Source organism: Corynebacterium callunae (genome assembly GCF_046592015.1).
Lineage (GTDB): Bacteria > Actinomycetota > Actinomycetes > Mycobacteriales > Mycobacteriaceae > Corynebacterium > Corynebacterium callunae_A.
In genome coordinates this window covers 55,563-113,233 of sequence record NZ_JAWVOB010000008.1, presented here as the reverse complement: position 1 = coordinate 113,233, position 57,671 = coordinate 55,563, and the positions used below count along the sequence as shown (strand labels likewise).

At 52.9% G+C, this 57,671-nt stretch carries 49 protein-coding genes (2 of these 49 cut by a window edge); 22 read left to right on the top strand and 27 right to left on the bottom strand.

What is annotated here, in order from left to right; translation table 11 throughout:
• The 5 genes in view from SFC07_RS10065 to SFC07_RS10045 are tightly spaced (at most 37 nt apart) and all read left to right on the top strand, a layout consistent with a single transcriptional unit that may run on beyond the window.
• Positions 1 to 2,468, top strand: partial view of a DEAD/DEAH box helicase family protein gene (locus tag SFC07_RS10065; RefSeq protein WP_411208125.1) — the 3' portion only. Its footprint begins 2,284 nt before the window's first position; only the last 2,468 of its 4,752 coding nucleotides appear in the window; its start codon lies off the left edge, out of view; it ends in the stop codon at positions 2,466 to 2,468.
• On the top strand, positions 2,469 to 4,205 hold the full coding sequence (locus tag SFC07_RS10060; protein ID WP_411208124.1) for a UvrD-helicase domain-containing protein: 1,737 nt from the start codon (positions 2,469 to 2,471) through the stop codon (positions 4,203 to 4,205).
• 18 nt (positions 4,206 to 4,223) lie between these two features.
• The gene (locus tag SFC07_RS10055) at positions 4,224 to 7,499 is read left to right on the top strand and encodes a helicase-related protein (protein WP_411208123.1); all 3,276 of its coding nucleotides are present in this window, start codon (positions 4,224 to 4,226) and stop codon (positions 7,497 to 7,499) included.
• Positions 7,477 to 9,195 carry a DrmB family protein gene (gene drmB / locus SFC07_RS10050; protein WP_411208122.1) on the top strand — a complete coding sequence of 573 codons (1,719 nt, stop codon included), beginning with the start codon at positions 7,477 to 7,479 and terminating at the stop codon, positions 9,193 to 9,195. Before SFC07_RS10055 ends, drmB begins: the two co-directional genes overlap by 23 nt.
• A 37-nt stretch (positions 9,196 to 9,232) precedes the next feature.
• Entirely contained in the window at positions 9,233 to 10,330 is a 1,098-nt protein-coding gene (locus SFC07_RS10045) for a DNA cytosine methyltransferase (protein WP_411208121.1), read from the top strand.
• Between the two features lie 27 nt (positions 10,331 to 10,357).
• Here the strand turns inward: SFC07_RS10045 and SFC07_RS10040 are convergent, their stop codons facing one another.
• Positions 10,358 to 11,863, bottom strand: a complete 1,506-nt coding sequence (locus tag SFC07_RS10040) for a condensation domain-containing protein (protein ID WP_411208150.1) — start codon at positions 11,861 to 11,863, stop codon at positions 10,358 to 10,360.
• A gap of 204 nt (positions 11,864 to 12,067) precedes the next feature.
• Here SFC07_RS10040 and SFC07_RS10035 point away from each other — a divergent pair, with 204 nt between their 5' ends.
• Positions 12,068 to 12,862 (top strand): alpha/beta fold hydrolase, encoded by a 795-nt coding sequence (locus tag SFC07_RS10035; protein WP_411208120.1) that lies wholly within the window; start codon positions 12,068 to 12,070, stop codon positions 12,860 to 12,862.
• Here the strand turns inward: SFC07_RS10035 and SFC07_RS10030 are convergent.
• Together SFC07_RS10030 and SFC07_RS10025 are read right to left on the bottom strand one after the other, a co-directional pair.
• Entirely contained in the window at positions 12,851 to 13,741 is an 891-nt protein-coding gene (locus tag SFC07_RS10030; protein ID WP_411208119.1) for a patatin family protein, read from the bottom strand. The two genes, SFC07_RS10035 and SFC07_RS10030, sit on opposite strands and share 12 nt — an antisense overlap.
• Before the next feature lie 67 nt (positions 13,742 to 13,808).
• Entirely contained in the window at positions 13,809 to 14,156 is a 348-nt protein-coding gene (locus SFC07_RS10025; protein ID WP_411208118.1) for a hypothetical protein, read from the bottom strand.
• Between the two features lie 634 nt (positions 14,157 to 14,790).
• Between SFC07_RS10025 and metE the strand changes: the two genes are divergently transcribed.
• Positions 14,791 to 17,037: a 5-methyltetrahydropteroyltriglutamate--homocysteine S-methyltransferase gene (gene metE, locus SFC07_RS10020; RefSeq protein WP_411208117.1), complete on the top strand. Its 2,247-nt coding sequence runs from the start codon at positions 14,791 to 14,793 to the stop codon at positions 17,035 to 17,037.
• A 48-nt stretch (positions 17,038 to 17,085) separates the two neighbouring features.
• Here the strand turns inward: metE and SFC07_RS10015 are convergent, their stop codons facing one another.
• Together SFC07_RS10015 and SFC07_RS10010 are read right to left on the bottom strand one after the other, a co-directional pair.
• Complete coding sequence (locus tag SFC07_RS10015) at positions 17,086 to 18,438, bottom strand: DHA2 family efflux MFS transporter permease subunit (RefSeq protein WP_411208116.1); 1,353 nt, start codon at positions 18,436 to 18,438, stop codon at positions 17,086 to 17,088.
• A gap of 2 nt (positions 18,439 to 18,440) precedes the next feature.
• On the bottom strand, positions 18,441 to 19,697 hold the full coding sequence (locus SFC07_RS10010) for an MFS transporter (protein ID WP_411208114.1): 1,257 nt from the start codon (positions 19,695 to 19,697) through the stop codon (positions 18,441 to 18,443).
• Positions 19,698 to 19,823: 126 nt separating this feature from the next.
• Between SFC07_RS10010 and SFC07_RS10005 the strand changes: the two genes are divergently transcribed.
• On the top strand, positions 19,824 to 20,321 hold the full coding sequence (locus SFC07_RS10005) for a hypothetical protein (protein ID WP_411208113.1): 498 nt from the start codon (positions 19,824 to 19,826) through the stop codon (positions 20,319 to 20,321).
• Positions 20,322 to 20,379: 58 nt separating this feature from the next.
• Here SFC07_RS10005 and SFC07_RS10000 read toward each other — a convergent pair whose 3' ends face one another.
• Positions 20,380 to 21,231, bottom strand: coding sequence for a hypothetical protein (locus tag SFC07_RS10000; RefSeq protein WP_411208111.1), 852 nt, complete (start codon positions 21,229 to 21,231; stop codon positions 20,380 to 20,382).
• A gap of 134 nt (positions 21,232 to 21,365) precedes the next feature.
• Complete coding sequence (locus tag SFC07_RS09995) at positions 21,366 to 22,994, bottom strand: carboxylesterase/lipase family protein (RefSeq protein WP_411208110.1); 1,629 nt, start codon at positions 22,992 to 22,994, stop codon at positions 21,366 to 21,368.
• A 108-nt stretch (positions 22,995 to 23,102) separates the two neighbouring features.
• Here SFC07_RS09995 and SFC07_RS09990 point away from each other — a divergent pair, with 108 nt between their 5' ends.
• The 5 genes from SFC07_RS09990 to SFC07_RS09970 all read left to right on the top strand — a co-directional run bounded on the left by SFC07_RS09990 (position 23,103) and on the right by SFC07_RS09970 (position 32,937).
• On the top strand, positions 23,103 to 23,573 hold the full coding sequence (locus SFC07_RS09990) for a thioesterase family protein (RefSeq protein ID WP_411208109.1): 471 nt from the start codon (positions 23,103 to 23,105) through the stop codon (positions 23,571 to 23,573).
• Positions 23,574 to 23,652: 79 nt separating this feature from the next.
• Positions 23,653 to 24,459, top strand: coding sequence for a shikimate 5-dehydrogenase (locus SFC07_RS09985; protein ID WP_411208108.1), 807 nt, complete (start codon positions 23,653 to 23,655; stop codon positions 24,457 to 24,459).
• 28 nt (positions 24,460 to 24,487) lie between these two features.
• The gene (locus SFC07_RS09980; protein ID WP_411208107.1) at positions 24,488 to 25,204 is read left to right on the top strand and encodes a hypothetical protein; all 717 of its coding nucleotides are present in this window, start codon (positions 24,488 to 24,490) and stop codon (positions 25,202 to 25,204) included.
• 163 nt (positions 25,205 to 25,367) lie between these two features.
• Positions 25,368 to 29,102, top strand: a complete 3,735-nt coding sequence (locus tag SFC07_RS09975; RefSeq protein WP_411208149.1) for an ABC transporter ATP-binding protein — start codon at positions 25,368 to 25,370, stop codon at positions 29,100 to 29,102.
• Between the two features lie 142 nt (positions 29,103 to 29,244).
• Entirely contained in the window at positions 29,245 to 32,937 is a 3,693-nt protein-coding gene (locus SFC07_RS09970) for a multifunctional oxoglutarate decarboxylase/oxoglutarate dehydrogenase thiamine pyrophosphate-binding subunit/dihydrolipoyllysine-residue succinyltransferase subunit (RefSeq protein ID WP_411208106.1), read from the top strand.
• Positions 32,938 to 33,014: 77 nt separating this feature from the next.
• On the opposite strand, the gene SFC07_RS09965 is transcribed toward SFC07_RS09970, so the two are convergent.
• Together SFC07_RS09965 and SFC07_RS09960 are read right to left on the bottom strand one after the other, a co-directional pair.
• Positions 33,015 to 33,587, bottom strand: coding sequence for a hypothetical protein (locus SFC07_RS09965; RefSeq protein ID WP_411208105.1), 573 nt, complete (start codon positions 33,585 to 33,587; stop codon positions 33,015 to 33,017).
• A gap of 117 nt (positions 33,588 to 33,704) precedes the next feature.
• Entirely contained in the window at positions 33,705 to 34,202 is a 498-nt protein-coding gene (locus SFC07_RS09960; RefSeq protein ID WP_411208104.1) for a general stress protein, read from the bottom strand.
• 95 nt (positions 34,203 to 34,297) lie between these two features.
• Here SFC07_RS09960 and SFC07_RS09955 point away from each other — a divergent pair, with 95 nt between their 5' ends.
• The 3 genes from SFC07_RS09955 to SFC07_RS09945 are packed head-to-tail and all read left to right on the top strand — an operon-like array spanning position 34,298 to position 37,323.
• A complete protein-coding gene (locus tag SFC07_RS09955) occupies positions 34,298 to 35,590 on the top strand; it encodes a magnesium transporter MgtE N-terminal domain-containing protein (protein ID WP_411208103.1) in 1,293 nt (430 codons plus the stop codon).
• Positions 35,583 to 36,170 carry a DUF1003 domain-containing protein gene (locus SFC07_RS09950; protein ID WP_411208102.1) on the top strand — a complete coding sequence of 196 codons (588 nt, stop codon included), beginning with the start codon at positions 35,583 to 35,585 and terminating at the stop codon, positions 36,168 to 36,170. The genes SFC07_RS09955 and SFC07_RS09950 overlap by 8 nt, the downstream gene beginning before the upstream one ends.
• Before the next feature lie 28 nt (positions 36,171 to 36,198).
• A complete protein-coding gene (locus tag SFC07_RS09945; protein WP_411208101.1) occupies positions 36,199 to 37,323 on the top strand; it encodes an Mrp/NBP35 family ATP-binding protein in 1,125 nt (374 codons plus the stop codon).
• A 66-nt stretch (positions 37,324 to 37,389) separates the two neighbouring features.
• Here the strand turns inward: SFC07_RS09945 and tatB are convergent, their stop codons facing one another.
• The 3 genes from tatB to sigE all read right to left on the bottom strand — a co-directional run bounded on the left by tatB (position 37,390) and on the right by sigE (position 39,140).
• On the bottom strand, positions 37,390 to 37,842 hold the full coding sequence (gene tatB / locus SFC07_RS09940; RefSeq protein WP_411208100.1) for a Sec-independent protein translocase subunit TatB: 453 nt from the start codon (positions 37,840 to 37,842) through the stop codon (positions 37,390 to 37,392).
• A gap of 30 nt (positions 37,843 to 37,872) precedes the next feature.
• Positions 37,873 to 38,388 (bottom strand): anti-sigma factor family protein, encoded by a 516-nt coding sequence (locus tag SFC07_RS09935; RefSeq protein WP_411208099.1) that lies wholly within the window; start codon positions 38,386 to 38,388, stop codon positions 37,873 to 37,875.
• Positions 38,389 to 38,498: 110 nt separating this feature from the next.
• A complete protein-coding gene (gene sigE / locus SFC07_RS09930; protein WP_411208098.1) occupies positions 38,499 to 39,140 on the bottom strand; it encodes an RNA polymerase sigma factor SigE in 642 nt (213 codons plus the stop codon).
• Between the two features lie 145 nt (positions 39,141 to 39,285).
• On the opposite strand from sigE, the gene SFC07_RS09925 reads away from it, so the two are divergent.
• Positions 39,286 to 39,927, top strand: coding sequence for an O-methyltransferase (locus tag SFC07_RS09925; protein ID WP_411208097.1), 642 nt, complete (start codon positions 39,286 to 39,288; stop codon positions 39,925 to 39,927).
• 41 nt (positions 39,928 to 39,968) lie between these two features.
• On the opposite strand, the gene glgC is transcribed toward SFC07_RS09925, so the two are convergent.
• Positions 39,969 to 41,198 (bottom strand): glucose-1-phosphate adenylyltransferase, encoded by a 1,230-nt coding sequence (gene glgC, locus SFC07_RS09920; RefSeq protein ID WP_411208096.1) that lies wholly within the window; start codon positions 41,196 to 41,198, stop codon positions 39,969 to 39,971.
• Positions 41,199 to 41,315: 117 nt separating this feature from the next.
• Here glgC and glgA point away from each other — a divergent pair, with 117 nt between their 5' ends.
• Positions 41,316 to 42,488, top strand: coding sequence for a glycogen synthase (glgA, locus tag SFC07_RS09915; RefSeq protein WP_411208095.1), 1,173 nt, complete (start codon positions 41,316 to 41,318; stop codon positions 42,486 to 42,488).
• Positions 42,489 to 42,648: 160 nt separating this feature from the next.
• A complete protein-coding gene (locus SFC07_RS09910) occupies positions 42,649 to 44,154 on the top strand; it encodes a GH32 C-terminal domain-containing protein (protein ID WP_411208094.1) in 1,506 nt (501 codons plus the stop codon).
• A 51-nt stretch (positions 44,155 to 44,205) separates the two neighbouring features.
• Here SFC07_RS09910 and SFC07_RS09905 read toward each other — a convergent pair whose 3' ends face one another.
• From SFC07_RS09905 to dapE, 7 genes are all read right to left on the bottom strand, one after another.
• Entirely contained in the window at positions 44,206 to 45,075 is an 870-nt protein-coding gene (locus SFC07_RS09905) for a methyltransferase domain-containing protein (RefSeq protein WP_411208093.1), read from the bottom strand.
• A gap of 64 nt (positions 45,076 to 45,139) precedes the next feature.
• Positions 45,140 to 45,307, bottom strand: coding sequence for a DUF3117 domain-containing protein (locus tag SFC07_RS09900; protein WP_411208092.1), 168 nt, complete (start codon positions 45,305 to 45,307; stop codon positions 45,140 to 45,142).
• A 92-nt stretch (positions 45,308 to 45,399) separates the two neighbouring features.
• The gene (locus SFC07_RS09895) at positions 45,400 to 45,699 is read right to left on the bottom strand and encodes a hypothetical protein (RefSeq protein WP_411208091.1); all 300 of its coding nucleotides are present in this window, start codon (positions 45,697 to 45,699) and stop codon (positions 45,400 to 45,402) included.
• A gap of 6 nt (positions 45,700 to 45,705) precedes the next feature.
• Positions 45,706 to 46,431 carry a glucosyl-3-phosphoglycerate synthase gene (locus tag SFC07_RS09890; protein WP_411208090.1) on the bottom strand — a complete coding sequence of 242 codons (726 nt, stop codon included), beginning with the start codon at positions 46,429 to 46,431 and terminating at the stop codon, positions 45,706 to 45,708.
• Positions 46,428 to 47,261: a dihydropteroate synthase gene (gene folP, locus SFC07_RS09885; protein ID WP_411208089.1), complete on the bottom strand. Its 834-nt coding sequence runs from the start codon at positions 47,259 to 47,261 to the stop codon at positions 46,428 to 46,430. The genes SFC07_RS09890 and folP overlap by 4 nt, the downstream gene beginning before the upstream one ends.
• A gap of 21 nt (positions 47,262 to 47,282) precedes the next feature.
• On the bottom strand, positions 47,283 to 48,053 hold the full coding sequence (locus tag SFC07_RS09880; RefSeq protein ID WP_411208088.1) for a TIGR00730 family Rossman fold protein: 771 nt from the start codon (positions 48,051 to 48,053) through the stop codon (positions 47,283 to 47,285).
• Between the two features lie 55 nt (positions 48,054 to 48,108).
• Positions 48,109 to 49,230, bottom strand: coding sequence for a succinyl-diaminopimelate desuccinylase (dapE, locus tag SFC07_RS09875; protein ID WP_411208087.1), 1,122 nt, complete (start codon positions 49,228 to 49,230; stop codon positions 48,109 to 48,111).
• 51 nt (positions 49,231 to 49,281) lie between these two features.
• Here dapE and SFC07_RS09870 point away from each other — a divergent pair, with 51 nt between their 5' ends.
• The 3 genes from SFC07_RS09870 to dapD are packed head-to-tail and all read left to right on the top strand — an operon-like array spanning position 49,282 to position 52,624.
• Positions 49,282 to 50,232, top strand: a complete 951-nt coding sequence (locus SFC07_RS09870) for a DapH/DapD/GlmU-related protein (RefSeq protein WP_411208086.1) — start codon at positions 49,282 to 49,284, stop codon at positions 50,230 to 50,232.
• A 42-nt stretch (positions 50,233 to 50,274) separates the two neighbouring features.
• Positions 50,275 to 51,675 (top strand): aromatic amino acid transport protein AroP, encoded by a 1,401-nt coding sequence (gene aroP / locus SFC07_RS09865; protein WP_411208085.1) that lies wholly within the window; start codon positions 50,275 to 50,277, stop codon positions 51,673 to 51,675.
• A 28-nt stretch (positions 51,676 to 51,703) separates the two neighbouring features.
• Positions 51,704 to 52,624, top strand: coding sequence for a 2,3,4,5-tetrahydropyridine-2,6-dicarboxylate N-succinyltransferase (dapD, locus tag SFC07_RS09860; protein ID WP_411208084.1), 921 nt, complete (start codon positions 51,704 to 51,706; stop codon positions 52,622 to 52,624).
• Here dapD and SFC07_RS09855 read toward each other — a convergent pair.
• The 7 genes from SFC07_RS09855 to SFC07_RS09825 all read right to left on the bottom strand — a co-directional run.
• Positions 52,621 to 53,781: an HNH endonuclease signature motif containing protein gene (locus SFC07_RS09855; protein ID WP_411208083.1), complete on the bottom strand. Its 1,161-nt coding sequence runs from the start codon at positions 53,779 to 53,781 to the stop codon at positions 52,621 to 52,623. The two genes, dapD and SFC07_RS09855, sit on opposite strands and share 4 nt — an antisense overlap.
• Positions 53,782 to 53,922: 141 nt before the next feature.
• A complete protein-coding gene (locus SFC07_RS09850; protein ID WP_411208082.1) occupies positions 53,923 to 54,489 on the bottom strand; it encodes a GtrA family protein in 567 nt (188 codons plus the stop codon).
• Between the two features lie 52 nt (positions 54,490 to 54,541).
• On the bottom strand, positions 54,542 to 55,648 hold the full coding sequence (gene dapC / locus SFC07_RS09845) for a succinyldiaminopimelate transaminase (protein WP_411208081.1): 1,107 nt from the start codon (positions 55,646 to 55,648) through the stop codon (positions 54,542 to 54,544).
• 9 nt (positions 55,649 to 55,657) lie between these two features.
• Positions 55,658 to 55,975 carry a ferredoxin gene (gene fdxA / locus SFC07_RS09840; protein ID WP_411208080.1) on the bottom strand — a complete coding sequence of 106 codons (318 nt, stop codon included), beginning with the start codon at positions 55,973 to 55,975 and terminating at the stop codon, positions 55,658 to 55,660.
• Positions 55,976 to 56,039: 64 nt separating this feature from the next.
• A complete protein-coding gene (locus SFC07_RS09835) occupies positions 56,040 to 56,453 on the bottom strand; it encodes a hypothetical protein (protein WP_411208079.1) in 414 nt (137 codons plus the stop codon).
• Between the two features lie 4 nt (positions 56,454 to 56,457).
• Positions 56,458 to 57,345 (bottom strand): N-acetyl-1-D-myo-inositol-2-amino-2-deoxy-alpha-D-glucopyranoside deacetylase, encoded by an 888-nt coding sequence (gene mshB, locus SFC07_RS09830; protein WP_411208078.1) that lies wholly within the window; start codon positions 57,343 to 57,345, stop codon positions 56,458 to 56,460.
• A protein-coding gene (locus SFC07_RS09825) for an ABC transporter family substrate-binding protein (protein WP_411208077.1) crosses the window boundary here: on the bottom strand, positions 57,329 to 57,671 show its 3' portion. The gene runs 1,160 nt beyond the window's last position; only the last 343 of its 1,503 coding nucleotides appear in the window; its start codon lies beyond the right edge, outside the window — the gene reads right to left on this strand; it ends in the stop codon at positions 57,329 to 57,331. Before SFC07_RS09825 ends, mshB begins: the two co-directional genes overlap by 17 nt.

The window sequence follows — 57,671 nt, the reverse complement described above, 5'->3', positions numbered from 1 at the left end:
AAATTCGAGTTGGAACCAAGACTTCCAAGAAAGTTGTAAGGGTCATTCACCCCGAGCTTTGGCTAATCAAAAACTTCGGTGTCATCCAAACTTCGCTGGGGCTTCGTCCAATTTCTCAATCCTTCTTGGTGAGCGAAGATTTTGAACAAATTGGCGATATCGTTCCCGTCGCATCCGGTTTCGAACTCTCTGCAACGATCAAGCAATTGATTAATTTTCATACCACTATTGAGGAGCTTTCTCAGGAAGATTATTCGAAGCTTGTAAAGATCCATGTGGAGCGAAATGATGAACCAGCAGTTGGAAAGACATATTCCTGGTGGTGCAACTATTTCCCAGACTCGACTCCCAAAGAAATGTACGTACATTTCAACGATGAGTGGTTTTCCCTCCCATCCTCGCAAATTGCCGTCTCCTCGGTAAGCAGCATTGAAAACTCAATTGAGGAGCTAGGAATTCCTACGCTTATTGTCCCTGAACAAGTTGACTCAAGCTCACTCTCAACACACTGGGGATTAATGGATGCTTCTCAGGTTCCAATTGAGTACCACCTTGCTCCTGTAGAAGATGAGAGTCTTCTCCTCTTACGTTTCCCTTCACTACAAATTTTGGGACGCGAAGACTTGGATTCAATCAAGTTCCAACTTTGTTCTGAATTGAGCCGATCCACCAAAATTCCAGGCCGCGCGCAAATTACCAAACCGGCTGCCTCAGGATTTGATGGAGAGACCATCTTTACTACTGCTGCCACTCGTCGGGAACAACTCATTGATGTGCTCTCACTATTGGAAGAAGACTCCTCCGAAGAAGCTATTGAGCTTCATCTCTCTCAAATCAAACGACGCGAAAACAATAAGCTGAGAGAAGATATCCGCAAAGCAAAGAATGATGCGGAACGACTTTTCTTGATTGGCGGCTACGAAGCCTTAATTTCGATTATCCCGGCACCTTCAGTCGAGTTTATCGAATCTACGGGCAAGAAACTTCCAAAAAACTCTGAACTGGCCGAGATCTGCCTCAAGATGTTTGGTCCAGCAACTTTGGAAAAAATTTGCGGACGTCTCTCTGAAAAACACCCATTAGCGCCAATCCCAAGGTCCTGGACCGGCTCTTCTGAGACTCGCAAATGGGTACGCGGGCTAGGTTTCTCTGAAGAATTTGCGGGTAAGAAGGGTGAACCCAAAACACAGATAACAGACTTTGTTGAGGGACCGACTCATCCTGGAAAATTCCATGACTACCAAGAAAAGGTGTCCCAGAAATTACGTGCAATGTTAAGAGGTGAAGGTCAGACAAGAGGGCTCATTACTCTACCTACTGGAGCAGGAAAAACGCGAGTTAGTGTTCAGACCATTATTGAATCCATCACAGCTGATGAAATTCGAAATCCAGACGGCACACCATTCCGAGGCCCAATCCTCTGGCTTGCGAACAGTGTTGAACTATGCGAGCAAGCACTTCAAACGTGGGAGTATCTATGGCGCGCATTTGGCAAGCCTCGAACTCGGCTAGCTCTCACTAGGCATGATGGGGATCACAATGCCGAAGAAGAGCCGGATTCTGTCCAAGTGGTTTTTGGAACTTTCCACAAAACCAAAAATTCAACCACTGATCCAAATTACAAATGGCTTTCCAAGACTCCATTAGTCATCATTGATGAAGCCCATTCAGCACTTGCGAAGTCTTATACGGAAATTCTCCACTGGACTGGACGCAGCGGTTACCAACGGGACAAACTTTTACTTGGATTGTCAGCTACGCCTTACCGCGGCACTTCGGATTCTGCTGAAACCGATCGTTTGATGAGGCGATTTGATTCAAATGTCTTGGACGAGGGAGTTTTTGGAGACGATGAACCAATGCTCCGACTTCAGCGCGATAAGGTTCTCTCCGAAGTATCTATGGAAATCATTCGAAATGAAGGATTTATTCCTCTTACCGATCAGGAAATCGAGCAGTTCAGGGAAAAACACTTTTTACCCACTGCTAAGGCCTATCAATTGGGTTTGGATTCCGAAAGGACTCAGAGGATTATTGAATCAATCAAGAGTAAACCTGAAGATTGGTCAATTCTAGTTTTCGCTGCTTCTACTGAAAACGCCGAAACAATTGCCACGGCCCTTACCTTGGACGGTATTCCCTCAGCGTCGATTAATGGTAAAACTCCGCTCAAAGAGCGCACTGATATCCTTGAACGCTTCAAATCAGGAGATCTGCGCGTCTTGACAAATTACAATGTCCTCACGCAGGGATTTGATGCCCCTAAAACCCGTGCGGTGTACATTACGCGACCAACCACTAGTGAGGTGCGCTATCTGCAGATGATCGGTCGAGGACTTCGTGGACCAAAGAATGGTGGTACAGAGTCAGTGCATATTGTTAACATTCTCGACAATCTGCAGTCCTTCCCTGAGAGTATTAACTACCAGCAATTCACCTACTTGGCTTCGAATATCAAGGAAGATTAATTGGTCTCATTAACTGATTCGCAGAGTGTAGTTGCAGGTCTCCACTATTCAGACAGTCAACTTGTTATCGCTGGGCCTGGCACGGGAAAGACAACGACGGCAATCGAATTAATTAAGTCGATTGATTCCCAATTGGATTTCAACGAAGAAAGAAGTGTTCTATTTCTCTCTTTTTCCCGTGCTGCAATTCAGGCTGCGTTTGATTCCATGGAAAGTGAAATAGAAGATCTCGATCTCTACGTCAAGCATCAAACTCTGGACTCTTTAGCTACATCACAGCTAGCTGAATTCGGATTATTGGGAGAAGGATCAAGTTTCGATTTTGATTCAAGGATCCGGAAAGCGATAGATCTTCTCAAAAATCACGGTGAAGAGCTACTTGAGGATATTTGCCACATTATTGTGGATGAGGCACAAGACATTCTTGGCATCCGACAACAATTTCTGGCTGAGGTAATTTCCCATTTACCAGATGACTGCGGAATTTCCGTTTTTGGTGATCCATACCAGACCCTTTATCAGTTCCAAGTTCAGAAGAAGGCGATTAACGAAAAGAAAACAGATCAACCGCAATCGTTGGTGGAATGGGAAGTTCTAGTAAATCGAATTTTCAAGAATCGTGATTACTCGACCACTATTTTGCAGGATCAATTTCGAGCGCAGGGTCTCTTAGCCAAAAAGGTCTTCAAAGATCTTGAATATGTCAGAGAAACAGAATCTCAACTTACGGCATCTTCTCATTTGAGGTCACTCGTATCCGATCTTAATTCCTTTGGATTAGATGAATTAAAAGCATTACTTCCTCGTTGGAGTGGCTCGGTAAGTCTTCTTACGCGCACTAACGCGGATGCAATTCAGATATACGAAGCGATGATTGAGCAAGAGATCCCTTCGACGATCGTCTTACGAAAGGAGCTTCGCCCAGCATTGCCTAGCTGGTTGGGAAAATGGGCGCTTGAAGCTAGCGGACCTAGTTTCAATTCAAGGGCTCTTCGAGACTTTATTGCCAGCGATGAAACTTCCATGGCAGAAGCAGATGCATTGGGAATCCAATTCGCTTTTGATGATGACGTCTCCTGGGATGAGATTCGTCAGGCCGCCCAATTCTATTCTCCTCAACCAAAAATTGAGGCAGTCAGCGGTTCAGTATTGGTAACCACTGTCCACCAATCAAAAGGCCTTGAATTTGATAATGTTCTGGTCCATAACCCAGAACAATATGTCTCTGACGTTGATGCCTCGAGCTCAGCACTTGAAGTTCTCTTCGTTGCGCTTTCCCGCGGGAAGAAACAAATTAGTAGCTTTCAGGAATCCATGGGGAAAGTCTCCAAAAAAGAAGGTACCTGGTTTCTTCCTCATCCCAATTCACGTTTTACGCCTAAGGCGATTTGCATCGACCCAAGGGACATTCGGATTGACTTAAAAGTTGGTGATTCAACTTCACAAGAACGACTGGCGGCTTATGCCTCAGGCGACAAACTTCATTTTGAAGTTATTTCATCAAGCTTTGATGTGCCAATTTATAGGTGCTTCCTCGATGGTTTGCCTGTCGCCACAACAACCGAAGACTTTGGACGGCGTCTGGTGAAAATCGCACGAGTAAAGGACATTAGGTGGCCAAAACTCTCCTCTGTTCCCGTTGTCGATCTTGAATCCTCGTTTTCGAAAGACACGAATCAAATAGCACCATTCCTAATTCCACTTCCATTAGGATTTTCGGAAATAAAGTTTAAATAACTATAGAAAGAACCTTTTGTGATTGACGCTGTAAAACCAGGCCTAGACTCCTGGTACTCCGCGCGGGATGAGATCATTGAATTTGCCAAGAATGAACTCCAAGGCATTGATGGAGAGACGATCTCATCCAGCCCTCTGAATCGTTTTACTGTTGGAATTCTCTATCCCAAAACATCCGCCGAACTTTCAAATTCGACTGAAGAAAATATCATCGTAGTTCCTGGATTGGAAGCTGATTCTCCACAAAAAAAGAATGAGCTGCCAGAACTGGACGATGTGATGGATTTCAGTGGGTCTGCAACGGGGCAGTCCCTCCCTTCCTCAATGGGACTCACAGTGGCCTTGCCGCAGGGGAATAACTCAACAATTCTTAGAGTAGCCGTTCAAGCGACTCGATATTCTCAAAATGCCGAAGATGAAAATTGGGTTCCAAACAAGGTTGAAACTGAAATTCCCATTTCACTTCAGCTTTCAGGAAATGAAGTAATAAAGCTCGCGCACCTGGTAGAAGGTAGCGATGAGAAGCTGGAATTACGTGTCTTAGTACGCTCAGCGTCACACCAACGTGTGAGGGTTACGGTCTCTTTGGTAAACCTGAATTCAATGGGAGAATTCAAGGGAAAAAAGGATGCATATTGCTGGTATCGTCCATCAATTCAACTCTATTCTGATGAGGTTCCGTTTGTAAGTAGTTTGAAAAAAAGGGAATATACAAATCAAGACTTAGGTATCCGTCAATCTGAATTCTTGTACCGGAAACACCCCACCATCGCCCAGGGCCACGGTTGTTCTCCAATTTGGGAGGATTCTGAAGGACCGATCCACCAAGTTTCAACAACCTTCTTTCCCTCTCAGGAGGTGAAACGGTCCAGTGCTCTTTCTGGCGGTCCCGATGATGTTCTTGGGTCTTATGACCTAAATATGGGAAAAATTGCAACGAAGGCGGGTCGAGATGAACTCGAAAAATTGTCTAGTGCATATGAACGCTGGATTGCCGTCCAAGAAACCGAGCTCGATAAAGAAGAGCTATCAGTTGACCAAAGAGAAATCGGCACACAGAACCTAGGTGAAGCACGGGAATGCCTTCAACGTATTCGTACGGGAATTGGGTCTTTGGATGACCCCGTAGTTTTCCGCGCGTTTGAATTGATGAATCTTGCAATGATTCAACAAAGGGATGCATCGGAGCGAGCCAAGAATCAAGATAGCTTTGACTCATTAGAACAGCCGGACAGATATTCTACTTCACACCGCTGGTATCCATTTCAGATCGCTTTTATCTTGATGAATATTCCAGCAATGTCTGATGCTTCTCACCCTGAAAGAGAAATCGCTGATCTTCTCTGGTTCCCAACTGGTGGTGGTAAGACCGAAGCGTATTTGGGTTGTATTGCTTTCATTTCCTTGCTCCGCAGAATAAGGAACCCTCACGATGGTGGTGTTTCAGCTATCATGCGTTATACACTTCGAATCTTGACTACTGATCAGTTTGATCGCGCTGCCAAACTTATTTGTGCGTTGGAGATTCTTAGACGGGAAGAACTTCCAGAATCCGACCAAGAAATTAGCCTTGGTTTGTGGGTCGGTGACAGTACGAGCTTTAACCAGCTTAAAGATGCGAGGACTGAGCTAGGACAACTCAATTCAGGCGGTCTTAAAGCAAACCAATCAAGACTTCTTCAGATTAAGAAATGCCCACATTGCGGTCATGAAATCACTCACGAGGATTACGTGATTGGAGCGAAAGGCTCTGCTGAAGGTTTAAAGATTAGCTGTCCAAGAACAACCTGTCTTTTTAATTCGGGGCTTCCCCTTTATATTGTTGACGAGGATCTTTATGCGCATCGTCCAACTCTGGTCATCGGAACAGTAGATAAATTTGCCCAGATGACGTGGAAGGCTGAAGTTTCCCAGCTCTTTTCCCTTGATGGAAAGTTCTCAAAACCAGATTTGATCGTCCAAGACGAGCTTCACCTAATCTCGGGCCCTTTGGGCACGATGGTCGGACTTTATGAAACCGCTTTGGACTTAGCGTTGACCACTGATTCTGGCTACAAATGCAAGATTATTGCCTCCACTGCAACCATTCGCAGAGCAGATGAACAAGTTCGAGCCGTTTTTGACCGCACTGCAGCACAGTTCCCTCCAGCTGGTTTAACCCCAGAGGACAACTACTTTTCTAAGAGTGCCGATCGCAAAACTACGGGAACTCGTCAGTATGTCGGTGTAATTTCCTCGGAAAAATCTCACGCCACACTTTTGGTTCGTCTCTATGCGGCTTTGCTTCAAGCGGCTAAGGAGCTTGATGCTCCAGATGAAGTTGTTGATACCTATTCGACCTTGCTTGGTTATTTTAACAGCCTTCGAGTTCTGGGATCTGCCTATCTCCAGGTAGTTGATGATATTCCAGCGCGAATTAAGGTGATCAGCGAAAGACTTCAAACCGAGGCTCGGTTTGAAAAAAGTATTGAACCTTATGAGCTCACATCAAGAGTTTCGGCAGCTGAAATTCTCTCAATTCGAGAGCGCATGAATAATCGCTATCCGACAAATAACCTGGATGTCGTGCTCGCAACCAACATGATCTCGGTGGGCCTTGATATTGATCGCTTGGGACTCATGGTTGTTGCTGGTCAGCCGCAGAACACCTCCGAATACATTCAAGCAACCAGTCGCGTGGGCCGAAAGCATCCTGGTTTGGTTTTCGTTGCTTTCAATGCTCAGCGTTCTAGGGATGTCTCCCACTTTGAAGGTTTTGTTACTTTTCACCGAGCGCTCTACCGGGCGGTGGAAGCTACTACAGCAACTCCTTTCGCGGCAAGAGCACGAGATAGGGGCGCTCACGGCATGCTAGTAGCCGCTCTTCGTATGCTCTTCTCTGAACTCAGAAGCGATAGCGATGTAGTCAATATCGTCGACTTAAGCGATTCAGACAAGAACAACGTAATCGATCGAATTGTTGCACGAGCAAAACGCATCGATGAAACTGAAAACTCAGGAATTTCCAACTGGGAAGCATTACGCGTCCTTCTTTATCAGCTCCTTTCCACCTGGGAATCTGAAGTTAAAAGCGGCCAAATTCTGAAATTTGGATCAATGGGTCAACGAGAGACATCCACTGGAACCACATCTCTATTGCGAGCGGCAAAAGATCTCCGAGCTGGAGACTCTCCGACAGACCAAGTGCCTTGGGATACCTTAACCAGCCTTAGAGACGTCGATGTCGAAACTCCATTACACCTCATAAGAAAACCAAAGAAAGAAACTCAAAATGCCAATCGGTCGGAAGAATAAAGATCTCAAGAAGATAACGTCACTTCGACGATCACAAGTGATCTCAACCTACGGTATTGGTGCTCTCATTCCTGTAGCATCTGAAAGCTTTATCATGATGGGCCAAGATGCCTGGCCTGCTTTTTGGATCAAGAATGAAGAAAACCAGATCCGTGACATTAGTTTCGCCAAAAGTCTTGGGATTGACTATTTTGTTTTGCCTCCAGGCGAGAAGACTTCGCTTCCTGTTAGGAGATTTCCTGAATGGGTTTCATGTTCCAAATGTAAGCGGTTAGCTCCATGGGACTATCTAGCGATTAGAGAGCCTAAGAGTAAAGAAAAGTTAAATTTTTGCCGTTTCTGTGAAACCAAAGATGCCAACCTCATTACTTCGCGATTCGTAGCAGCTTGTGCAGCCGGCCATATTGAGGATTTCCCCTACCGCGCTTGGGTGCACGAAAGGGTAGAGAACAATGGCGATGAACATCAGCTTTATCTGAAGGTCAATTCTAAAGATGACACCCTAAAAGGCCTCAGAGTGGAATGCTCTTGTGGCGCTAAGCGCACTCTCGAAGGAGCTTTGGGCCGAGGAGCCATATCGAAGCGATGCAGTGGACAAGCTATTTGGCTGCTCGATAATCCTAATTTCGACTGCACCGAAAAACTCGTCGGTTTACAAAGAGGTGCGACTCGTGTTTGGCAAGCAGAAACTAAGAGTCGAATCAGTATTGAGATCGCTGAATCTGATCTTGAACGAAGCGTTGGAGACAAGTTCGACAAACTATTAAGCATTCCCTCGGAACTTCTCCCGGCGATTATTGGATATGATTTTCCTGGGGAAAACGTTGCTGAAGTCCTCTCAGTTTTCGAGCGTTTGAAGAGGAAGTTGGTTGATTCACCGGATCTCCGTCAGCAAGAATATGAAGCCTTTCAAACGAATCAACCAGAAATAACTGGTGAGGAAGAATTCGTTTGTGTGACGAGTGAGTTGCCTGATAAGGAAAAAGTTCGAAGCAAAATTCAACTTACAAGTCAGGTTCCACGCATGAAGGAAATCCGTGCAATGGTGGGATTTTCCCGTGTGGATCCAACCGATGAGGAGAAGAAGACGCCTCCGCTTTCTCAGGAAACCGAAAAGTGGCTTCCTGCGATTGAAGTTTTCGGTGAAGGAATTTTCCTCAAGATTGATGATCAAGCGCTACGTCAATGGGAAGAAAGCCCATTCGCGAAATCCCGAGCTGAAAAGATAAACAAAGCGGGCGACGCCAATGAATCTAAGAAACTCACGACTCCACGTAAACTCCTACTGCATTCCCTTTCGCATGCCCTTCTCAATGAGCTTGCGCTGATAACGGGGTATCCTGCTTCTTCCATTGCGGAGAGGATTTTCGCAGAGGAAAAGCAATCCGGAATCTTCCTTTATACTGCTACTTCAGATTCAGCAGGTAGCCTCGGTGGACTATGTTCTCAGGGTGCACCGGAGAATATGATTCGCTTGCTGGAGAATGCAATTCAAAGCGCTAGCTGGTGTTCAGCTGATCCTGTGTGCATTGAATCGCACCCTCATGGGGTCGACCATTCAAATCTCGCAGCATGCCATTACTGCATGCTTGCACCCGAGGTTTCTTGCGAGAATAGAAACCTTCATTTGGATAGGGCTTGTCTTGTCGGAACACCCGAAGACACACAGGCAGGGTTCTTTTCCCTGCTTGTGTGATTTTTTGGACTCGGATCTTGCGGCTATGCTTTCCAGAGTGGAAACTAAATTCGGCTCAAAAATTCGAGTTACTGACTTGTTTGCGGGAGCTGGCGGCTTAACCGAAGGACTCCTTTCGTTAAGTAACCAGTTCGTCGCAAACCAGGCAGTAGAAATGGATATGGATGCTGCTGCAACCTATAAGGCGAATTTTCCAGAAGCAGATGTCGCCAACTCAAATATTTTGGATTGGATTAACTCCGGCCAGCTCGTTGAGACTGATTTAATCGTCGGTGGCCCTCCCTGCCAGGGATTTTCTACTCTGGGTAAACAAGATCAAAATGATGAAAAAAATCTACTATGGGTGCAATTTGCAGATGCTGTGTTCCAAGCCAATCCCAGTTACTTTGTTTTAGAAAATGTTCCTCAGTTTAGTACTTCTACCCAACGCGCGGTCTTTGAATCTGAGCTAGCTGAAGGAAAACTGTCCAACTACACGGCAAGCATCTTCACCGTTAATACAGCTGATTTCGGAGCCCCTCAACTTCGGAAGCGAATGATTATCCTCGGTTCGCGGAAAGACGTTGCAACCTTGAAGCTTCCAGTACCTACACATATCCCAGAGAATTATGCAACAGTTCGTGATGCGCTTTCCGGGGTGCCATTGGAAGTCAGTGGAATTGATCTACCGGACAAGAAGATGGTTATTGAGGGCAAGACAAGACCTGGAGTGTTTCGTACTGATGAGCTTCATCTCGGCCGGAACTACTCCAAGCTATCAATGGACAGATTTGTAGAAATTCCTCCAGGAGGAAATCGCTTTGACCTTCCCGATGAATTGAAGGCACCCTGCTGGATTAAGCACACCACTGGCTCAGGCGATGTAATGGGAAGATTGCGTTGGGATCAACCTTCCGTGACAATCCGCACGGAGTTTAACAAGCCTGAGAAAGGGCGCTACCTCCACCCGACTGAGCACCGTGCAATTACGCATTTCGAAGCCGCTAGGATCATGGGCTTTAGGGATGATTACAAGTGGGTTGGTTCAAAAACTTCGATCGCAAAGCAAATTGGAAATGCAGTCCCCATTCAACTTGGCAATGCGATCGGCCGTCAGATTCTCAATCTCATGGCAGCTGTTCCATTAGCCTCCTAATTTACCTCAACACCTCGTCGAAAAGCGTTAAATAGCTGCAGGTTCAACAACCCGCGCGCCACGTGCGCGGCCGTGTTGTTCGGCCCAGGCCAGCATTTTTTCTTCGAGGCCACTGCCACGTAGGGCCGGGATCACATGGGGTCCCTCCACTTCCAGGCGCAGGCCACCACCGTGCGCGAGGTCCGGGATGATCGTTAATTGCATGGCGGCCACCACTGCCCCGGCGCGGTCGCGGACCACGGCGAGGAAATGAGAGGACTCATGAGTGAGCACGTCGAAAGCAATTTCCAGAGCTTCCAAGGAAGCTCCGTTGCCATTGCCCAGCAGGCGTGCAATTTCGGGGAGGTCTTCGCGCTGGCCACGGCTGAGCTGGAATTCCTCGGTTAGCTGCACTCCGCGGGCGGTGGTACGCATGGTTGCCACGATGCCGTCCAGCCAGCGTCCCACATTGTGGCGAGCTTCGGCGGTATCGGGATAACGGCAGCGCAGGTGGGCACCGGAGCGGTCGAGAATAAACCACACCATCACACCGTCGGTGCGGATGGAAGCGCTGACATACTGCGCATCCAGGCCGATATCGTCAATACTGACCGGCAGGCGGCGCAGGTCTAGCCAGGAAATCGCCAACATACCTGGGGTTTCTGGCATGCCGCCCCAGGGTTTGAGCACCTCGGCTAGCGGGTAGCTGCCCAATTGCACGGCTTCGCGCACGGCCTTGGCTGCAGCTTTGGGGCCATCGGCGTTGAGCTCGATGACGGAGTTGGTAATAAACCAGCCCACGCTATCGTGCCAGCGCTCATCAAAACGGCTGTGAACTGGGAAAACTGCGCGCAGAGGCTGATCGGCAATTTCATGGGTCACCTCGGCCATAATGGAAGCAGTCAAGGATAGAGTGCTGACTCCCTCACTGCGAGCGCGGGCAGAATAAATGGCAAGGTCGTTGACGCCAAAGATATCTCGGACCTCAACGCGCTCCTGCCTAGCCACGGAATCACCTAAAGGCAGTGGGAATTGCGGCATTTTTCCACCGCCTGCCTCGATGATCTCCTTCCAGCGCTGATGGATTTCCACCGGTGCAGCCGGCGCCTCGAGCAGCACCTGGGTGTGATCTTCAAAGGCCAGCGGGGTCTCGGACAAGGTCGCGCCGTTAATGGTGTTTCCGCTAATTGTGGCCATAAGATCGCGCACAATCACCAGCATGGACCACATATCCACATGGGAGTGGTCACTGCCAATAATCACGGTCGGCCGCGGGGCTGCGTCGATAATGCACAGGCTGTGCGAGGGCCTGGAATAAGGCGAGCACTGCCGGTTAAGCACCGTGCGCAACACATTATTAATGCTCTCCCCCGGCGCGATGGGATGTTCTACCCAACTACCTGCGCTGATATCAATGCGGTGTGCCTGGACTTGACCATTGGGATCGGTACTAAAAGTGGTGCGCAAAGTGCCGTGGCGGGCAATAACATTAAGCCAGGCCTTTTCCAGCTCTTTGTGGCTAATGGCTTGGGGCAGAGAAAAACTAATGGCCATCCAGCTGCCAGGGCGCTCGCCGGCGCCGACATGGCGGCCCTGGTCAAAGGACACAGGCACTTGCTCACCCGGCGCTGAGGCGCGGACATGGTAGCTATGTAATTTTCCGAAGGGAAGTTTCAATTGGTCTACATGTGTGAGTCGCATAGCGCTATCATAAGCTAAATATCTATAATTCGACAGAAAATCTTGATCGGAGTGGTCATGACGCAACTACAGCACAGCACCTTCGAGGTCCCTGGCGCCACACTTTCTCTTTCCTATAGCGATGAACATGGCCACCCAGTTGTCCAATTACACGGCCTGACCTCCTCGCGCGACCGCGATCGCCTGCTTGACCTGGACCTCGGACGGGGCCTTTCAGGCACCCGACTTTTGCGTTATGACGCCCGCGGACACGGCCAATCCACCGGCCGGCAACGTGCGCAGGACTACAACTGGGAGACGCTTTGCGACGACCTCCTCGCCGTCCTTGATCACTATTTTCCAGGCGAACAAGTCCACGGCGTGGGCCCCTCGATGGGCTGCGCCACGCTTTTGCATGCAGCAGTACGCAGACCCTCGCTTTTTAGCGGCCTGACCCTCATGCTGCCGCCAACTGCCTGGGAAACCCGCAAAGCTCAGGGTGCTGATTATCTCTCGCGGGCAGAGTTTATTGAGACCCATGGCATGGCAGCCCTGCTTAATGCTGAGCAGTTAAATGCCAAGCCCCCGGCAACTGTGGGTGTGCCAGACACTGTGCCCGATGTTGCTATCGAGCTTTTACCCTGGGCCTATCGTGGAGCTGCCGCCAGTGATCTTCCCACCCACGAGAAAATTGCGCAGATCAATGTCCCCACCACCATTTTGAGCTGGGTGGATGATCCCGGGCACCCCGTCTCCACCGCGGTGGAACTCACCCGCCTGCTTAGCGATGCCCAATTGCGCATTGCCACCACCCCAGCCGAGGTTTCGCAGTGGCCTAAACACCTCTGCGATGATCTGGGGCTAACCTTTTAGGAATTCCATCATGGCAGGCCAATCCCTCTTGGTCTGCTTCATGCCCAGGTTAAATGTGTTGCGCAGTTTAGCCAGGTTGATCTCGGTATTTTGGATATTCATATCTTCCGAGAAAAACACATAGGCCTGCCCGGCAGTTTCCAAGTCCAAGATGCGCTGCTTGGTGGCGTTATAGAGTTCCGGGCGGGCGATGGTGGCAGCTGCGATGGCTGGATACTTGCGCAATGCTGCTCGGATGAATCCGGGGCGGGAAATTTCTGGGCGCCAATATTCCCGTGGGCGTGAGGCCAACACCAGGAATTTCTTGAATCCCGCATCAATAGCAGGTTGTAGCATGAGGCCGCCGGTTTCTCCCACGGCGCCGTCCACGTAGGGAGCGCCATCGATATAGGGAATGGGCATAAAACCCGGCATGGTGGAGCTGGCACGCACCCGCTTCATTAGAGCGTTGAGGTCAGTTGCCGATTCCCGGCCCCAGTAGACAGTTTCACCAGTATCCGCACGCACTGCAGAGATCTGGAAAGGGGTGGGATCTGCGCTAAAGGTTGCAAAATCATAGGGATAAGGCTGGGTAGGGCCAGGTGCGGTTTCATAAATATATTCCGCATTAAAGTAGCCACGGCCTCTAATAAGTGGGCGGATGCCGGAGGCGTTTTTATCCGCTGCAAACTCCACAAAACTGGAGACTGCTCTAAAACGGTCGGCGGAAAGATAATTCACCACATGTGAGGATCCAGCTGACACTCCACCCACCCAGCCGAAGTGAATATTGTGCTCAATAAATTGGTCAATTACAGCTGCGGTATAGGCATTGCGCGTGCCCCCGCCTTCAATTACGAGGGCAACATCTGAAAAAACTTGGGCTGGGGTGGAAGACATGGATTCTAGGTTAGTCCTTGCATAAAAAAACCATCTACCGCAGGGCAGATGGTTTTGAGCTGGATATTTAAACCAGTGGAGAATGCTCTTCCACGAAGTCATTAACAGTAAGGGAATTCCACATCGCTGCAGCCTGCTTGTTGTGCTGGCGCACCATCATGATGGATGGGTAGTAGCCGAAGGGAATGATGAGCAAAGCCCACACACCAAAGAAGCTGGTAGCCATCGCCGCAGACAGCATGAGTGGGAAGAATGCCACAAAACGGAGGGTATATGCGGTGAAGTTATGTTCATCCGGAATACCGAAGTAATAGGAGATGCGTCCATAGGGGGCGCTGGCACTAAGCAGCGCAGCGGCAACGATCGCCAACATTGCGCCAACGAGGAGGAAAACAACGCTTGCAATGATAATCACGAGACCTAGTTTTGCATGATACAAAGCCTTTCTCCAAAGGTTTTTGGGGTGATCTTCAGCCAAAAGTTCCACAATGTGACCTACCCCCATTCCTAGCCCAATCTGACGCGAGTAAGCCAGACCACAAAAGTGCTAAACATTCCTCAGATAATTATATTTGCGCAGTTAGAAGCAGTTTTAGCAAGAATTTCTATAGAGAGATTCAAAAATGAACTCGGGGGTACTCCACTTCCAGGTCACTCTGCTCATTTGACTATGAGCTTAGACACGTTCAACTTCCCCATCCCCTAAAAACTCGCGCCCCGCCGGGGTGCGGTGGGCCTGAGTGGAGGACGGCGTCGAGAAGCATGGTTGTGAATTTAATTCCCGGGCAGCTCTTGACAGACCAAGCAGTCTAGGGTTTGGTGGGAAACGCAATCGGTTCACCTTTGATCCTCTCCCTGGAGCCCCGGATGATGAGGAACGCGCACAGCGCGGTAGGTGGGACGACCTCGATATTTGGATGAGGAAACACCCGGGGCAGCTTTCTGCACACCCGGCTATCTCCCCTACCCAATTTCGGGAAAGTCCCCAGGGATTGCCGTGCGTCCTAGCCGGGATCCGCACGTTCGGCTCAAGCAGAAAGTCTGATTTCATGACTTCCAATTTTTCCTCCACCGTCGCCGGCCTTCCCCGCATTGGGGCTAAGCGTGAGCTCAAGTTCGCCCTCGAAGGCTTTTGGAATGGCACCACTGATGGTCGCGCCCTCGCGCAGACCGCCCGCCAGCTGGTCAACTCCGCATCCGATTCCCTCTCCGAGCTAGATTCGGTGCCTTTTGCGGGACGTTCCTACTACGACGCCATGCTCGACACCGCCGCTATTTTGGGTGTGCTACCTGCACGTTTTGATTCCATCCCAGACCATGAAAATGATGGCCTGCCACTGTGGATTGATCGTTATTTTGCCGCTGCTCGCGGTACCGCAGACCAGCCTGCACAGGCTATGACCAAGTGGTTTGATACCAACTACCACTACCTGGTCCCCGAATTGGCTGCCGATACTCGTTTTGTGCTGGATGCTTCCCACCTCATTGAGGATCTGCACTGCCAGCAGGTGCGTGGCGTGAATGCCCGCCCCGTGCTCATCGGCCCACTGACCTTCCTCTCCCTTTCCCGCACCACCGATGGTTCTGATCCGCTGGATCATCTGCCTGCACTTTTTGAGGTCTACGGCCGTTTGCTGCAGTCCTTGGAATCCGAGTGGGTGCAAATTGATGAGCCCGCGCTGGTCACCGACCTCTCCCCTGAGCTGCTGGCCCAGGTTCGCGCTGGTTATGCCACTTTGGCCAAGCGCGAAGGCCTATTTGTGAACACCTATTTTGGCTCCGGTGACCGCGCGCTGGAAACCCTCGCTGGTATTGGCCTGGGCGCCATCGGCGTTGACCTTGTCACCCACGGCATCACCGCGTTGGAGGCTTGGAAAGGCGAAGAACTCCTGGTAGCAGGCATTGTTGACGGCCGTAATGTGTGGCGCACCGATCTTTGCGCTGCCTTTGCCAACCTCAAGCGCCTGGCTGCCCGCGGCCCGATCGCCGTGTCCACCTCCTGCTCCCTGCTCCACGTCCCCTATTCCCTTGACGCCGAGCCCACCATCGACCCTGAGGTGCGCGAATGGCTCGCCTTCGGCGCCGAGAAGATCCGCGAGGTTGCGCTGCTCGCGCAGGCACTGGCAGGAAATATCGATACCGCAGCATTTGATGCCGCCTCCCTCGCCCTCGCTTCTCGACGCACCTCTGCCCGTACTGCGGCCAGCACTCAGGAGCTGCCAGGTAGGAAGCGTGGCAGCTTTGCCACCCGTGTGGCATTGCAGGAAGAAGCACTGCAGCTGCCAGCACTGCCCACCACCACCATCGGTTCCTTCCCGCAGACCCCATCCATCCGCTCTGCGCGTGCGCGTCTGCGCTCCGGCGCTTTGAGCCAGGCTGAGTATGAGCAGGCAATGCGCGATGAGATCGCATTGGTGATCAACAAGCAAGAGGAACTCGGCCTGGACGTTTTGGTTCACGGTGAACCAGAACGCAATGACATGGTGCAGTACTTCGCCGAATTGCTCGACGGGTTCCTGGTAACCGCCAACGGCTGGGTGCAAAGTTATGGCTCCCGCTGTGTGCGTCCGCCAGTGCTCTTTGGCAATGTCTCCCGCCCAGCACCAATGACTGTGTCCTGGTTTGAGTACGCCCAAAGCCTGACTAAGAAGCATGTCAAAGGCATGCTCACTGGTCCAGTAACCATTCTGGCCTGGTCTTTTGTGCGTGATGATCAGCCTCTGGCCCAGACTGCCGATCAGGTGGCATTGGCCCTGCGCGATGAGATCGCCGATCTGATTGCCGCTGGCGCCAAGATTATCCAGGTGGATGAGCCTGCAATCCGCGAGCTTTTGCCACTGCGCGAAGCCGACAAGCCCGCCTATTTGCAGTGGTCAGTGGACTCCTTCCGCTTGGCTACCGCAGGCGCGCCCGATGACATTCAGATCCACACCCACATGTGCTATTCCGAATTCAACGAGGTGATCTCCTCCGTGATCGCACTGGATGCCGATGTGACCACCATTGAGGCAGCCCGGTCGGATATGCAGGTGCTTTCCGCACTGAAATCCTCCGGCTTTGAGCTCGGTGTGGGACCAGGTGTGTGGGATATTCACTCCCCACGCGTTCCTGCTCTGGCCGAAGTTTCTGGCCTTTTGGACGCAGCGTTGGAGTCTGTTTCCCCACGTCAGCTCTGGGTTAACCCAGACTGTGGCCTCAAGACCCGCGGTTGGCCTGAGGTTGAGGCCGCCCTTAAGGTTTTGGTGGCTGCTGCTGAAAAGGCTCGTGCTGAATTGGGTGCTGGGCTGGGCTCTTAGGGCGCCGGGCTGTGCTCGGTGCTGAGCCGGGTGCGGCGCAGGGTCCCGCTATTTAAATTGGCTCACTGCTAAGAAACCGCAGATGAGGGGCAAGAGTGTTACTGAGATAGCCAAAGCCATGGCTACTTCAAAGGACACCGTGCCCACACCCATTTGCATCACCGCGCCCAAGGCTGCAGCTCCTAACACCGCACCTACCTGCCGGGAAGTGTTATAAAAACCAGAGGCTGAACCAACCAGATCTGCTGTCACATCCCGCAGTGCAATTGCTGAATTGGGCGCAAAGCTCATGGCGGTGGCAATGCCGAAAAATACGACGGGGATCAGCAGCCACCCAGGGGACGTGTCTTGGAACATCATGACTGCAAAAAGTGCCATGGATAAAATGAGCGATCCAAATCCAAGTTTGGAAATGGTTCCAGGCGCTACCTTATCCACTACTCTGCCGATCAGTGGTGACATAATCACCGAAATCACGCCCATTGGAACCAGGAATAGTCCCGCTACCTGCGAGGATAGTCCTTGAGCTGTTTGTAGATAGAGCATGATGGGCAGATTTACGGAATACACCGTGAAGCCCAGGCTAAATACTGCAAAAGCACCAATGGAGAAATTCCGGGTTTCAAAAAGGCGCAGAGGCATCAAAGGCGCGTGGGAATGGCCTTGCATCCAGACAAAGAGCGCGGCAGCTGCGATGCCAACGAGCAAGCTAATCCAAATCCACAGACTCCAGCCCAGTTCTGGGCCTTGTTGGAGCGCGACTACCAGGCCAAGCACTGCTACTAAAGATACAAATCCGGATAGCAGATCAATCTTGGCGGTGCCGGTGGGCAGCTTAGGAACATACCTTGCCACCATAAGGATGGAAATAATTCCGAGGGGAACATAAACCCAAAAGACCGCGCGCCAGCTAATCCAGCCCACCAACACTCCGCCAATTACGGGGCCAAAAAGTCCAGCGGAAGAAGCCACCGCGCTCCACACGCCGGTGGCTGCTCCCCTGCGATCATGGGCAAAAATGCGGTGAATTATGCTCAAGGGTTGAGGGTTAAGCAAAGATCCACCCAAGCCTTGAATGGCACGCGCCAGGATAAGCAGCTCAATAGTTGGGGCAAAAGCGCAGGCCAGTGCAGCTGCGGTAAAGAGGATCATGCCCGCGAGATAAACATTGCGCTGGCCAAAACGATCGCCGAGCCTGCCGGTTATCAACAGCGGAACGGCAAAGGTTAGCAGGTAAACGGCCGAAACCCAGACAGCTTGGTTAAGCGATGCGTTCAGATCTTCCTGAATTCTGGGCAATGCCACCGCAACGAGGGATTGGTCCAGGAGCGTTAGGAATAGGCCGACGCTAAGGGCACCTAGGGCTTTCCATGCTCTATTTTCTGCAACTGGGGTGCTCACTATTATTCAGCCTCCCCGGTTTTGTCTGCTTTGGGGGCTTTGGCGGCTGGCTTGATGGTGGCGGTGGGCAGGGTTTCGCGCCCGAATAGCCACACCACTGCAGCGATGATGCTGATCAGCCCACTGAGCACAAAGCCTGCTTGGAAGCCTACTTCTGCAGCGATCATGCCAATGAGCACTGGCCCAATAATTGCACCAAAATCCTGTGCCATTTGGAAGTTAGCCAGGACCTTGCCGCCGGGACGAGAATCAATCACATCGGCCAACACTGCTTGCTGGCTGGGGTTTAGAAGTCCGGCGCCAGCGCCAGCCAGCGCAGAAATTACAATGAGCAACCAGGTTTCTTGACCAAATCCGAGTGCTGCGGTGAAAATGCCGTTGATGATAAGGCCAGCGACGATGAGCGGTTTGCGGCCAACGCGATCTGAAAAATCTCCTGCGAATTGCAGGCACAGTGCATTTCCAGCAGCAAAGGCGGCCATGGAAAATCCTGCTACCGCTGCCCCATTGCTAAAGTACGCAGAGGCAAAAAGTGGCAGCGTAGCAACCCTAATGCCAAAGTTTGACCAACCGTTGGCAAAGGCGCCCACCAGCGCTGAACGATAAGCGGAATCCTTAATTGCCTCTGCAAAACCCAAAGGCTGTTGGATAGCTGCATCGGTCTTTTTCAAGGCAGCATTTGTTTTAGGCATACGCCACCACACTACGAGCGCAGCCAGACCTACAGAGGCGCCATAAATAGCAAAAGGCCAACGCATTCCGAGTGCTGAAAGCCCCGCACCTACTACTGGTCCGATGATATTTCCAAAGAGGAAAGCACTGGCATAAACCGAAGAACAGCGCCCACGGATTTTTACCGGCGCCATTTTTACAATGAGCCCCATCGCAGAGACAGTAAACATGGTCGAACCAATGCCCGCGATGCCACGGAGCAGGACAATTTGCCAATATTCCTGTGCCAATGCCACCAGTCCGGTGGTTATGGCAACAGTTAACAGGCCGGTGAGATAGACCCGGCGGCTACCCAATTTGTCGATGAGTCGTCCAGACATGGGCGCAAAAAGAAGGCGAGCGCCGGCAAACACCGACACCACCGCACTAGCTGCTGCCAGACTGACATCAAAAGTGACTACAAACTGCGGCAACATCGGAGCAATAAGCCCATAACCTAGGGCAATGATGAAGGCAGCGACCACCAAGACCCAGATCTGCTCCGGGATCTTAGGCTTGGATTCAGGTTGCGTATTAAGGTGAGACATATCGAAAGACAAGGCTAGCCCTAGCCTCAACTTTTAGCCAGCTGACCAGTATTTTAGAAGTTTACTAGAATGGACGTTCGATTACTTTTCGAATACATGTCCGCCCCCACTCTTATACTCACAGCCATGATCTCACACCTTAACCGCACCCTTTCCTCCATCATCTCCCCCAAGCGTTATGCCGAGCACCTCATCGAGGTTTTCCCAGACACCCTGCGTGATATTCACTCAATGATGCGCCATCCACGTTCCCTCGCCCGAGCCATACCAACTTGGCGACCACCAACCCTCGCCCTGCCTACCCTGGCCGGTCACGACCAGCTCACACTCACCCTCTCCCGCCACCGCGCAGGCTCCGCCGCCCGCCAGATTGTCAAAGATGCAGGCGCCACCCGCGAACCCGCGTACCTCATCACCGCGCGCATCAGTAGCCCCGAGGGCTACAAGGTTTCCTCCAAGCTGGCAGAAGGCTGGATCCGTGCGCTGCTCAACAACGCAGGTACGCACAGCGTCCATGAGCTTGTCGACGAACCAACGCCCACCTTTTGTTGGTTGGTGGACGCAGATTTCCAACCCGTTTATTCCCCGGCGTCGCTTTTCCAACACGCCCCACACGCAGCATAAAAAATGCGTCCTGCATAAAAACAGGACGCATTAGGGATGAAACGTGAGGAGCTAAAGACTACTTCCGGTCTTCCTCGTCCTCATCATCTGAATCATCAGAATCGTCTTCGTCATCTTCATCGAAGTCGTCGTCATCCTCGTCGTTTTCGTCCTCATCCTCTGCGATGGAATCATCAACGAAAAGATCATAGACATCTGGTTCATCAAACTCTTCCTCATCAAAAGGAACAAGCTGAGCTTCCCAGTCCTCTGCCTGATCATCAGCCAGGGACAGGATGTCGAAGAGACGATCGAAGTCGGTAAAAGTGCCCAGATCCAGCACTTCATCGGTGGCAAACTCTAGCTCAGAGGTGAGATCAGCAAACATCCGCTGGCGATCTTCTTCTGAAAGAACCGCATCACCATCGGCCTCCCACAGCTCTTCGATAGCCTGGTCAACCAAGTCTTCGAAGGACTCTCCAATAGCAATAAAGTTCACGGTTGCAGTGGGAACACCATCTTCAACCTCTACAAGCACCTGCAGTTCAGAGTTTTGACCAACTTCTGCACGCACCAGATTTGCATTAAGCGAATCCTGGAAGAACTCCAAGTCCTGGATGCGCTCATCAGTTCCTTCAAGGAGGTCTCTCAGCACGGTGACTACCTGGTCAGTGGCAACGTGCTTAGCAACAGCAGCAACAGCATCCTCAACTGAGAAAACCACCGAAACTAAAACGGCCTCAAACTCTTCATCGTCCTCATCAACATTTGCTGCTGCAATATAAACATTGGCAGCAGGCAGAAGGGAGTCGATCTCCACAAACTGGATCTCCAAGTCAGCGGTGATCGGAACGAACATAGTGTCGCCGTTTACTCGCGACTCGATACCATCACTATCGAGCCCAGCTGCGATGTCCTCGAAAAAGCTCATGTTCTGATGACCTTCCATCTGGTTTGTGCTGGGGACGTCCCCTCAGACACTGTCGCCTAGCCTAGCGCTCACAAGGAAACTGTGCCTAGCAATTCACACCCATCAAAGAGAATCTTCATTTAGGTAGCAAAATTTTATCGACTTCCGAACATCTGCATCAAACCCAGCCACCTTAGCTGCGGTTCTTCCTCTGATTCCTCAACCTCAATGAAGTCAAGTTCATCTGCTAGATCAGGCCTACCTGTTCCCCACTCCAACATGTCATAGTTCTCCCATGCCAAACGTTTTTCTTGGCGCGGGTCCCAGGCAATCCGAGAATTTCGATCAATAATAAAAGTACCGCGCGCAGGCTCTTGATCAGTACCCCCTCGATAGGGAGTCCACGAACTTCCGGGCTTTCCGTTATAGATAAATTCTTTCCAATGGCGCTGAACCAAGGTCGTAATTTCCACCAAGTCATCCATACCGCCTCCAATTTTGGCCAAGCTCATGGATCGCGAAGATTCGTGGTCACCAAACACAGCATTGAGTTCAAAAGAGTGGATCGCACCCAAACCTAATTTGCGCATGGAATCTGGGGCGTAATCAAAGCGGTACATCCAGGTTGGTTCATCGCTTAAGGCGTGGCATTGAGCCAATCTGATGGAAGGCGCCCAAAAGAGGGCGTCGGCAAGCAAATCGGCAAAGTCTGCCCGTGATTCTGCTCCGTCGTAGGCCTCCACCACTGCCGGGGCATGATCTGGGTCAAAAACCTTCAGCATCCGCAAAGCTGCTCGACGACGAGCTGAGCTGCGCAGATAAAACGCCTTAGTAAAAGAAGTTTCGCCATCATTGGTACCAATTATCAACGGAATACGCATTTGGAGACCCTTCTCAAACATGCTCAATGGATGATCAGGCAAAAGCGATCCATCAACTGTGGGCCCGTAACAAGAATTAAGCTGCAATAACTCGCCTGAGCGCCACATCATCGACTGCCCGGCGCGCACCAAATCTGCAGCGTCCTCTTGTCGAAGTTCTTGCAAGCTGGTCTCCCGCGGCAACGCCATCCGATAGATCAGTTCGCGGGCCCAGAATTTTGATTGCACAGTGGAGTGCACTGAGGCCACCGGAGCTGATTGGGCGATAGCGCGGTGGAAAAGCCCATGAGCTGCAGGCACACACATCAAAGTAACTACGGCAGCAGCGCCTGCAGACTCGCCCATCAAGGTCACATTGGAGGGATCGCCACCAAAGGCAGCGATGTTCTTTTGGACCCAGCGCAGCGCTAGGAGCTGATCGTGCAGCGCGGGATTTGCCACACAGTCCTCCCCCACGGAACGTAGGTCGAGATAACCGAGTGCACCGAGACGGAAATTCACTGCCACATAGACCACGTTCATATTCCGCACGAGGTCGTATCCGCGCAGTGCCTTTTCGCTGGAGGAACCCATGATGTAGGAACCACCGTGGAGGTAGACCACCACGGGTAATTGCTCAGTGGAATCTGGGCGCACAACATCAAGGTTGAGGCAGTCTTCGGAGCCACGCACCTTATCGGTCCAGGAATAGGTGGGCTGTACTGCAACCTCGCCAAATACCGAACAATCGCGAATGCCCTCCCACTTCTTTGCGGGACGTGGCGCGCGGAAACGATATTTGCCGCCTGTGTTTCTGCCATAGGGAATGCCTCGCCACGTTTTGAGGCCAGGACCTTTAACACCTTTAACTAAACCGGTTTCGGTGGGAACGATCATCTCATCCGCCAACGCTGAACCATTCATAATCCCCAGGCTAGGCCTGAATTCTAGAGCTGGCAATGAATTTAGCTGGGAATTCCCTCCTGTGTTCCAGGCGATGACCCTGAGGGTAAATAGTTATACTTCACTTTTATGACCCTTAATCTTGCTGAAAATGGCCCCATCGCAGTTGGCGATACTTTTACCTTTGAATACGTCGTTCCATCCAACAAGGCAGTGCCAGATCTTTATCCTGAATCTGAGCTCTTCTCGGCGATGCCTCGAGTTTTTGCCACTGGCTTCTTTGTCGGTCTTATTGAATGGGCCTGCATGGAACATCTCAAGGATTCCATCCCTGATGACAACACCATAAGTCTCGGCGTGGGCATTAATGTCTCCCATGATGCTCCAGCTACTGAAGGCGCAACCCTCGAGGTCAAGGTTGAGGTAGTTGGCGTCGGAAAGCGCTCTGTTGAGTGGAAGGTGCTTGTCACCGCCGGTGACACCGTGCAAGGCGCCGGCACGCATAAGCGGGCCTTAGTTTCCCGCGAGCAATTTGTGTCCCATGCAAACAACCTTGCCTCCCAATTTGGTGCGAATGAGCTAAAAGAAAACGCCAAATAGTCCGCTTAGAAACGCTAATTATCAAGCGCAGATAGGGATTTCTTCGAAGAAGTCTTGGAATACGTATAAAGTTGCTCTCATGGTAAACCGCGTCGACAGAGACACCACCCTGTGCATCTCACTTGCAGCTCGCCCCTCCAACCATGGAGTTCGCTTTCACAACTGGCTTTATGCCGAACTAGGTCTGAACTTCCTCTATAAGGCTGTGGCTCCAGCTGATATCACCGCAGCAGTCGCCGGAATCCGCGGCCTAAACATCCGCGGAGCTGGCGTTTCCATGCCTTATAAGAGCGATGTCATCCCGCTTATCGACACCCTCGATCCTTCAGCCGCACGTATCCGTTCGGTCAACACCATCGTCAACAATGATGGCCACCTCACCGGATACAACACTGACTACACCGCGGTCTATCAATTGTTGGAAAAGCACAACGTTGATCCTTCCACACCAGTTGCCATTAAGGGCTCTGGTGGAATGGCCAATGCAGTTGTGGCGGCTTTGGCTGATTTTGGTCTACACGGAACTGTGGTTGCTCGCAATCATGAAACCGGCGCTGCGCTGGCATCTCGTTATAATTGGGACTACTCCACCACGGTTCCGGAAACTGCACGTCTCCTGGTCAATGTCACGCCAATGGGAATGAACGGCCCTGACGCTGATGTTGTAGCTTTTAGCGAGGATGAAGTTTCCCGCGCCGACGTGATTTTTGATTGTGTCGCATTCCCTGTTGAGACCCCACTTATTAAGTTGGCTCGATTCTTGGGCAAAGCAACGATTGATGGCGGAGAGGTAGCGGCACTACAAGCTGCCGAGCAGTTCCACTTGTACACCGGAGTCCGCCCTACCGAAGAGCAAATTTTTGCAGCGGAGGAGTTCTCCAAGTAAACCAGCCCATGCACTAGGAGGTACTGATATGTCTGAATCCAAGATCATGACCGATGCCCTCGGATCCGATCCCAAGACTCTCGAAGAAAACGCCGGTTTCGGCGGAAAATACCTCATCGCAGCACTGGATAAAGCTGTAGATATGCAAACCAGCGCCATTGAGGGATATGTCAACTGGTTGCGTAAGCAAAATCCCAATGCCAACCCCGCCGAGATTCAGGTGCTCATTGATAAGCACTTTATGCGCCTAGCCACTGGTTCCGGCGCAGGTGTAGGAGTCGCTGCTGCAATTCCTGGCATTGGTTTTGTTACCGGCGCTTTGGCAGTTGGTGCCGAATCCCTAGTGTTTTTGGATGCTGCAGCTTTTTACACCATGGCTTCGGCGCATCTGCGTGGCATTGATATCAAGCATTCAGAGCGTCGCCGTGCCTTGGTTTTGGTAGTTCTCCTCGGTGCCTCCGGCACTGCCATTGTGGACACCGTTGTGGGCGATATTACTAAGTCTTCCAAGGCGCCAGGCATTGCCATTTCACGCTTGGGCGTCGGAAATCTCCTGGAAGTAAATAGCCGCTTGCTTAAGTTCGGAATAAACCGTATTGGCAAGCAGTTCCGTAAAGCATGGATTGGAAAGATCCTGCCTTTGGGTGTGGGCGCAGTTTTGGGAACCATGGCAAACCGCAAGATGGCCAAGAAGACCATCGGCAACGCCTATGATTCCCTCGGCCCTGTTCCATCCAGCTTCTAAGCCCTCCCAGCTTCTAGGCCGTTTTTAACCGCGCCGTCGTTGCTGTGATCGCTGCGAATTCCAACGAAAGGACCTTCCCTCACCTGTAGTTCCCCCCTTTTTGAAAGGTACCTATTTGAGCACCCCCGCCAAACCCGCCACCTCAGCCGCCCCGACGAACCCTATTAGGTCCAACGGCTCCACCAGCTCCCCCAACCGCATCCAACAATTAGTGAGGGTGGCGTGGGAACGGCCCTGGCTGAGCTCGCTGACAATCATCACAGCGATTGCAGCAACCCTCTTTGAACTCACCATCCCCTTGCTCACCGGCGGTGCCATTGATATCGCCTTAGGAAACGCTGGCGATACCCTCACCACCACTCTGGTTGAGCGGTGGACACCCAGCAGCATGAGCATCCTCGCAGGTGTCATCACTTTAATTATTGTGCTGGCATTGTTGCGCTATGCCAGCCAATTTGGACGCCGCTACACCGCGGGAAAACTCAGCATCGGTGTGCAACACGATATCCGGCTGCACACCATGCGCTCGCTGCAGCGCTTGGATGGACCGGGCCAAGATAATATTCGCACCGGCCAGGTAGTTAGCCGTTCCATTTCGGATATCAACATGGTGCAAGGGCTTGTTGCCATGCTGCCCATGCTCATCGGAAATATCCTCAAATTGGTGCTTACGTTAGCACTCATGCTGGCTATTTCCCCACCGTTGACCATCATTGCTGCGGTGTTGGTGCCGCTCTTGCTGTGGGCGGTAGCACTTTCCCGGCGGGCGCTTTTTGCCTCGACTTGGTCCGCCCAACAAAAGGCTGCAGACTTGACCACCCATGTGGAAGAGACTGTCACCGGCATCCGTGTGGTGAAGGCCTTTGCCCAAGAAGAACGCGAAGTTGAGCAGCTAGAACACACCGCAAAAGAGCTTTTTGCACAGCGCATGCGCACTGCGCGGCTGACTGCTCGTTTTATCCCAATGGTGGAACAGCTCCCCCAGATCGCCTTAGTTATCAACATTGTTGCCGGCGGTTATTTGGCCATGACCGGCCACATCACCGTGGGCACCTTTGTGGCTTTTTCCGCCTACCTCACCAGCCTCTCGGCAGTGGCGCGTTCCCTATCTGGAATGCTCATGCGTATTCAGCTGGCTTTGTCCTCGGTGGAAAGAATCTTTGAGGTCATCGATCTCAAACCCAGCCACAGCGATCCAGAAAAACCCCTTGCTCTCCCCGAGGGGCCACTTGGGCTGTCCTTCCAGCACGTGGACTTTGACGGCGTACTCAATGGCTTTGACATAGATATCAAACCGGGTGAAACCACTGTGCTGGTAGGCCCTGCGGGTTCAGGCAAAACCATGGCGGTGCAATTGGCAGGTGGGTTCTATCAGCCAGATGCTGGCCAGATCGCTTTTACCCACGCCACCGACACCTTCCCCTTTAGCCAACTCACCGACGCCCAAATCCGCGAAAACCTCATTGCCGTTTTTGATGAGCCTTTCCTCTACTCGGCTTCAATTCGAGAGAATATTGCCATGGGTATGGATGCCAGTGATGAGCAGATTGAACATGCAGCCCAACTAGCCCAAGCCCATGAGTTCATTTCCAAATTGCCCAATGGCTATGGCGAAGTAGTTGGCGAACGCGGCCTCACGCTCTCCGGCGGTCAGCGCCAGCGCATTGCCCTAGCCCGCGCATTCCTGGCACATCCGCGTGTCCTGGTACTTGATGACGCCACCTCTGCTATCGACGCTTCCACCGAGGACCGCATCTTCGAGGCGCTAAGAAAAGAACTGGCTGATGTCACCATCTTCATCATGGCGCACCGCCACTCCACCCTTGAGCTCGCGGATCGCGTGGGCCTGGTGGAACATGGAAAGCTCACCGCCTATGACACCCTGGAAAACATCAGCCACAACCCGCGCTTTTCTCACCTCATGGCCATGGGCTTTGAAGAAGAATGCGAAGCTGAGTTTGAACTAGATGATGAATCCTCCCTCCCCGCCCAAGCGCAGCTGTGGCCTGAGGTAAAAACCGAAAAGCAGTACCGCATTCTGCAACCCACCGGAGGCGGTGGTGGCGGACGTGGCGGTGGACGTGCCATGTCCGTGCCGGCAACTCCAGAGCTGCTTGCGCAAATCGAGGCACTGCCACCTGCAACGGAACAACCCCAAGTGGATACCGAACGGCTGCGCAATAGCACCCACGGCTTTAAATTGCTCAACCTTTTTAAGCAGGTCCGCTGGCTAATCACCGGAGTTATCGCGCTGCTCTTGGTTGGTGTGGCTGCCGATCTAGCCTTCCCAACCCTGATGCGCAAAGCCATCGACAACGGCGTCCAAGCTCAAGACACCGCTACCCTGTGGGTCATTGCCATCATTGGTGCCATCGTGGTGCTGATTTCTTGGGCAGCTGCGGTAATTAACACGATTATCACTGCGCGCACCGGCGAAAGGCTGCTTTTTGGCCTGCGTCTGCGTTCCTTTGTGCACCTTTTGCGCCTATCCATGGACTATTTTGAGCGCACCATGTCTGGTCGCATCATGACGCGCATGACCACTGACATCGACAACCTCTCCTCCTTCCTCCAAACGGGACTAGCTCAAACTGTTGTTTCCGTGGGCACGCTCATCGGCGTGGTTGCCATGTTGGCCTTGACCGATCTCAGCTTGGCCTTGGCAGCGCTCTCGGTTGTCCCCCTCATCGTGATTTTGACGCTGATTTTCCGACACTTCAGCTCCCGCCTTTATACCGCGGCACGCGAGCAATCCAGCCAGGTCAATGCGGTTTTCCACGAGTCCATCGCAGGTTTGCGCACCGCACAGATGCACCGCATGGAACACCAAGTTAATGCCAACTACGCTGCCGAAGCCGATAAATATCGCCGTCTGCGCGTGAAGTCCCAGACTGCCATCGCCATCTACTTCCCCGGGTTGAGTGCCATCTCAGAAATCGCCCAGGCCGGAGTGCTGGGCTTCGGTGCCGTTCAGGTTGCCCGTGGAGACATCACCACCGGAGTTTTGGTGGCATTTGTGCTGTATATGGGCCTGATGTTTGGTCCTATCCAACAGCTCAGCCAAATCTTCGATTCCTATCAGCAAGCCGCGGTCGGTTTCCGTCGCATCACCGAACTGCTGGCCACTGAGCCCAGCGTCCCCGACGCCGGCACCCAAAGTGGCGCCGCCGAGGCAGCCACCAAAAAGATTGAGCTTGTCGACGTCACCTTTGGCTACCTTGACACCCCAATTCTGCGCAATGTTTCAGCTGCTTTTGAGCCCGGTTCTACTGTCGCGATTGTGGGACCTACCGGCGCTGGAAAATCGACCGTCGTAAAACTCATCTCCCGACTCTATGACCCAAACGAGGGTAGCGTATGTGCGGGCGACTTAGACATCACAAAGTTCCCCCTAAGTGAGTGGCGGCGCACAATTGGCCACGTTCCGCAGGAGGCCTATCTCTTCAGTGGGACCATCGCGGAGAATATTGCCTACGGCGACAAGCAGGCGTCGAAAAGCGTTATTGAGGCAGCAGCCCGCAGGGTGGGTGCCCTCAACGCCATCGCTGCCATCCCGGATGGCTTTAATCACCAGGTTGGTGAGCGCGGCCGCAACCTCTCCTCCGGCCAGCGGCAGCTGATTGCGCTGGCCCGTGCGGAATTAATTGAACCGGAAATTATGTTGCTAGATGAAGCTACGTCGACACTCGATCCTGCAACCGAGATGGTGATTTTGAATGCCTCTGAAAGGGTGACCCAAGGACGCACCAGTGTCATCGTTGCGCACCGCTTGGCAACCGCAAGTAGGGCCGACCGTATCCTCGTAGTTGATCATGGACGTATCATCGAAGATGGATCTCACGAGACGCTGCTGTCTGCCGGAGGTACCTACGCCCGCATGTGGCAATTAATTGGTTAACAGGTTATTTTAATGGGAACTGTCAACAAGTTAGTGCTACAACTAGGGTGCTAGGCCTGTGTGCCAACAAACAGCGTTACAGTAGATAAAAACAAGCTCAATAAAACCCTCAACAAGCAAGGAAAAGAGGCGAGTACCTGCCGTGAGCAGCGCTAGTACTTTCGGCCAGAATGCGTGGCTGGTAGACGAGATGTTCCAGCAGTTCCAAAAGGACCCACAGTCCGTGGACAAGGAATGGAGAGATCTATTCGAGGCTCAGGGGGCACCCAACGCTACCCCCGTTGCCGCAGAAGCAAAGAAATCAGCACCAGCTGAATCTGCGCCTGCTGCAAAGCCTGCTGCCAAGACCGCTCAGAAGCCAGCAGAAAAGCCTGCCACCAAGGCAGCACCTACTGAAGCCACCAAACAGGCCACCCCGAAGGCCGCCCCAAAGGCCAAGGAGTCTCCTTTGTCCAAGCAACAATCTCTACCTGAACCAGGCGAATTCCCAATCAGGGGAATCTTTAAGTCCATTGCCAAGAACATGGACATCTCCCTCGAGGTTCCAACTGCAACCTCCGTGCGCGATATGCCTGCACGCCTGATGTTCGAAAACCGTGCCATGATCAACGATCAGCTCAAGCGCACCCGCGGTGGCAAGATCTCCTTCACCCACATCATTGGCTACGCCATGGTGAAGGCAGTTATGGCCCACCCGGACATGAACAACTCTTATGACGTCATCGACGGCAAGCCCACCCTGATCGTGCCTGAGCACATCAACCTCGGCCTCGCCATCGACCTCACCCAGAAGGATGGCTCCCGCGCACTCGTCGTAGCAGCCATCAAGGAAACCGAGAAGATGAACTTCTCCGAGTTCCTTGCAGCTTATGAGGACATCGTTTCTCGCTCCCGCCAGGGCAAGCTGACCATGAACGACTACCAGGGTGTTACCGTCTCCTTGACCAACCCAGGTGGCATCGGCACCCGCCACTCCGTTCCTCGCCTGACCAAGGGCCAGGGCACCATCATCGGTGTGGGCTCCATGGATTACCCAGCAGAGTTCCAGGGCGCTTCCGAGGATCGTCTGGCAGAGCTCGGCGTAGGCAAGCTCGTTACCATCACCTCCACCTATGACCACCGCGTCATCCAGGGTGCAGTTTCCGGTGAATTCCTGCGCACCATGTCTCGTCTGCTTACCGACGACGCTTTCTGGGATGAGATCTTCGCTTCCCTCAACGTTCCTTACACCCCAATGCGCTGGGCACAGGACCAACCAAACACCGGTGTTGATAAGAACACCCGCGTTATGCAGCTGATTGAGGCTTACCGTTCCCGTGGCCACCTGATCGCTGACACCAACCCACTTGCATGGGTACAGCCAGGTATGCCAGTTCCAGATCACCGCGACCTGGACATCGAAACCCACGGCCTGACCATCTGGGATCTGGACCGTACCTTCAACGTTGGCGGTTTTGGTGGCAAGGAGACCATGACCCTGCGCGAGGTGCTTTCCCGCCTGCGCGCTGCTTACACCCTCAAGGTTGGCTCCGAGTACACCCACATTCTCGACCGCGATGAGCGCACCTGGCTGCAGGACCGTCTCGAGGCCGGAATGCCAAAGCCAACCCAGGCTGAGCAGAAGTACATCCTGCAGAAGCTCAACGCTGCTGAGGCTTTTGAAAACTTCCTGCAGACCAAGTACGTCGGCCAGAAGCGCTTCTCCCTCGAGGGCGCAGAATCCCTCATCCCACTGATGGATGCTGCCATTGACACCGCCGCAGGCCAGGGCCTCGACGAGGTTGTCATCGGTATGCCTCACCGTGGTCGCCTCAACGTCCTCTTCAATATTGTGGGCAAGCCATTAGCTTCCATCTTCAATGAATTTGAAGGCCAGATGGAGCAGGGTCAGATCGGTGGCTCCGGCGACGTGAAGTACCACCTCGGTTCCGAGGGACAGCACCTGCAGATGTTCGGCGACGGCGAGATCAAGGTTTCCCTCACTGCTAACCCATCTCACCTCGAAGCTGTTAACCCAGTCATGGAAGGTATCGTCCGCGCAAAGCAGGACTACCTGGACAAGGGTGTCGAGGGCAAGACCGTTGTGCCACTGTTGCTGCACGGCGACGCCGCATTTGCTGGTCTGGGCATCGTTCCAGAAACCATCAACCTGGCTAAGCTGCGCGGTTACGATGTCGGAGGCACCATCCACATCGTGGTCAACAACCAGATCGGCTTCACCACCACCCCAGATTCTGGCCGTTCCATGCACTACGCAACCGACTACGCTAAGGCATTCGGCTGCCCAGTGTTCCACGTCAATGGCGATGACCCAGAGGCAGTTGTATGGGTTGGCCAGCTGGCTACCGAATACCGCCGTCGCTTCGGCAAGGACGTCTTCATCGACCTCGTCTGCTACCGCCTGCGTGGACACAACGAAGCTGATGATCCTTCCGTTACCCAGCCAAAGATGTACGAGCTCATCACCGGTCGCGAGACCGTGCGTGCTCAGTACACCGAGGATCTGCTCGGCCGTGGCGAGCTTTCCGCTGAGGATGCAGAAGCAGTTGTCCGCGACTTCCACGACCAGATGGAATCTGTTTTCAACGAGGTCAAGGACGCTGGCAAGAAGCAGCCACAGGAACAGTCCGGCATCACCGGCTCCCAGGAGCTGCCACACGGTCTGAACACCAACATCTCCCGCGAAGAGCTGCTGGAACTCGGCCAGGCATACGCCAACACCCCAGATGGCTTCACCTACCACTCCCGCGTGGCACCAGTTGCTAAGAAGCGCACCAAGTCCGTCACCGAAGGTGGCATCGACTGGGCATGGGGCGAGCTCCTCGCTTTCGGCTCCTTGGCTAACTCCGGCAAGCTTGTGCGCCTTGCAGGTGAGGATACCCGCCGCGGTACCTTCACCCAGCGCCACGCTGTTGCCTTCGATCCCAACACCGGAGCTGAATTCAACCCACTGCACGAGTTGGCTCAGTCCAACGGCGAGGGCAAGTTCCTTGTATACAACTCCGCTTTGACCGAGTACGCGGGCATGGGCTTCGAGTACGGCTACTCCGTGGGCAATGAGGATGCAGTTGTTGCTTGGGAAGCTCAGTTCGGTGACTTCGCCAACGGTGCGCAGACCATCATCGATGAGTACATCTCCTCCGGTGAAGCTAAGTGGGGCCAAACCTCCAAGCTGATCCTGCTGCTGCCTCACGGCTACGAGGGCCAGGGCCCTGACCACTCCTCTGCTCGTATCGAGCGTTTCCTCCAGCTCTGCGCTGAAGGTTCCATGACTGTGGCTCAGCCTTCCACCCCTGCAAACCACTTCCACCTGCTGCGTCGCCATGCACTGTCCGATCTGAAGCGCCCATTGGTTGTCTTCACTCCTAAGTCCATGCTGCGCAACAAGGCTGCAGTGTCTGCTCCAGAAGACTTCACTGAGACCACCAAGTTCCAGTCAGTCATCGACGATCCAAACGTGGCAGACGCTTCCAAGGTCAAGAAGATCATGCTGGTTTCCGGCAAGCTCTACTGGGATCTGGCAAAGCGCAAGGAACAGGACGGCCGCGAGGACGTTGCGATTGTTCGCATCGAAATGCTGCACCCAATTCCTTTCAACCGCCTTTCCGAGGCTTTCGCCGGCTACCCCAACGCCGAAGAAATTCTCTTCGTTCAGGACGAGCCAGCCAACCAGGGTCCATGGCCTTTCTACAACGAGTACCTGCGTGCCCTGATTCCGGATCTGCTGCCTATGCGTCGCGTTTCCCGCCGCGCACAGTCTTCCACTGCAACCGGTATCGCCAAAGTTCACCAGCTGGAAGAGAAGAAGCTTATCGACGATGCCTTCCGCATCTAAGCTTTTAAGCTCTAGCTAGCACAAAGGGTCTGGCCCACTCCCTACGGGGAGTGGGCCAGACCCTTTTATTGCGGTTTTTAAAAACCTTTAGATCTCAAGAATTCTAGGGAACTCTCCGTCATGGACAAGACATTTGCGGATTCCTCAATCAAGGTGTGGAGATCATTGGTGGTAATCGCACCGCTGACAATATTGAGCACATCGCGATCTTTACGCGGCAGATTGGGTTTGCGATAAATCGGCACAATATTTTGTGGCAACTCCGTGGACTCCGCACAACCCAAGGCATTGGAAGGATCTGTTGCTGCGAGTGAGGTGGGCAAACTTCCCTGCAGGGCATCATAGACCTTTTCGCGCCACTCCCCTGAGTTCTTATCCTCGGCGCTTTGCTTTGCGTAATCGGCAGCTAAACTCTGTGCCAATTCGGGGTTGTAATACTCCAAAATCTCACCCGCACAGCCCACCACAATATCGGTGGAGCCAGCGCGGAGATCATTAAGTTGGGTGTCTATGCCACCTTCGCTAATTTGAATTGAAGTTGCACGCCCGCGATCATCGAGGGCTGTTTCATAGAGATTGGCTAGTACCAGACTCTCGGTGCTGCCCTTTGCCACCAAGATCTGCAAATAGCTGACTTCACCCAATGGCACTGGGGGTTTTGGCTCCTCTTGTTGCAGAGTGCATGCACTTAAAGCAGCCCCCAAACTCAGCACAAGTGCGGTAGCTAAAGCCTTCTTCCCCAGTTTTTCCATACCTGTCAGCTTAACTTAAGCCTTAAATTCCGCTGACTTGCGTGCGATCATGTCACGTGCTTCAGGGGCACGCTGTGGGGAGCAGATGACATCATAACGACCAGCCACAATTTGGGTGGAGGAGGTGAAATCGCGCTTGCCACGAGTAGCTGCATAAGGAACCGCCACGCCAACGGTGCCAAAAATAATGCCCATGAATAGACCAATGGCCAGGGAAGATACCCAGTCACCCGACATGAGCGCCAGCACGGAGCCAAAGAACACACCCAACCAAGCACCAGAGGCAGCGCCACCAGCAATCACTCGGCCCCAGGTCAAGCGACCGGTGACGCGTTCAACTTCCATCAGGTCCACACCAACGATGGTGAGTTCGCTGACCGGAAAGTCATTATCACTTAAATAATCAACGGCTGCTTGGGCTTCGGAATAAGTTTGGAAGCTGCCTACCGGCCAGCCTTCGGGGCGAGTTTTTTGCAGTATTAATGCCTTGTTGTCTGGGTTTTGTGTAGCCATATTTGATATCTCTTTCATATTCTCTAATAGCAGTTTTTCAACTCTATATAGACAACGGCTACACCAGCCAAAACGTTCCCCTAAGATGGGAACACATGAGTGGAATCACCCGATTATACGCAGGCCGCCTCGCCGGGATGGTGGTACGTGGACCAGATACTGATGCCATTGGTCGCGTGCGCGATGTCGTGGTCATCATCCGCCCGCATGGTCAAGACTCCCGTGCCCTCGGCATCGTGGTGGAAATGATCAACAATAAACGCCGAATTTTTGTACCAATGCTGCGCATTGCCTCAATCGAACCCAAGGACATCACTCTGATCACCGGCTCAGTATCCCTGCGTGCTTTCCGTCCGCGCACTGGTGAACTGCAGATCATTGGCGATATTATCGGCGCCAAGGTGCATACCGACGACCCGGAGTTTGAGAAGCTGCACGGTCGCGCCGTCGAGATCGCCGATGTGGAACTTGAGCTTTCACGCACCAAGGACTGGATTATCACCCGCGTCGCTGTTTTTGGCGAGCGCCCCAAGTTCGGACGTCGCCCCGTGCTGCACACGGTGCCCTGGTACCACGTCCACGGCATCACCGCAGGTGGTGTCGGTGAGTCCAATGACACCGCTGAACTCATCGCAGGGTTTGAGGATATGAGGCCTGCGGACGTCGCAAAGCAGCTTTATGACCTGCCCACCGCGCAGCGCACGGAGGTCACCGAGGAGCTTGACGACGAAAAACTGGCGGATATCCTGCAGGAACTTTCCGAAGACCGCCAGGCTGAGTTGATTGAGCAGCTTGATATTGAGCGCGCCGCGGATATTTTGGAGGAGATGGATCCTGATGACGCCGCCGACTTGCTCGGTGAATTGCCGCATGACAAGGCCGATGTGCTGCTTGATTTGATGGATCCGGAGGAATCCGCGCCGGTGCGTCGTTTGATGCACTTCTCCCCTGATACGGTGGGTGCGCTGATGACCCCGGAGCCTTTGATTATGGATCCATCAACCACGGTGGCTGAGGCTTTGGCAATGGCGCGCAATCCCGATCTGCCGACCTCGCTGGCCTCGTTGATTTTTGTGGTGCGCCCGCCCACAGCAACCCCCACCGGAAAGTATTTGGGCTGTGTTCACCTGCAAAAACTGCTGCGTGAACCACCTTCCAGCCTCATCGGTGGCATCCTGGATCCAGATCTGCCTCCGCTTTATGCCAATGACTCCCAGGAGACCGCGGCTCGGTTTTTTGCCACCTATAACCTTGTCTGCGGACCAGTTCTTGATGCCAATGGCCACCTCTTGGGCGCCGTTGCCGTTGATGACTTGCTAGACCATCTGCTTCCTGAGGACTGGCGTGATGCTGGTCTACGTCCGGGAGAGGAGCCCATCCATGGCTGATTATTACCGTTCCGAGCTGGATACACCCCGCGTTGCATCCCGCAAAAAGTTCAAATTTGATGACGATGCCATCGGCGCCTATGCCGAAAATATCGCCCGCTTTTTTGGCACTGGCCAGTACCTTTTTTGGCAAACCATCTTTGTGATTGTGTGGATTGCCCTTAATATCGGCGGCTGGGCATGGAGCTGGGATAACTATCCTTTTATCCTGCTTAACCTGGCCTTTTCCACGCAGGCAGCCTATGCAGCTCCGCTGATTTTGTTGGCCCAAAACCGCCAAGAAGACCGCGATAAACATACAATCTTGGCTGATCGACGTCGCGCGGAAGAAACCAAAGCTGATACCGAGTTCCTTACTCGTGAGCTTGCAGGTGTGCGTTTGGCTTTGGGCGAAACCGTCACCCGTGACTATTTGCGCCATGAGCTAGATGATTTGCGCAACTTATTGGAACGTATTGAAGCCAAGTTGGACGATGAGGCAGCTGCTCGTATTGCGGCTCAACATGAAGCCATGGGATCTGGGGCCAATGATCTTTCCGACCCCACCCAGGGTGATGTAGCCAATAATTTTAGGGACTAACCAAGCCGAGTACTACTATCAATAGGTGATGTCTCAAGTAACCGAATCCGCTGTCCGCAGCGCGCTATCCCGCGTAGAGGATCCAGAGATCGGTAAGCCCATCACAGAGCTGGGTATGGTCAAATCTGTGGCCATCGACGGTTCTGATGTTCAGGTGGAGGTCTACCTGACCATTGCGGCTTGCCCGATGAAAACCACCATCGTCACCAATACCGAAGCAGCCCTTAAAGATATGCCCGGCATTGGCAAGGTGCAGGTTAGCACCGACGTAATGAGCGATGAACAGCGCCGTGAACTGCGCGTTTCCCTGCGTGGTGAGACCTCGGAGCCAGTTATTCCTTTCGCCCAACCAGGTTCCACCACCCGCGTTTATGCCGTTGCCTCCGGTAAAGGTGGCGTTGGTAAATCTTCTATGACAGTGAACCTGGCAGCAGCGCTTGCCAAGAAGGGCCTTTCCGTTGGCATCCTCGATGCTGATATCTATGGCCACTCCGTTCCTGGCATGTTGGGTTCTGATCAGCGCCCCCAGCAGGTTGATGACATGATCATGCCACCCCAGGCGCATGGCGTGAAGATGATCTCCATCGCGCACTTCACCGAGGGCAATGCTCCGGTTGTTTGGCGTGGACCTATGCTGCACCGCGCTATCCAGCAATTCCTCACTGATGTGTTCTGGGGCGACCTGGACATTTTGCTCCTGGACCTGCCACCTGGAACTGGCGATATTGCCATCACCGTGGCGCAGCTTATTCCCAATGCAGAGCTGCTTATTGTCACCACTCCACAGGCAGCTGCAGCGGAGGTAGCAGAACGCGCTGGCACCATCTCTGTGCAGACCAACCAGAAGGTGGCCGGTGTTATTGAAAATATGTCTGCCATGGTGATGCCCGATGGCTCCACCATGGATGTCTTTGGCTCCGGTGGCGGACAAAAGGTTGCCGATAGGCTCACTGCCATCACCGGCGAAGATGTGAAGGTCATCGGCTCTGTGCCGCTGGATCCGCACCTGCGCATTGGCGGCGACGTAGGAAATCCCATTGCAATTTCCGAGCCCACCTCCCCCACTGCAATTGCTATCAACCAGATTGCAGATCATCTATCTAAGCGCAAGGTCTCCATCGTTGGCAAGACCCTCGGACTAGGCGTTAAGTAAGCCTTTAGCAAATCCCCGCGCTAGCAAAAGAAATCCCTGTGCACTCTTTGTGCACAGGGATTTTGGCTAAAGAATGTCTGTCCAGGACACCCCGCCGGAATAATTCGGGCCTTGTTTAGGCTGACTTTCCTGAGAATCGGGGCGATCAACCACCGTGGCATTATTCGCCGGAGTCTCATTATTTCTTTGAGCTTGGCCTTCAGTATCGGAAGCCATGATTTTCTTGGGGTCAAAGGCATCCAAAGCCGAGTTGTCGCCGTCGAAAAGCGCTTTGGTTAAAGCAGTTTTGGGGCTCATGCGGCTATATTGCGCCACTTGGCTCAGCGGTTTGCGGATCTCATCAAATTCCGATCCGAAATCATCATCCAAGGTCTTCTTGGCATTATCAATTGCCGTGCGCGCAGCCAAAATTGCAGCACGTACATCTTGGATAACGCGAGGGAGGCGTTCAGGGCCAATAACTACCAAGCCAACCACTACAAGCAGGAAGATTTCTCCCCAGCCGACGCTTGAAAACATCAGACCTGTCTTTCACTCAAGGATAAAAATTTAGCGGCCCTGAGTGCGACGAACCGCACGAACCACGGACTCAACTTTAGCTACAAAAGATTCGGGGCGCTGCATTGCCAGGTTTTCCGCACCTGGCCCCGGAGCGCATTCATTTGCCAAGCTCGCCAGCTTAGCTTTGAGGTCCATCGGTGCAGAAACCTCTGGACGCCGACATTCAGTGCGCAAATACTCCACTGTTCTGCGCTGCCGGTTAATTTCTTCCCGGCACTCTGCACAGTGAATTATGTGGCGACGCGCGCGATGCATGGCACCTGCGGAAAGTTCATTATCCACAAACATGGCTGCGGCATCTGCAGAAAGGTGCTCGACAGAAGAAAACTCTTTATGGTGCTGCTTGAGCTTCTTAGTTTTCTCTTGCAGCTTGCCGGTAGCTTCCTTAACTTCACGGCTGGCCGTTGCCTTTACCGAGCCAAAAGCCAAAGGCTGAAGCCTCTTTGCTGCTTTTGCCTTCAATCGCGAGTCTTGGAGATTCCCGGTGGTTTCGGAGTTATTCATCTTTTCCGATTACCTCCTGCTTCTCATGTGAATTCTGCGTTGTTTTTAAGTCATTATCTAACTTTTCAACGCCTCTACTTCTAACTTAGTTCCCCACCATAGGTGAGAAACTAATGAGTAGGTACCAGGAGGGAAACTTCTTCATTGGTCAAAGCTGCAGCTTCAAGGCTGGCACGCAGATGGCTCCTACCACGGTGAATTCGGGAACGAACAGTACCCATCTTCACACCGAGGGTCTCTGCAATCTCGTCATAGCTCATGCCCACAACATCACACAGCACCACTGCAACACGGAAATCCGGGCTCAATTCATCCAGAGCCTTCTGCAGGGCGGGATCCAAGTTGGCCACGCTATAAGCCTGTTCAGGGGTCATATCGTTGCCCGGAACGCGCTCATAATCTTCTGGCAGGGCCTCCATGCGAATCTTGCCGCGGTGGCGCACCATATCGAGGAAGAGGTTGGTGGTAATGCGGTGGAGCCAGCCCTCAAAGGTGCCAGGCTGGTAGCTCTTCAAAGACCTAAACACACGCATGAAGGTTTCTTGGGTAAGGTCTTCGGCGTCATGTTGATTGCCCGAAAGCCTAAAAGCAAGACGATAAACACTGTCAGCATGTTCTGCGACAAGTTCACCCCAGGTAGGCATTTCTGCCTGCCCCGCATCAAAAGCTGCAGTTCCTGTTAGTTCCTCTGCGGTATCCGCAGGGGCAGGGTCGATCTCAGCACGTGTAAAATCGCGGGACTTCTTTTTCATAAAGACCATCTTGCCCTAGTGAACTTGGGAAATCTAGATGACAACCTGTGCATCTTCTGCCAATTATGAGCCTTGATCAAATTGCCTTAATAAAACCGCGTGTAAAATCCAGGTCTTAACCCATATTAGGCCTAAACTAGGCGACGTGAGTAATGCTTTCGAGTTCCTTCGCAACTATGTCGAGTCCACTACAGAGATCGACCCAGCCGTCGCCCGCGCTCGTGAAGATGCTGCCGAGTTTAGCCTCCCTACCCCAGATGAGATGACTGGCCAGCTCCTCTCCACCCTCGCCGCCACCACCAATAGTGACGGTTCCACCGGTGCGATCGCCATCACCCCAGCAGCTGGATTGGTTGGCCTCTACATCCTCCGCGGACTCCGCGAAGGCTCCACTCTAACCTGCATTGATCCCGAATCCGAGCATCAGCGCCAGGCCAAAACCCTCTTCCGCGAAGCCGGCTACTCCACCAGCCGCGTCCGCTTCCTACTCTCCCGTCCCCTCGACGTGATGAGCCGCTTGGCCAATAACAGCTATCAGCTCGTCTTCGCCCAAGTATCCCCCATGGATCTCAAGGCGCTTTTCGACGCAGCCTGGCCCCTACTTCGACAAGGTGGCACGTTGGTACTGGCCGACGCGCTCCTGGACGGCACCATCACCGATGAAACCCGTAAGGACCGCGACACCGTCGCAGCCCGCGAGGCCGATGAATATATCCGCAGCTTTGAAGGTGCATTGATTACCCGCCTCCCATTGGGTGCCGGCTTAACGCTTGTAACCAAGAAATAAAAAATGAGGAGGCCCGCGGGCCTCCTCATTTTTAAGTTGTCTTAAACTACTTGGTTCTTACCAACGACTACAACGCCGCCAGCACTGACCTTAAAGCGCTGTGAATCGCGCTCATGGTCAACACCAATTAGCTCGCCATCGCGGACAATAACGTTCTTGTCCAAGATTGCGTGGCGCACAACCGCGCCCTTACCAATGCGTACGCCTGGCATCAGCACAGCTCCTTCAACGGTGGCGCCCTCTTCCACGATCACGTTGTTGGAGAGCACGGAGTTACGCACTGTGCCTGCAGAAATAATGGAACCTGAAGACACCATTGAGGACTGCGCAATACCGCCCTGGACGAACTTAGCTGGAGGCAAGTTGCCTTCAGAGGTGGTGTGGATTGGCCACTCCGAGTTGTACAGGTTAAAGATTGGGTGCACTGAGATTAGGTCCATGTGGCACTCATAGAAGGCATCGATGGTACCAACGTCGCGCCAGTAGCCCTTGTCGCGTTCGGTAGCGCCAGGAACCCTATTAGCGGAGAAGTCATAAACGTGGGCATCTGAACGGGCAACAAAATAAGGAATGATGTCTCCGCCCATGTCATGGTCGGAGTTCTCATCATTTTCATCATCTTTAAGAGCCTTGATCAGTGCTTCAGTGGTGAAAATGTAGTTACCCATAGAGGCATAGGTTACCTCTGGGTCATCAGGGGTGCCGGGAGGATCAGCTGGCTTTTCTAGGAACTCGGTGATGTTTCCTTCATCGTCAGACTGAATACAACCAAAGGCCGTAGCCTCTGCACGAGGTACGCGAATACCCGCAACAGAGACTGCCTTGCCGGACTTGATGTGCTCATCCAGCATCTGGCTAGGATCCATACGGTATACGTGGTCGGCACCAAAGACGATGACATAATCAGGCTTCTCGTCGGAAATGAGGTTCAGGGACTGCAAAATCGCGTCCGCAGAACCCATGTACCAACGCTTACCCAGGCGCTGCTGCGCCGGGACAGAGGCGATGTACTGGCCGGTTGGGCCAGAAACATTCCAAGAAACGGAAATATGCCTATCCAAAGAGTGCGACTTGTACTGCGTTAGAACCGCAATTTTGAGGAATCCGGCGTTCACCAGATTCGACAAAACAAAGTCGATCAATCTGTAATTGCCACCAAAAGGAACGGCGGGTTTGGCGCGGTCCTCAGTTAGTGGAAACAGGCGTTTGCCCTCGCCACCAGCGAGGACGATTGCTAATACATTTGGTCTACCCTTCACACCCTCAACCATAAAGGGAAAGTTCACTCTGCGCTTGAAAGAAAGAAAACAATTTTTCTGTAGCCCCGTTTTTATGCCCCCATTACGGTATCCCTGCGGGCGACCGAAGAGATAACTAATCTCAACTTCATGAGAGTCGCAATGATGACAAGAGAGTATCCACCAGAGGTTTATGGTGGCGCCGGTGTCCACGTCACTGAACTGACCCGTTTTATGCGTGAAATTACCGAGGTTGATGTCCACTGTATGGGCGCACCACGTGACGAGGCTGGTGTCTTTGTGCACGGCGTTGACCCTGCTCTAGAGAACGCCAACCCTGCCATCAAGACCTTATCCACCGGCCTGCGGATGGCTGAGGCCACCTCAAATGTTGACGTTGTGCATTCCCACACCTGGTACGCAGGCCTCGGCGGACACCTTTCCGCACGTCTCCACGACATTCCTCATATCGCTACTGCGCACTCTTTGGAGCCTGATCGCCCCTGGAAACGAGAGCAGCTCGGCGGCGGTTATGACGTCTCTTCCTGGTCTGAAAAAAATGCCATGGAATACGCCGATGCTGTCATCGCTGTGTCTTCCAAGATGAAAGAATCCATTCTTCAAGCTTACCCCCGTATTGCGGAAGAAAAAGTCCGTGTGGTCCTAAACGGCATTGATACCCAGCTGTGGCAGCCTCGCCCGACCTTTGACGATGCCGAGGAATCTGTTCTTTCTCGTCTCGGTATTGATCCTTCCCGCCCCATCGTTGCTTTTGTTGGCCGTATCACCCGCCAAAAGGGCGTTGAGCACCTAATTAAGGCAGCTGCTCACTTTGACGAAGGCGTGCAGTTGGTGCTGTGTGCAGGCGCTCCGGATACCCCTGAAATTGCAGCCCGCACCACCGCCTTAGTGGAATCCTTGCAGAGCAGCCGTGAAGGTGTGTTCTGGGTACAAGAAATGCTGGATAAGTTTGCCATCCAGGAAATCCTCACCGCAGCAGATACCTTTGTCTGCCCCTCCATTTATGAGCCATTGGGTATCGTCAACCTCGAGGCAATGGCATGTTCCACCGCGGTAGTCGCATCCGATGTCGGAGGAATTCCTGAGGTTGTGGTGGATGGAACCACCGGCGCCTTGGTTCACTATGACGAAAACGATGTCGAGACCTTCGAAAGGGATCTTGCTGAGGCCGTCAACACCATGGTTGCTGATCGACGCCGCGCTGCTCTTTTTGGCGAAGCCGGCCGTACCCGCGCCATCGACGCCTTCTCCTGGTCTGCCATCGCACAACAGACTATTGACGTCTATAAGTCCCTCATGTAATTGCTCATCGTCCTAGCCAGGGTGCCCGTTTTAAAGAACGTCACCCTGGCTTTCTTTTACCCCTAATAACTTCATTACCTGGGCTTTCTCCCCCAACCCCGGGAGAATCGCTAGCCTGAATAAGCAGATATACCCACGTGACAAGCGAGGATACTCACACATGGCCAATACTCCTGATCATTATCATCGACCAGAGCTACACATCACCGCGGAAGAAGGTGTGCTTTTTGCACCTGCTGGTGTACTGCTTGATGGAAATACTTGGCATGTCTTCCATCAGTATCGTCCTTCCTCAGAACACGGTTCCCGCTGGGCACACCAATTTGCCGAGCGAACCCCCTTCGTCTGGGATATTTGCGACGATGTAATTGCCCCTGAAGGTGATGAAACCCAGGTGCGTGCCGGCTCCGTCGTAGCTACTGAAGATGGCGTTGATCTCTATTTCACCTCCGTGGTTGGCTCCTCCTCAACCATTCAGGTCGCTCATATCAATGACATCCGCGCCACCACCGAGCTAGTTAATGAAGATGCCCTGGAACTCGATCCGGAGGTCGTGCGCCTCGGCGAAGTTGTCGGCGATATTGATGGCTACAAAAAGTTCCGCTCCCCTTGTGTGATCCCTGATTGGGAGGATCACAACAATCGCGATGAAGGCCACAATGGCTGGCTTATGCTCGCTGTCTGTGGTCCAGCCGATGCCCCTTCAGTCATGGTGCTTGAATCTGAAGATGGTCGCATGTGGGATCTTAGAGGTCCACTTAGCTTCAGTGGGCTTTCCGGCTTAGCCAAAGACCAAATCCTGGTTGCTCCCCGCATGATTCGTTTGCGCGATGAGGTAGACCACGAAATTTATGATGTTGTCATCGTGACCATCGAACAAGATGGCATTGATGTCTCCGGCTACTTGGTGGGCCAACTAAATGGCACCGAGTTTGAGGTCACCACTCCTTTTACTCGTGTCGACTTCGGCCACGATTTCTCTCGTCCACGAAACACCAACTACACCGAGGACACCATTAGAGGATCCGACCGCTATGAATCCGCCCATATCTTCGGCCTTATGAACGGTGTTGGACGTCTAGACACCCCCACTGAGCATTTGAGCTGGACTACCGAGGGCTGGGCTAATGTCATCTCAGTACCGCGCGTCGTCACACTCCAAGATGGCACTCTCTTCCAAACCCCACCAGAGGGGCTGCTAGATGCCATCCATGAATCCGAGGCTGCTGCTGGATGGACTGCACTATGTGAAATCCCCGCTGGTAGTTCAGTCGAGGTCGCACTTTTGGATGAGGCCGGAGAAATTGCAGCAACCATTGCCCATCATCACAATCAGCTAGTGATCAATCGCTCCATGAACCCCAATCATGCCGGCGATCCCATGGCTATTGCTCCCCTGACTGACGATGACACGGATTCCCTTTTCATCATCGTTGATGGTTCCACCGTGGAAGTTTTTGCAGATGGTGGCTATGTTTCTATGGCTAGCCGGGTCTATTTTGCCAATGGTCCCTTCCAAAAATTTGAGGTGAGGACCGCTGGCAATTCGCGGATCATTCGACAAGAAGAACACTTCCCTGATGATTTCTCCTCCGTGAAACTCGATATTGAAGATATCTATGAGTTCCCGGATTCTGAAGAACCAGATGAGGGTCCAGTGCGCTAAAAAAGAAGGAGCGAAACCGATATCGGTCTCGCTCCTTCTCTTTAAAGGCCTTTAGTTAATGCGCTCGAGGCAGGTAATGCGTGCGCGAGCAGTAACCTTCATCTTTTCTGGAAGGGCTGCAATGCGTTCTTCCAAAACCTCCGGCTTAATGTGGCGAGCTGATGGGCTCATGCCAATCTGAGAAGCAATGGACTTTTGGTCCAGCAGCATCTCAAACTCAACCAATTCGCTCTCGCCAACTGGTCGCAAATGGCCTGCAGCTTGTTCGATCATGCGATCAACCTTGCCAGCTTCTACGTCAATAATGCCCAGGGGTTCACGCAGTTCAGCCAGGTGGCCAATCTCTGCGGTGAGCACAATAACCTGTCCCCTGGGCTTAAGAATGCGGGCAAACTCAGCCGCATTACGAGGCGCAAAGATTACCGTGATGGCATCAACGGATTCATCCTTAATGGGCAGGCGTGCCCAGGCATCAGCAATTACTGCGCCAACGCGTGGATGAACCTTAGCCAGGTGCTTTGCAGCATGGACGGAAACGTCAATGCCAATGCCCCGGGAATCTACCACCGAGTCCAGGGTGTGGGCTAGGTAGTAGCCGGTGCCAGCGCCGATTTCGCAGATTACTGGCTGTTGCTCATCATCAAGTTCAGCGGCATCAAAAACTGTTTGCACATGCTTGGTGATGGATTCAACGAAGGGCGCAAAGTGTCCGCCGGAGAGGAAGGTCTCACGATCAGCGATCATCTGGGCGTCATCGCCGGAATAGCGAAGGCCTGCTCCTCCAGCCAAAGTGACATAACCCTGGCGGGCAACGTCATAGGAATGGCCAGATTCAGACACCAACCTGGTGAAGTCTTCGACACCGCGCAAAGGGGTGCCGTCAATGGGGTCTGCTAGAACATCGATGATGTGGGAAAGCACGTGTGCATTACTCCTTGGGACGGGGTGGATTAACAAATTCTACCCATGGCAATTGCACAGGTTGTTACTGGGCTGCCTCCAACAACAGGGCACCAAGCTCCGCAGCCTCTTCTTTATTTAGTTCCACCACCAGGCGTCCACCACCATCGGAGGGGATCCGCATGACAATCTTGCGGCTTTCTTGGACGGCTTCCATTGGTCCGCTACCAGTCCTAGGCTTCATTGCTGCCATATTGATTCCAGCTCCTCACAACGATAAAACCCGCGATTTAACGCGGCTAAAACACCATTTTAGCTGTTTTTTCAGAATTTTGCCCGGAGGCCCTAGGAAAAGTCCTGCTTAACTGCTTTTTCAGCAAGCTTTGCATTGAGGGAATCCACCTGCCATTTGAGGTGCGCGATCACATCATCAACCTGGTCCTGGCGATAACCACGCAGCACGGTTTCAAACATGATGTCATCAATCTCGCCAGCACCAACCACCTGACGGTTGTGCTCGATGACGTCATTATTTTCTGGCAGGGGCAATGATTGTTCACCGCGGCCAAAAACCTTGGCAAAAACCCAGGTGAAAATCACGATCAACGCCGCAAGAATGACAATCATCAAAAGCCAGGTCAACATGATTGCTCAGTCTAGTGGATCGCGTTGGGTTATCGTCACCTTATGGCCACTGCGCTGCAAAATTGTTGCAGCCACCACATCTGCCATTTTGCTCAAAGCACTCAGTGGTTGGTGCTTATGACTGCGACTGCCCAGGTCTACTTGCGCTATGGACGCCACCCCGTGACGGCGGGCGACGTCGATAAGCAAACCCGCTTCAACGCCGTAACCCGACACAAAAGGCAGGGTACGCGCGGTGCTGCGACGGATGGCGTATTCGCCACCGAGGGGTTGTTGGATGTGGCTAAGTTCTGGGAAAAGCAGGCGGAGCAGGGGTTTTGCGGTGAGCTCCGTGACGCGTCCGCCGCCGGTGGGGCGGTCGCCAAAGGTGCGTTCGTAATCGGCCTTGACCAGATGAATCTGAGGATCAGCAAAAGGCGCTGCAAGTTTATTCACCATGCCGGGGCGGAAACTGCGCAGATCGGCGTCGACAAAAACTACAACCTCGCCGCGCGCTGCATAAACTCCGCGCCATAGCGACTCACCCTTGCCGGGAATCGGTTCAAGGGGCATGATGTCGCGCCAATTAAGCACCCAAGCCCCGGCGCGACGAGCTTCCAGGGCGGTGTTGTCGGTGGAATCGGCGTCAATAACCAGCACTTCCAGCGGGTTATCAGCCAGCGCGGCCTGCACCACTGCCGCCACCGTAGTTTCCTCATTGAGCGCCGGAATAACCACGCTTACCGTGCTCATACCAGTCCCCTTGTGGTGTTCAGTGGCGCGACCTCGCCTTTAATGGCAGCCGTCATTTGCAAGACATCAAAGGTGTCTGCCACCTCGTGTACCCGAAACGCCGCCACGCCGTGCGCCGCAGCCCATGCGGTCGCTGCCAGCGTGCCGGGAACCCGCTTTTCGACGCTGCGATCGACGGTTTCGCCGATGAAATCTTTATTGCTTAGAGCCATTAGCACTGGCCATCCTGTAGCCACGACCTCATCGATTCTTCTTAAAAGTTCCAGCCCGTGGAAGGTATTTTTGCCAAAGTCATGGGTGGGATCAATAAAAATCTGATCCTCCGGCACCCCAACTTTTACCGCTCTTTCCGCCAAAGCTGTGGTCTCCTTAATGACATCGGCCACCACATCATCAAAATACACGCGGAAAGGCCTAGTCCGCGGGATGGCGCCGCCGGTATGGGAGCAGACATAACCCACCCGGTGCTGGCCTGCTACTTCCACAAGTTCCGGATCGTGTCCAGCCCAGGTGTCATTAACTAAGGTGGCACCATTTTGAATGGCTATATCTGCCACTTCCGCGCGCCAAGTATCCACCGAAATTGCGATCTCGGGGAATTTTTCCCTTACTGCAGCGATGATGGGCACTACCCTATCGATTTCCTCTGCCGGGGAGACAAAATCGCCAGGACCTGCCTTTACTCCACCAATATCGATAACTCCTGCCCCTTCTGCGATCACCTGAGAGACGCGATCCAAAGCTGCAGTATCGGCAAAGGTCGCACCCTTGTCATAAAAAGAATCAGGGGTGCGATTAACAATGGCCATGATGACCGGCAAAGAACTCATAGAACCTAATGTAGCCACTGCCTAATTATGACGGCGGGCTACATCCAAACCAGCGTGTGCGGTGACAATAAATTTCACTGCCTCATCCACGTCATCGGTCACCAAAACACGATCAATATCTTGCTCTGCGATCATGCCTTCTTCCACCAGGCGAGTGCGGATCCAATCCACCAGGCCTGCCCAGAATTCAGTACCGATCAACACAATGGGGAAATTGGTGACCTTGCCGGTCTGCACCATGCACAGCACCTCAAAAAGCTCATCGAGGGTGCCAAAACCGCCCGGCAAACACACAAAAGCCTGGGAGTACTTCAAGAACATGGTCTTGCGGGCAAAGAAATAACGGAAGTTTAGGCCCAAATCCACATAGGGATTAAGTTGCTGCTCATGGGGCAATTCGATGCCGAGACCAACAGAGAGACCATTGGCTTCAAAGGCACCCTTGTTTGGGGCTTCCATCAATCCCGGGCCGCCGCCAGTTACCACTGCATAATCGGCCTTTACCAGCTTTTCTCCCAGCTTTTCACCCGCCTCATAATAGGGGTGACCTTCTTTGATTCGAGCTGAACCAAAAACAGTAACTGCCTTGGGCATTTCATGCAGGGCGTCAAAACCAGCGACAAACTCAGATTGAATGCGCAGCACGCGCCAGGGGTCAGCGTGCTTCCAATCGTGATCGGCGCGCATTTCCAAAAGGCGCTGATCAAAGGTTCCTGAACTTTGGCGGCGCTGCAATACAGGTCCGACCAAATTGCGGTTCTTATCTGGGTTTGGCGTTTGCTTCGGGGCCATCGTTACCCTCCTCAAAAGTATCTGCTTGGAGTTTCTACGATAACCCCGAACGCTCCTAGGCGCTCAGGTAAGCGCGCAGAATCTCCGCTACCTCTGTGACCTGCTCAACTGGACACTGCTCATCGCGCTTATGGGCAAAGCTGGGGTCTCCAGAACCAAAGTTCAAGGCTGGCACACCCATCTCGGAAAAGCGTGAAACATCCGTCCAGCCGTACTTTGCGCGGATCTTTTCCCGACCCACTACCCCAATCAGTCCCTGAGTAACTTCCTTACCCAAGCCTGGGAGGGCGCCGCCGGCGGCGTCCTCTAGTTCCCACTCGATACCTTCAGCCCCGTTGAGGCCTAGAGTGCCGACCACGTGGGCAATCGCTTCGTCGATAAGCCTATTTGGCGCAAAGCGGAAGTTGACGTACATCCAGGCCAGGTCCGGGATCACATTGGTGGCCACGCCGGATTCACAGTGCACAATATTGAGGCCTTCGCGGTAGGTTAGGCCATCGATGTCCACCTGGAGTGGCTCATATGCTGCAACTTTTGCGATATATGGGGAGAGTTTGTGCATGGCGTTGTCACCCAGCCAGGAACGTGCAGAGTGCGCGCGGACGCCATGAGCAGTGACTTTAATGCGAATATTGCCCTGGCAACCCGCTTCGATCCAGCCGCCAGTTGGTTCGCCCAGAAGGGCCAGATCTGCAGCCAGCCACTCTGGATGCTGCTGCTGAATGTGGCCGAGACCATTGCGATGTGCAGAAACCTCCTCACACTCATAGGCAATGAGGGTGAGGTCATATTTAAGTTCCTCAGAGGTGGCCAGCAACGCGAAGGTATTCAAATACACCGCCATGCCCGATTTCATATCCACCGTGCCACAGCCATAAATGATGCCGTCTTCGGTTCGGCTGGGAACGTTATCGGCAATGGGCACCGTATCAATGTGGCCTGCCAACATGACTCGAGAAGCGAAACCCCTATTTGTACGGGCCAGCACATTATTATTAAAGCGAAGTACTTCTACACCCGGTAGATTTAGCTTTCGAAGTGCCGCTTCAATGGCATCTGCGATTTCCTGCTCCTCCCCGGAAGGGCTTGGAATATCAACCAAGCACTGGGTCAACGTGATGGGATCGCCGAGCAGATCAAGTTCTGGCGCAGTTTTTTTATTCTGATCAAGTTGCATAACCACCAGCCTACAAATCTTTCCAGCACAGACTGAAAGTGAAAGACACTAATGAGCAAAAATTTTGTCGGAGCCCAAGGAATTGGTATCGCGAATATCGCCATGGACGGCACCGTTTTGGATACCTGGTACCCAGATCCCAAGCTGGTGGACCCCGAATTTTGGTCTGAGCGTTATCCCCTTGAGGTTGGCACCACCCGATTGGGCGCCAGCGATGTCACCCCGCGAATGTTGCAGCTGATCAAACTAGACCAAGACCGCTTGGTGGAGCAGGTGGCTGTGCGCACCGTTATTCCTGATCTTTCCCAGCCTGCTGTGGATGCACATGATGTTTATTTGCGCCTGCACTTGCTCTCCCACCGTTTGGTGCGACCTCATGAGCTCGATATGTCCAATGCACTGGAACTTTTGTCCAATGTGGTGTGGACCAACAAGGGCCCTTGTCTACCCGATAACTTCGAATGGGTGCGCGGTGCTTTGCGTTCACGTGGCCTCATCCACGTTTATTGTGTGGACCGACTGCCCCGCATGGTGGATTATGTGGTTCCTTCGGGAGTGCGTATTTCTGAGGCAGAGCGTGTGCGCCTTGGTGCCTACCTTGCGCCTGGCACCTCAGTGCTGCGTGAGGGATTTGTATCTTTCAACTCCGGCACCTTGGGTGCCTCTAAGGTGGAGGGCCGTTTGAGCTCAGGTGTGGTCATCGGCGAAGGTTCCGAAATTGGACTCTCCTCCACGATTATGTCCCCGCGTGATGAGAACCAGCGTCGCCTGCGCCTGAGCATCGGAACCAACTGCACCTTTGGTGTGAGCTCCGGAATTATCGGCGTGAGCTTGGGAAATAACTGCCACATTGGCAATAACATCGTGCTAGATTGCGATACCCCGATTTGGTTCCCGGAGTTTAATGAGCTGCGGACTGTGAAGTCCATTGAAGGCGAGGACAATTGGAGCATTAAGCGTGAGACCGGTCATCATGAACCAGTAGCGCGCCGAGAAATCTAACCCTGTTTCATTTCTCATGTCCGGTGGGTTTACGGTTATCTCATGGCTACCACCGAAACTAAAGAGGGGTTGGGTACCGGATTAAGGACCCGCCACCTCACAATGATGGGTCTTGGTTCCGCCATTGGTGCGGGACTATTCCTGGGCACCGGCGTGGGTATTCGTGCCGCCGGTCCCGCTGTTCTAGTTGCTTATATCATCGCTGGCGCAATTGTGGTGTTGGTTATGCAGATGCTGGGTGAAATGGCTGCAGCTCGTCCCTCTTCCGGAACTTTCTCCCGCTATGGCGAGGATGCTTTTGGGCACTGGGCAGGCTTCTCCTTGGGCTGGCTCTACTGGTTCATGTTGGTCATGGTGATGGGCGCCGAGATGACCGGTGCTGCTGCCATGATGGGCGCTTGGTTTGGCGTAGATCCATGGATTCCAGGACTGGTCTGCGTGGTGTTTTTTGCCGTGGTTAACTTGGCCACCGTGCGAGGATTTGGCGAGTTTGAATACTGGTTCGCATTCATCAAGGTAGCTGTCATTATCGCCTTTTTGCTAGTGGGTGTGGCCTTGATTTTTGGCCTACTCCCTGGCACTAGCTTTATTGGCACCACCAACTTCATTGGCGAGCATGGCTTTATGCCTAATGGTCTGTCCGGCGTGGCTTCTGGTCTGCTGGCTGTGGCCTTTGCTTTCGGTGGCATTGAGATCGTCACCATTGCCGCTGCGGAATCCTCCAAGCCTCGCGAGGCAATTTCCCTAGCTGTTCGCGCAGTTATTTGGCGTATTTCGGTGTTCTACTTGGGCTCAGTATTGGTTATTACCTTCCTCATGCCCTATGAAACCATCGACGGCGCTGAGACCGCTGCGGAGTCTCCTTTCACCCAGATTCTGTCCATGGCGCATATCCCAGGCGTGGTGGGTTTCATGGAAGCTGTGATTGTATTGGCTCTGCTATCTGCATTTAATGCACAAATTTACGGCACCTCCCGTTTGGTTTACTCCTTGGCAAAGCGTCAAGACGCGCCCCAGATTTTCCGCAAGTTGAGCAAGAACAATGTGCCTACCAATGCGGTATTGCTCTCCATGTTCTTCGCCTTTGTATCCGTGGGATTGCAGTATTGGAACCCCGCTGGCTTGCTGGACTTCCTCCTTAATGCAGTGGGTGGCTGCTTGATTGTGGTGTGGATTATGATCGCACTTTCCCAGCTCAAGCTGAGAAAAGAACTTGAGGCCAATGGTGAAATCTCCACTGTTCGCATGTGGCTGCACCCGGGGCTAGGCATTTTCACCCTCGTGTTGATCGCTGGTTTGATTCTCCTCATGTTGGGCGATGAATCTGCCCGCGGCCAGGTCTTTTCCGTCATTATTGTGTACGGTTTCTTGGTTGTTTTGTCTTTCTTTACCGTCAATAGCCCTTTGCGGGGTGGCAGGAAAAACACCTCCGACTTGAAGTGATGATCAGCCAGAAATTATCCTGGAGGGCATGACAACTGCATCCGCAATCGGCATTGCTACCCTGACCGCTAAAGGCGACGTTCTTGACGTTTGGTACCCGGCACCTGAATTAGGTGTCGGGTCTTCTGAATCCTCAGACCTTGCTACCGAACTTGCAGCCCTCGAAGGCGCTGATGAAGACCGCGGTGTGACCCGCAAAGTCGTCACCACCACCATTGAATCATTGGACGATGCTCCAGTAGATGCATATGACGCATGGCTGCGCCTGCACCTCCTCTCTCACCGCTTGGTGCGCCCACACGGCCTTAACCTCGATGGCGTGTTTGGCCTGCTGCAAAACGTCGTATGGACCAACTTCGGACCTTGCGCAGTAGATGGCTTCAACCTCACTCGCGCTCGCCTTTCCCGCCGTGGACAGGTCTTGGTGCATTCCGTCGATAAGTTCCCTCGCATGGTTGACTACGTTGTACCTTCAGGCGTGCGCATTGGCGACGCCGACCGCGTCCGCCTCGGCGCTCACCTCGCCGAAGGCACCACCGTTATGCACGAAGGTTTTGTTAACTTCAACGCTGGCACCCTCGGCGCTTCCATGGTGGAAGGCCGTATCTCCGCAGGCGTCACCATCGACGACGGCACCGACATCGGTGGCGGCGCCTCCATCATGGGCACACTCTCCGGTGGCGGACAGCACGTAATCTCCCTGGGCAAGCGTTGCTTGCTCGGAGCCAACTCCGGCTGTGGCATCCCACTGGGCGACGACTGCATCATTGAGGCAGGCTTGTACGTCACTGCAGGTTCCAAGGTGCTTTTCGACGGCGCGATCGTCAAGGCAGCAGAGCTCAGCGGACGCAATGGACTCATCTTCCGCCGTGACTCTGTGAGCGGACAGGTTGTTGTAGTACCAAACACCAAGGTCATTGAGCTTAACGCCGACCTGCACTCCAACTAATCATCGTTATCGAGGTGCCGTTGCCTGATTTGTTCAAATCGGCTCAGCACCCGATCTCGTAGATATTGTCCCCACCTCCCTCGGGGCATCACTTGAGCGAGCGGACCAGTGGGTCGGGTGACCATGGGTACATCCAAAGGACCGATCCACTTCACCTCCGCCAAGCCGTTGATCTCCGCTGTAAAACGCATATCAGTTTTCATATTGTGATGGCGCTGGCAGACCAGTTGTAAATTCCAGTCCACAGTCTTGCCCCCTTCCTTCCAAGGCACAATATGGTCCACCTGACATTTGCTAGCAGGTACACAGCAGCCGGGGAACCTGCAGTGCCCATCGCGAGCCCGCACCAGCGCTATGAGGCCTTCGCTTGGCCGATAGCCCTCCTCTACCCTGCCCTTGTACTTGTCAAGATCCTTAACCCCTAGGACCTCACAATCGGCATAATCACCGATATTGCAGAATCCAGAATCAGGCATCCATCCAATATCTGCTTCCTCATGTGGGGTGTAGAGGTACTTGTTGATTTTGACCTGGCTATTCTCCTTTAGGACCTCCACCAAGCCAGATACCAGATCCATGCCTTTGGTAGACCAATGACGCAGGAGCTCATTCAGACGCTTTCGATTCTCCCCACTGAGCCGAATTTGGGCATAGGTGACGCCATCCTTCATCTGTGCCCGTACATAGTCTTGTATCTCCCCTGGAGGCTTGGGCGGTGCGGGATCAAGCTCAAAGATCCATCGCTTAATGTGACGCGCCAGGGTTGAAGACTGGATCATAGCTTCATCGGCGGTTACTGGAGTAAGCGCATCCACAATGCGACGGTCCAGCTCCGGCCAAATCTCTGGAGAGCCCTTGGCAACCGCAAGCATGATAGTTCCGAGGTATCTAGTGGTGAGGAAGTAATAGCGCTCCTGGATTTCGCGCAGCAATGGTAGGTTCTTCATGGCCTCCATGGCATTGATGCCAACGTTGACTTCGCGGCGCGAGTAGCCGGTGATGCGCATGAGTTCGGTGATTAATGAATCTGCATCAAACTCCTCCGCCTTGGTGAGAAGGCTGGCCCACATTTGGTGTGAGGTTTTGATGACTTCAATATTGATATGGACCCACGGATCCGCTGGGTTGAGGTGGCTAAAGAATACTTTTCCGTTCATGATTCCCCCTGGAGTGAACTGCTTCTTAAGATCAATTCTCCATACGAACAGGACAAGCTTCAAGGGTATTTTCAAACATTTATTCGATTCTCAGGTTTAAAAAGACCACGTCGGAAAACTCGACGTGGTCTGAGAAAAACCTTATGCGGGCTCTGTAGTGAGCACAATGCGAGCCTTCGGCTTGCGGAAGGTCCAATACTTATTGACCACAAAATTCACTGGCATTGAAACCACAATGGAGATTATCAAAGCCCAGTAGAACTTGGTGCGCAATCCTGAAGAATCATCAAAGATCTCAGAGGAGAGAGCGATCGGCGAGGTGTCATTCATCAGCAAGGTAGCCACGATCTGGCTCACTACAAAGGCGACCAAGCCGGTTGCCAAGAAGGGGAAAAATCCCTTCCACCAGGAGACAATCTTGGCAGATTTGAAGGTCCACATCCGGTTAAGTTGGTAGTTCCAGGTATTGGCCACAAAAAAGGCAATGGTCATAAACACGTGGTACCAGCGGATATGGAAGTCCGTGCCAAGAAGATTCATAAAAGCATCGCTTTCATGAATCCCCGCGGTCCACCCAGCGATCTTCTTAGATAGCGCAGCAACCACCAGGTTTACCAGGGTGCCTGAGCCACCTACTATTCCGAACTTGATGAACTGTCTGGTAGCTCTCACAAAACGGAAGCCCCAAGTTTTTTGTTCGGAACTCAACGCGCCTCTTTCATGGATAAATTTTGACTTTAAGTTTTTACTTTAGTCCTATTTATGCCAAGCGAGAAACGAAGGCGTCGATACGCTCGTCGGTTTCAGTCATAGCAACTCGCACGTGCTGGGCACCGCGAGGGCCATAAAAATCTCCAGGGGCAACCAGGATGCCACGCTCTGCCAACCAGGCCACAGTGTCGCGGCAAGGCTCATCGCGAGTAGCCCACAAGTAGAGGCCAGCCTCGGAATCGTCCACGCGGAAGCCAGCTTCTAGGAGAGCACGCATGAGCTTGGCGCGTCGCTTAGCATAGATCAGTTTTTGGCCGGCTTCTTGCTCGTCATCATTAAGGGCAGCGATCATGGCCTGCTGAATCTGATATGGAACCATCAAACCTAGGTTTTTACGTACCTCGGTGAGTTCAGAAATAAGGGCCTGATCGCCCACCAAGAAACCTGCTCGATAAGAGGCCATATTTGAGGTTTTAGACAGCGAATGAATGGCGATGAGGTTGCGGTGATCGCCATCGCAGACGCGAGGATCCAGGATGGAAATTGGAGGATTCTCATCATCCCAACCCAGTCCCAGGTAGCACTCATCAGCTGCCAAAATTACGTCATTTTCTTGGGCCCACTTCACAACCTTGCGCAGGTGTTCAATTCCCAGCACCTTGCCGGTGGGGTTGGAAGGAGAGTTGATGTACATCAAGGCCGGACGCTCAGGACCAAGCTTGAGCAAAGAATCAGAGCGCAGCACCTTGCAGCCTGCAGCAGCGGCTGAAACTTCATAAGTGGGGTAAGCAAACTCAGGAATGACGATGGTCTGGCCAGAGATTCCAAGGGTGAATGGCAGCAACGCAATGGCCTCTTTGGTGCCGATGACTGGCAGCACGGAGGCGTCGACAAGCTCAGTTACGTTGTAGCGGCGCTCAAGGGCGCCCTTAATGGCAGCGCGGAGGTCCGGGGTGCCAATTGTTTGGGGATAGCCAGAGAACCCCGCTGCTTCCGCGAGGGCAATCTGGATACTTGGAGCAACCGGATCAACCGGGGTTCCAACAGAAAGGTTCACGATTCCATCCGGATGGGACTGTGCCTTTGCTTTTGTAGAGGCGAGGGAATCCCAGGGAAAATCTGGTAATACGGAAGCAAGCGAGGTTCTTGGGGTCATGCGTTTAGATTATGCCTGAGGAGGCAGCGCCGCGATCATTGGGTGATCAAAATCTTGTGGTCCGAGCTTAGCTGCGCCACCTGGGGAGCCCAGTTCGTCAAAGAATGCGGCGTTGGCATCGTTGTAGTCGACCCACTCATCAGGGACGTCGTCTTCGTAGAAGATTGCCTCAACAGGGCAGGCTGGCTCACAGGCGCCACAGTCAACACACTCATCCGGGTGGATGTAGAGCATGCGCTTGCCTTCGTAGATGCAGTCCACGGGGCATTCTTCAACGCAGGCACGATCCAAGACGTCAACGCAGGGCTGTGCGATTGTATAAGTCATTGGTACTCGAAAACTCCTGAGCTAGTAAATTGCTGGAAAGGGAAAAACTTATAGCTTTATTATGCTACTTCGCCTTGACCACAGGCCAAATTCCACCCGCTAAACCGGCAAAAAGCAAGATGACGGTTCGAATATTTGCGGGCACAATCTGATCCCCCACCACCGCATTCCACAGCAAAAGCGCGAAGAATCCGACAATCCAGGTGAAGAGGGGGATAAATATTGCCAGCCAGTGCCTGGCCCACAGCATAGAAGTGCTGGTCAAGACCATGTTAAAGAGGAAAGCAAGCACTATTGTATAGGGAACCGCAAGCGATGTCCCACCGGGCAGAGTAACTCTGGTGCCGAGGTAAATTACCTCTAAAAGCACTGAAATTAATGCCCCAAGACTAAGCCAGAAGATACCCCCGATTACCTCTCCGCGGCCTAAGTTTCGATGAATGAAACTCTGATTGCGCGCGCCATCTTTTTCACTCATATGCTTAAGCCAGGTCCAATCCATCAAGGGGGCCGGTGGCATTTTCTGGCAGCGGAGTGCCTGCACCAAGCTGGTAGTGCTCATGACGCATAATTGGCTGCGCAATCAGGTTGGACAGGCCCCAAATCTTCACATTGTCCTGCTCGGTGCTGGCATAGGCTGCGCGGGGGTTGGTTAGGGAAACGGAGCCATCGGCAATCCAAATTTGGGTAGCGTGCATTCGCATGGCCTCTACCTTGGCGGCATAAGCAGCATCGGAAAGTTCAAAGCTGAGGTCAATAGAGTCCACTGCAGCTAGCTCTCCCCTGCCCCAGCCTGCAGGAATAGAGGTAATTGCAGCCAATCCCTCTGCTAGTTCCTGGCGGTCGGTAACGGCCCACAGGATTCTTTCCACCCCAACTTTTTCAGCAGCGGCATGGGTAATTTCATGGGCGCGAATATGATCAGGGTGCCCATAACCGCCATCGGGGCCATAGGTGATCAGCAGATGCGGGCGCAGCTCGGTTAGAAGCGAAACCAATTGGTCTACAGCGCGGTCGCCGGAATGGATAAAGGCGCGGGGATGCTCATTGGCAGGATCGCCCACCATTCCAGAATCGCGCCAGCAGCCGGCACCGCCTAGGTGAATTCCGCGCACATCCAGGATGTTCAGGGAGGCATAAAGCTCATGGATTCTAAAACCACCCAGCTGGTCGGCATCGCCATTAACCAGCTGTTGGAAAGTGTCGCCAATAACCTCGCCCTGTTCGCCCAAGGTGCAGGTAATGACGGTGACATCAGCACCGCGGGCAGCCAGGTCAGCCAAAACGCCACCGGTGGTGATCGCCTCATCATCAGGATGGGCGTGGACAGCTACCACTCGCGCGCCGGCAAGATCATTGTGCAAGGTCATTTTTCCTCCAATTGGCGGCACTGGCGATTCCACCAGGCCAGCTAGCAGCATCTGGGCCAATAATGCCGTTGTTTTTTGCCTCTACCCGCGTCTCATGCAAAATTGGGACGCGGATGGCATTGCTTTGATTAAATTCGGTTTCCCAGTTCGGATCAAAGCTTAGTTCCCCAGCCAGCACTCCAGCGATATAGGTGGTGGTAGCTGGATCACACCAATGCGCCAGGTTGATATCGCAGGCATAACGATCAGCCAAACTAATGGGATCAGTGGCGTTCCGGGTCCAGGTAATCATGGCATCAAAATCGCCGTCAATGGCCGAGGACACA

Bases quoted from the DNA above. Each gene is read 5' to 3' on its own strand.
- SFC07_RS10040 (WP_411208150.1), bottom strand. From the start codon at position 11,863: ATGGCCATTAGTTTTTCTCTGCCCCAAGCCATTAGCCACAAAGAGCTG.
- SFC07_RS09870 (WP_411208086.1), top strand. From the start codon at position 49,282: ATGAGCAAAAATTTTGTCGGAGCCCAAGGAATTGGTATCGCGAATATC.
- glgA (WP_411208095.1), top strand. From the start codon at position 41,316: ATGAGAGTCGCAATGATGACAAGAGAGTATCCACCAGAGGTTTATGGT.
- dapC (WP_411208081.1), bottom strand. From the start codon at position 55,648: ATGACCCCAAGAACCTCGCTTGCTTCCGTATTACCAGATTTTCCCTGG.
- SFC07_RS09910 (WP_411208094.1), top strand. From the start codon at position 42,649: ATGGCCAATACTCCTGATCATTATCATCGACCAGAGCTACACATCACC.
- fdxA (WP_411208080.1), bottom strand. From the start codon at position 55,975: ATGACTTATACAATCGCACAGCCCTGCGTTGACGTCTTGGATCGTGCC.
- SFC07_RS10005 (WP_411208113.1), top strand. From the start codon at position 19,824: ATGATCTCACACCTTAACCGCACCCTTTCCTCCATCATCTCCCCCAAG.
- aroP (WP_411208085.1), top strand. From the start codon at position 50,275: ATGGCTACCACCGAAACTAAAGAGGGGTTGGGTACCGGATTAAGGACC.
- mshB (WP_411208078.1), bottom strand. From the start codon at position 57,345: ATGACCTTGCACAATGATCTTGCCGGCGCGCGAGTGGTAGCTGTCCAC.
- SFC07_RS09890 (WP_411208090.1), bottom strand. From the start codon at position 46,431: ATGAGCACGGTAAGCGTGGTTATTCCGGCGCTCAATGAGGAAACTACG.
- SFC07_RS09935 (WP_411208099.1), bottom strand. From the start codon at position 38,388: ATGAATAACTCCGAAACCACCGGGAATCTCCAAGACTCGCGATTGAAG.
- SFC07_RS10000 (WP_411208111.1), bottom strand. From the start codon at position 21,231: ATGAGCTTTTTCGAGGACATCGCAGCTGGGCTCGATAGTGATGGTATC.
- folP (WP_411208089.1), bottom strand. From the start codon at position 47,261: ATGAGTTCTTTGCCGGTCATCATGGCCATTGTTAATCGCACCCCTGAT.
- SFC07_RS09990 (WP_411208109.1), top strand. From the start codon at position 23,103: ATGACCCTTAATCTTGCTGAAAATGGCCCCATCGCAGTTGGCGATACT.
- SFC07_RS09855 (WP_411208083.1), bottom strand. From the start codon at position 53,781: ATGAACGGAAAAGTATTCTTTAGCCACCTCAACCCAGCGGATCCGTGG.
- SFC07_RS09945 (WP_411208101.1), top strand. From the start codon at position 36,199: ATGTCTCAAGTAACCGAATCCGCTGTCCGCAGCGCGCTATCCCGCGTA.
- SFC07_RS10035 (WP_411208120.1), top strand. From the start codon at position 12,068: ATGACGCAACTACAGCACAGCACCTTCGAGGTCCCTGGCGCCACACTT.
- dapD (WP_411208084.1), top strand. From the start codon at position 51,704: ATGACAACTGCATCCGCAATCGGCATTGCTACCCTGACCGCTAAAGGC.
- metE (WP_411208117.1), top strand. From the start codon at position 14,791: ATGACTTCCAATTTTTCCTCCACCGTCGCCGGCCTTCCCCGCATTGGG.
- tatB (WP_411208100.1), bottom strand. From the start codon at position 37,842: ATGTTTTCAAGCGTCGGCTGGGGAGAAATCTTCCTGCTTGTAGTGGTT.
- sigE (WP_411208098.1), bottom strand. From the start codon at position 39,140: ATGAAAAAGAAGTCCCGCGATTTTACACGTGCTGAGATCGACCCTGCC.
- drmB (WP_411208122.1), top strand. From the start codon at position 7,477: ATGCCAATCGGTCGGAAGAATAAAGATCTCAAGAAGATAACGTCACTT.
- SFC07_RS09955 (WP_411208103.1), top strand. From the start codon at position 34,298: ATGAGTGGAATCACCCGATTATACGCAGGCCGCCTCGCCGGGATGGTG.
- SFC07_RS09880 (WP_411208088.1), bottom strand. From the start codon at position 48,053: ATGGCCCCGAAGCAAACGCCAAACCCAGATAAGAACCGCAATTTGGTC.
- SFC07_RS10030 (WP_411208119.1), bottom strand. From the start codon at position 13,741: ATGTCTTCCACCCCAGCCCAAGTTTTTTCAGATGTTGCCCTCGTAATT.
- glgC (WP_411208096.1), bottom strand. From the start codon at position 41,198: ATGGTTGAGGGTGTGAAGGGTAGACCAAATGTATTAGCAATCGTCCTC.
- SFC07_RS09895 (WP_411208091.1), bottom strand. From the start codon at position 45,699: ATGTTGACCTGGCTTTTGATGATTGTCATTCTTGCGGCGTTGATCGTG.
- SFC07_RS10010 (WP_411208114.1), bottom strand. From the start codon at position 19,697: ATGTCTCACCTTAATACGCAACCTGAATCCAAGCCTAAGATCCCGGAG.
- SFC07_RS09950 (WP_411208102.1), top strand. From the start codon at position 35,583: ATGGCTGATTATTACCGTTCCGAGCTGGATACACCCCGCGTTGCATCC.
- SFC07_RS09980 (WP_411208107.1), top strand. From the start codon at position 24,488: ATGTCTGAATCCAAGATCATGACCGATGCCCTCGGATCCGATCCCAAG.
- SFC07_RS09835 (WP_411208079.1), bottom strand. From the start codon at position 56,453: ATGAGTGAAAAAGATGGCGCGCGCAATCAGAGTTTCATTCATCGAAAC.
- SFC07_RS09960 (WP_411208104.1), bottom strand. From the start codon at position 34,202: ATGGCTACACAAAACCCAGACAACAAGGCATTAATACTGCAAAAAACT.
- SFC07_RS09900 (WP_411208092.1), bottom strand. From the start codon at position 45,307: ATGGCAGCAATGAAGCCTAGGACTGGTAGCGGACCAATGGAAGCCGTC.
- SFC07_RS09985 (WP_411208108.1), top strand. From the start codon at position 23,653: ATGGTAAACCGCGTCGACAGAGACACCACCCTGTGCATCTCACTTGCA.
- dapE (WP_411208087.1), bottom strand. From the start codon at position 49,230: ATGCAACTTGATCAGAATAAAAAAACTGCGCCAGAACTTGATCTGCTC.
- SFC07_RS09995 (WP_411208110.1), bottom strand. From the start codon at position 22,994: ATGAATGGTTCAGCGTTGGCGGATGAGATGATCGTTCCCACCGAAACC.